This window comes from Rhabdochromatium marinum, from assembly GCF_016583795.1.
In the GTDB taxonomy this organism is placed as follows: domain Bacteria; phylum Pseudomonadota; class Gammaproteobacteria; order Chromatiales; family Chromatiaceae; genus Rhabdochromatium; species Rhabdochromatium marinum.
The window spans coordinates 1-49,404 of record NZ_NRRS01000026.1; the positions used below are offsets into that span (position 1 = coordinate 1).

At 60.2% G+C, this 49,404-nt stretch carries 42 protein-coding genes and 2 pseudogenes; 29 read left to right on the forward strand and 15 right to left on the reverse strand.

Annotated features, from left to right (window positions below):
• Positions 1 to 717, forward strand: a 717-nt coding sequence (locus CKO36_RS09445) for an HNH endonuclease (protein ID WP_200283808.1), incomplete at its 5' end; no start/stop codon positions are given.
• Positions 718 to 781: 64 nt separating this feature from the next.
• Complete coding sequence (locus CKO36_RS09450) at positions 782 to 1,360, forward strand: isochorismatase family protein (protein WP_200283809.1); 579 nt, start codon at positions 782 to 784, stop codon at positions 1,358 to 1,360.
• A 59-nt stretch (positions 1,361 to 1,419) separates the two neighbouring features.
• On the opposite strand, the gene waaA is transcribed toward CKO36_RS09450, so the two are convergent.
• From waaA to CKO36_RS09480, 6 genes are read right to left on the reverse strand one after another with little or no spacing between them, the layout of a single operon-like run.
• Positions 1,420 to 2,694, reverse strand: a complete 1,275-nt coding sequence (gene waaA, locus CKO36_RS09455) for a lipid IV(A) 3-deoxy-D-manno-octulosonic acid transferase (protein WP_200283810.1) — start codon at positions 2,692 to 2,694, stop codon at positions 1,420 to 1,422.
• Complete coding sequence (locus CKO36_RS09460; RefSeq protein WP_200283811.1) at positions 2,691 to 3,524, reverse strand: polysaccharide deacetylase family protein; 834 nt, start codon at positions 3,522 to 3,524, stop codon at positions 2,691 to 2,693. The genes waaA and CKO36_RS09460 overlap by 4 nt, the downstream gene beginning before the upstream one ends.
• A 29-nt stretch (positions 3,525 to 3,553) precedes the next feature.
• Complete coding sequence (locus CKO36_RS09465) at positions 3,554 to 4,678, reverse strand: glycosyltransferase (RefSeq protein WP_338053447.1); 1,125 nt, start codon at positions 4,676 to 4,678, stop codon at positions 3,554 to 3,556.
• A complete protein-coding gene (locus tag CKO36_RS09470; RefSeq protein WP_200283812.1) occupies positions 4,671 to 5,801 on the reverse strand; it encodes a glycosyltransferase in 1,131 nt (376 codons plus the stop codon). Before CKO36_RS09470 ends, CKO36_RS09465 begins: the two co-directional genes overlap by 8 nt.
• The gene (locus CKO36_RS09475) at positions 5,798 to 6,889 is read right to left on the reverse strand and encodes a glycosyltransferase family 9 protein (protein ID WP_200283813.1); all 1,092 of its coding nucleotides are present in this window, start codon (positions 6,887 to 6,889) and stop codon (positions 5,798 to 5,800) included. The genes CKO36_RS09470 and CKO36_RS09475 overlap by 4 nt, the downstream gene beginning before the upstream one ends.
• Positions 6,879 to 8,234, reverse strand: a complete 1,356-nt coding sequence (locus tag CKO36_RS09480; RefSeq protein WP_200283814.1) for an O-antigen ligase family protein — start codon at positions 8,232 to 8,234, stop codon at positions 6,879 to 6,881. The genes CKO36_RS09475 and CKO36_RS09480 overlap by 11 nt, the downstream gene beginning before the upstream one ends.
• Positions 8,235 to 8,308: 74 nt before the next feature.
• Here CKO36_RS09480 and CKO36_RS09485 point away from each other — a divergent pair, with 74 nt between their 5' ends.
• From CKO36_RS09485 to CKO36_RS09570, 18 genes are all read left to right on the forward strand, one after another.
• Positions 8,309 to 8,605 (forward strand): hypothetical protein, encoded by a 297-nt coding sequence (locus tag CKO36_RS09485; protein WP_200283815.1) that lies wholly within the window; start codon positions 8,309 to 8,311, stop codon positions 8,603 to 8,605.
• Positions 8,606 to 8,664: 59 nt separating this feature from the next.
• A complete protein-coding gene (locus CKO36_RS09490) occupies positions 8,665 to 10,614 on the forward strand; it encodes a methyl-accepting chemotaxis protein (protein WP_200283816.1) in 1,950 nt (649 codons plus the stop codon).
• The gene (gene cheB, locus CKO36_RS09495) at positions 10,614 to 11,738 is read left to right on the forward strand and encodes a chemotaxis-specific protein-glutamate methyltransferase CheB (RefSeq protein ID WP_200283817.1); all 1,125 of its coding nucleotides are present in this window, start codon (positions 10,614 to 10,616) and stop codon (positions 11,736 to 11,738) included. Before CKO36_RS09490 ends, cheB begins: the two co-directional genes overlap by 1 nt.
• An 8-nt stretch (positions 11,739 to 11,746) precedes the next feature.
• Positions 11,747 to 13,243, forward strand: a complete 1,497-nt coding sequence (locus CKO36_RS09500; RefSeq protein WP_200283818.1) for a CheR family methyltransferase — start codon at positions 11,747 to 11,749, stop codon at positions 13,241 to 13,243.
• Positions 13,244 to 13,252: 9 nt separating this feature from the next.
• A complete protein-coding gene (locus CKO36_RS09505) occupies positions 13,253 to 15,565 on the forward strand; it encodes a hybrid sensor histidine kinase/response regulator (RefSeq protein ID WP_200283819.1) in 2,313 nt (770 codons plus the stop codon).
• Positions 15,566 to 15,628: 63 nt separating this feature from the next.
• Complete coding sequence (locus tag CKO36_RS09510) at positions 15,629 to 15,976, forward strand: response regulator (RefSeq protein WP_200283820.1); 348 nt, start codon at positions 15,629 to 15,631, stop codon at positions 15,974 to 15,976.
• A gap of 48 nt (positions 15,977 to 16,024) precedes the next feature.
• Entirely contained in the window at positions 16,025 to 17,731 is a 1,707-nt protein-coding gene (locus CKO36_RS09515) for a GGDEF domain-containing response regulator (protein ID WP_200283821.1), read from the forward strand.
• Entirely contained in the window at positions 17,731 to 18,270 is a 540-nt protein-coding gene (locus CKO36_RS09520; protein WP_200283822.1) for a chemotaxis protein CheW, read from the forward strand. Before CKO36_RS09515 ends, CKO36_RS09520 begins: the two co-directional genes overlap by 1 nt.
• 40 nt (positions 18,271 to 18,310) lie before the next feature.
• Positions 18,311 to 18,718 carry a hypothetical protein gene (locus CKO36_RS09525; RefSeq protein WP_200283823.1) on the forward strand — a complete coding sequence of 136 codons (408 nt, stop codon included), beginning with the start codon at positions 18,311 to 18,313 and terminating at the stop codon, positions 18,716 to 18,718.
• A 35-nt stretch (positions 18,719 to 18,753) separates the two neighbouring features.
• Positions 18,754 to 19,920: a glycosyltransferase gene (locus CKO36_RS09530; RefSeq protein ID WP_200283824.1), complete on the forward strand. Its 1,167-nt coding sequence runs from the start codon at positions 18,754 to 18,756 to the stop codon at positions 19,918 to 19,920.
• 26 nt (positions 19,921 to 19,946) lie between these two features.
• The gene (locus CKO36_RS09535) at positions 19,947 to 21,125 is read left to right on the forward strand and encodes a glycosyltransferase (RefSeq protein WP_200283825.1); all 1,179 of its coding nucleotides are present in this window, start codon (positions 19,947 to 19,949) and stop codon (positions 21,123 to 21,125) included.
• Positions 21,122 to 21,793 carry a phosphatase PAP2 family protein gene (locus CKO36_RS09540; protein WP_207161434.1) on the forward strand — a complete coding sequence of 224 codons (672 nt, stop codon included), beginning with the start codon at positions 21,122 to 21,124 and terminating at the stop codon, positions 21,791 to 21,793. The genes CKO36_RS09535 and CKO36_RS09540 overlap by 4 nt, the downstream gene beginning before the upstream one ends.
• A 19-nt stretch (positions 21,794 to 21,812) precedes the next feature.
• The gene (locus CKO36_RS09545; RefSeq protein ID WP_200283826.1) at positions 21,813 to 22,688 is read left to right on the forward strand and encodes a glycosyltransferase family 2 protein; all 876 of its coding nucleotides are present in this window, start codon (positions 21,813 to 21,815) and stop codon (positions 22,686 to 22,688) included.
• A complete protein-coding gene (locus CKO36_RS09550) occupies positions 22,664 to 24,022 on the forward strand; it encodes a flippase (protein ID WP_200283827.1) in 1,359 nt (452 codons plus the stop codon). The genes CKO36_RS09545 and CKO36_RS09550 overlap by 25 nt, the downstream gene beginning before the upstream one ends.
• Positions 24,006 to 24,761, forward strand: coding sequence for an FkbM family methyltransferase (locus CKO36_RS09555; RefSeq protein WP_200283828.1), 756 nt, complete (start codon positions 24,006 to 24,008; stop codon positions 24,759 to 24,761). The genes CKO36_RS09550 and CKO36_RS09555 overlap by 17 nt, the downstream gene beginning before the upstream one ends.
• 16 nt (positions 24,762 to 24,777) lie before the next feature.
• Positions 24,778 to 25,743, forward strand: a complete 966-nt coding sequence (locus CKO36_RS09560) for a UDP-glucuronic acid decarboxylase family protein (RefSeq protein ID WP_200283829.1) — start codon at positions 24,778 to 24,780, stop codon at positions 25,741 to 25,743.
• Between the two features lie 77 nt (positions 25,744 to 25,820).
• Entirely contained in the window at positions 25,821 to 26,783 is a 963-nt protein-coding gene (locus CKO36_RS09565) for a glycosyltransferase family 2 protein (protein ID WP_200283830.1), read from the forward strand.
• A complete protein-coding gene (locus tag CKO36_RS09570) occupies positions 26,780 to 27,508 on the forward strand; it encodes an FkbM family methyltransferase (RefSeq protein ID WP_200283831.1) in 729 nt (242 codons plus the stop codon). The genes CKO36_RS09565 and CKO36_RS09570 overlap by 4 nt, the downstream gene beginning before the upstream one ends.
• A gap of 99 nt (positions 27,509 to 27,607) precedes the next feature.
• Here CKO36_RS09570 and CKO36_RS09575 read toward each other — a convergent pair whose 3' ends face one another.
• Genes CKO36_RS09575 through CKO36_RS09590 form a run of 4 tightly spaced genes read right to left on the reverse strand, consistent with a single transcriptional unit; the run spans position 27,608 to position 30,726 of the window.
• Positions 27,608 to 28,093: a cyclic nucleotide-binding domain-containing protein gene (locus CKO36_RS09575; protein WP_200283832.1), complete on the reverse strand. Its 486-nt coding sequence runs from the start codon at positions 28,091 to 28,093 to the stop codon at positions 27,608 to 27,610.
• Positions 28,094 to 28,127: 34 nt separating this feature from the next.
• Complete coding sequence (gene hisB / locus CKO36_RS09580) at positions 28,128 to 28,754, reverse strand: imidazoleglycerol-phosphate dehydratase HisB (RefSeq protein WP_200283833.1); 627 nt, start codon at positions 28,752 to 28,754, stop codon at positions 28,128 to 28,130.
• A 38-nt stretch (positions 28,755 to 28,792) separates the two neighbouring features.
• A complete protein-coding gene (locus CKO36_RS09585) occupies positions 28,793 to 29,998 on the reverse strand; it encodes an exo-beta-N-acetylmuramidase NamZ family protein (protein ID WP_200283834.1) in 1,206 nt (401 codons plus the stop codon).
• Complete coding sequence (locus CKO36_RS09590) at positions 29,989 to 30,726, reverse strand: arylesterase (RefSeq protein WP_242469499.1); 738 nt, start codon at positions 30,724 to 30,726, stop codon at positions 29,989 to 29,991. Before CKO36_RS09590 ends, CKO36_RS09585 begins: the two co-directional genes overlap by 10 nt.
• Before the next feature lie 74 nt (positions 30,727 to 30,800).
• On the opposite strand from CKO36_RS09590, the gene CKO36_RS09595 reads away from it, so the two are divergent.
• From CKO36_RS09595 to CKO36_RS09630, 9 genes and pseudogenes are all read left to right on the forward strand, one after another.
• Positions 30,801 to 31,499, forward strand: coding sequence for an ABC transporter ATP-binding protein (locus CKO36_RS09595; protein ID WP_200283835.1), 699 nt, complete (start codon positions 30,801 to 30,803; stop codon positions 31,497 to 31,499).
• A 9-nt stretch (positions 31,500 to 31,508) separates the two neighbouring features.
• Positions 31,509 to 34,031 (forward strand): ABC transporter permease, encoded by a 2,523-nt coding sequence (locus tag CKO36_RS09600; protein WP_200283836.1) that lies wholly within the window; start codon positions 31,509 to 31,511, stop codon positions 34,029 to 34,031.
• Between the two features lie 72 nt (positions 34,032 to 34,103).
• Complete coding sequence (locus CKO36_RS09605) at positions 34,104 to 35,366, forward strand: DUF1015 domain-containing protein (protein ID WP_200283837.1); 1,263 nt, start codon at positions 34,104 to 34,106, stop codon at positions 35,364 to 35,366.
• A gap of 25 nt (positions 35,367 to 35,391) precedes the next feature.
• Positions 35,392 to 37,221, forward strand: coding sequence for a chorismate-binding protein (locus CKO36_RS09610; protein ID WP_200283838.1), 1,830 nt, complete (start codon positions 35,392 to 35,394; stop codon positions 37,219 to 37,221).
• A gap of 72 nt (positions 37,222 to 37,293) precedes the next feature.
• Entirely contained in the window at positions 37,294 to 38,466 is a 1,173-nt protein-coding gene (locus CKO36_RS09615; RefSeq protein ID WP_338053448.1) for a Bcr/CflA family multidrug efflux MFS transporter, read from the forward strand.
• A gap of 73 nt (positions 38,467 to 38,539) precedes the next feature.
• Positions 38,540 to 39,067, forward strand: coding sequence for a PAS domain-containing protein (locus CKO36_RS09620; RefSeq protein WP_200283839.1), 528 nt, complete (start codon positions 38,540 to 38,542; stop codon positions 39,065 to 39,067).
• 622 nt (positions 39,068 to 39,689) lie between these two features.
• Positions 39,690 to 39,929: pseudogene (locus CKO36_RS20425) on the forward strand (methyl-accepting chemotaxis protein); the annotation flags it as partial.
• A gap of 18 nt (positions 39,930 to 39,947) precedes the next feature.
• Positions 39,948 to 40,490 (forward strand): CZB domain-containing protein, encoded by a 543-nt coding sequence (locus CKO36_RS20430; protein ID WP_420826322.1) that lies wholly within the window; start codon positions 39,948 to 39,950, stop codon positions 40,488 to 40,490.
• Between the two features lie 178 nt (positions 40,491 to 40,668).
• Complete coding sequence (locus CKO36_RS09630) at positions 40,669 to 41,283, forward strand: hypothetical protein (RefSeq protein ID WP_200283841.1); 615 nt, start codon at positions 40,669 to 40,671, stop codon at positions 41,281 to 41,283.
• Between the two features lie 133 nt (positions 41,284 to 41,416).
• Here the strand turns inward: CKO36_RS09630 and CKO36_RS09635 are convergent, their stop codons facing one another.
• The 5 genes and pseudogenes from CKO36_RS09635 to CKO36_RS09655 all read right to left on the reverse strand — a co-directional run.
• Positions 41,417 to 42,577 (reverse strand): response regulator, encoded by a 1,161-nt coding sequence (locus tag CKO36_RS09635; protein WP_200283842.1) that lies wholly within the window; start codon positions 42,575 to 42,577, stop codon positions 41,417 to 41,419.
• 33 nt (positions 42,578 to 42,610) lie between these two features.
• Positions 42,611 to 44,599, reverse strand: coding sequence for a PAS domain S-box protein (locus tag CKO36_RS09640; protein WP_200283843.1), 1,989 nt, complete (start codon positions 44,597 to 44,599; stop codon positions 42,611 to 42,613).
• On the reverse strand, positions 44,596 to 48,597 hold the full coding sequence (locus CKO36_RS09645) for a response regulator (protein ID WP_200283844.1): 4,002 nt from the start codon (positions 48,595 to 48,597) through the stop codon (positions 44,596 to 44,598). Before CKO36_RS09645 ends, CKO36_RS09640 begins: the two co-directional genes overlap by 4 nt.
• Positions 48,598 to 48,690: 93 nt before the next feature.
• The gene (locus tag CKO36_RS09650) at positions 48,691 to 48,876 is read right to left on the reverse strand and encodes a hypothetical protein (RefSeq protein ID WP_200283845.1); all 186 of its coding nucleotides are present in this window, start codon (positions 48,874 to 48,876) and stop codon (positions 48,691 to 48,693) included.
• A 90-nt stretch (positions 48,877 to 48,966) separates the two neighbouring features.
• A pseudogene (locus tag CKO36_RS09655) lies at positions 48,967 to 49,404 on the reverse strand (ISKra4 family transposase); the annotation flags it as partial.

Here is a 49,404-nt window from a genome sequence, read left to right on the forward strand (position 1 = left end):
GGCGCAACGCAAGTACCGCTAGAGATCGAGCACATCCACCCCAGGAGCCGGGGCGGATCGGATCGGATCTCGAACCTGACGCTTGCCTGCCGACCCTGCAATCAGCGCAAGGGCCGTCAGCCCATCGAAACCTTTCTGGCCCGCGCTCCTGAGCGGCTCGCGCGGATCAAGGCGCAAGCCAAAGCGCCGCTCAAGGACGCCGCTGCTGTTAATACCACGCGCTGGGCGCTGTTCCAGGCGCTGACGGCCACGGGGCTTCCTGTTGAGACCGTCTCGGGCGGGCGCACGAAATACAACCGAACGCGCCTAGATATCCCCAAGACCCATGCCCTTGATGCCGTCTGCGTCGGCACCGTCGATCAGGTGCAGGACTGGAATCGCCCGGTGCTGGCGATCAAGGCCACCGGACGCGGCACCTACAGCCGCACGCGCACCTTCAACAACGGTTTTCCGCGCGGCTATCTCGTCCGCCATAAGCGCCTCTACGGTTTCCAGACTGGCGATTGGGTGCGCGCCGAGGTGCCCAAGGGCAAACAGGCAGGCGTGCATGTCGGGCGTGTGGCGATGCGCCGAACCGGATCCTTTAACATCCAAACCCCCGGTGGAACCGTTCAGGGGATTTCACACCGCTATTGCCAGGTGCTGCAACGCGCCGATGGCTATGGCTACGCTTTTCAACCGAAACCGACAATGGAGGAAGCGAGACGGGCCGCCTGACCGCGCTGCGCGCGGTGCGCTATCCCTCCCCGCCCTGAAGGACGGGGTTTCTCGCGCAAGACTGATGAGTATTCACCAAGCACCCATGCCTCTGTGCCAGAGCCAGTTCTCGCAATTACTAATCATCGACGCCCAGGAACGCCTGGCCGCTGCCATGGATCAGCACCTGCGGGCAGAAGCGGAAGGCAATATCAACCGACTGATTCAGGCGGCGAAAATTCTCGACATCCCGGTGATCGCCACCGAGCACAACCCTGCCGGCCTAGGCAAAACCATTGAGGGGATCCGCGAGCATCTGCCCACCGAAGTGGTCGCGACCGAAAAAACCTGTTTCTCCTGTTGCACTGCCAGCGGTTTTGAGCGCAATCTGACCAGCGAGCCACAGCGCAAACAAGTGGTTCTGGTCGGGATGGAAGCCCATATTTGCATCGTGCAGACCGCCTCCGGCTTGCAGCGCTGGGGCTATCAGGTGTTCGTCGCTGCCGATGCCATCTGTTCGCGCCACACCCATCATCGCGACAATGCGCTTGAGCGCATGCGCCACTGCGGCATCCATGTCACCAATGCAGAATCCGTCGCCTTCGAGTGGCTGGGCGACTCCAACCACGAACGCTTCCGCCCGGTGTGGCAGTTGTTCAAATAGGTCGGACCAACTCAGGAAATCCCAGCACTCACACGCCCAGTTGTGATCAATAGCAGTACTCAGTACAGCTGATCCAAATAGCGGTCAATCAGCGCCAGTAGGCGCTCCAGCGCACCGCGATTGGCTGCAACCGTTTGGCGTCCGTTCTCGCCGATACGCGCCCGCTCGGCGGCATCCGTCAGCCAGCGATACAGGCTGTCGGTCAGTTCATCGACCGACTGAATTTGCACCGCCGCCTGCTGCTCAATCAGCAGGCGGGTGACTTCCTGAAAATTAAACACATGCGGTCCGACAATGACCGGCACCCCAACGGCGGCGGCCTCAAGCAGGTTGTGCCCGCCAGTCGGGACCAAGCTACCGCCGACAAAGGCCGCATCGGCAGCAGCGATAAAACTCACTAGCTCGCCCATGGTGTCACCAAGATAAACGTTCGTTTGAGCCTTGCACGGCTGGCCATCGCTGCGGCGCGCGAGGCAAAAGCCGCGCCGGCGCACCTGTGCGGCCACCCGATCAAAGCGGTCCGGATGCCGCGGTACCAGCACCAGGAGAACCGAGGGCAGACGTTCCAGCAGTCGTGCGTGGGCTTGCAGCAGGGGGTCTTCCTCGCCCTCATGGGTACTGGCTGCCACCCATACCGGACGATTGCAGCCCCAGATGCGACGCATCACCTCAGCCTGGTCCATCAGGCTGGCGGGTAGCTGGAGATCAAATTTCATGCTGCCAATTACCGTCACTCGCTCAGCAGCAACGCCCAAGTCAATAAAGCGCTGCGCATCAGCCTGGGTTTGCGCGGCGATCAACGTCAGGCGCCCCATGCTTTGGCGCGTCAACGGCTGCGCCCGCCGATAGCCACGCGCGGAACGCTGCGACAGCCGGGCATTGACCAGCAGCACCGGTCGCTGGCGCCGCTCACACTCAGCCAGCATGTTGGGCCAGATTTCCGTCTCCATCACAATGACAAGCTGTGGCGCGAGCCGGTCGAGAAACCGCCGCACCACGGGGGTGAGATCAAAGGGGCTGTAAAGATGCATGACCCGCTCACCGAAGAGTTCGCTGAGGCGGCGTGCACCGGTGGGCGTGGTGGTGGTAACCAGGATGCGCTCATCCGGGTTGCGCAGCAGCAGATGGCGAATCATCGGCTGCGCGGCCTGCACCTCGCCAACCGAGACGGCATGCACCCAGATGGTGACTGGCTGCAGCGACGTGGCATAGAAACCAAAGCGCTCCCGCCAGCGTTCGCGATAGGCGGGCGCATAGCGACTGCGCCACAGCAGGCGCAGCAACACCCCCGGCAGCAACAGATACAGCAGTAGCGAATAGAGTCCCCGTCTCATGCTGCGCTGTTCTCCACAACGCTGGGAAGTTCATTCCGGCGCGCGCGCCAGGCCTGCAAGGCGGGCTTGGGCGCATGCTTGACCAGCAACTTCCAGCTATAGCCAAGCAGATTATCGCCATAGGATATGGCTTTGCGCGGCAGCAGCAGCGGATGATCAGCCGCTGTGGCGGCCCCGCGCAGACAGGTGGTTGCGCTGCGATAACCCGCGTGTGCCGCCAGCCTGAGCGTAGCGGTGTTAAAGCTGCCAAAGGGATAACACAAGTCAAGCACGGGCTCGCCGAGAATATCCTGCAAGCGCGCGCGACTGTCCGTCAGTTCAGCGCGCTGCGCCTCGGGCGACAGCTCAGCAAGGCGTGCATGGGTACAGCTGTGCGACCCCAGGCTGATACCGGCCTGGTGCAGCGAGCGCAGTTCGGCACCACTCATTAAACGCGGGGTCGCGCGATCAGGCTGAGGATCGCGCCAGCGCATGGGTTGTCCGAGCCAGTCGCTGATGGCATAAACCGTTGCCGGGTAGCCATAATCAGCGAGCACGGGCGCGGCATAGTCGAGAAAGTTCGCATAGGCATCATCAAAGGTGAGCACCAGGGCGCGCACCGGTATCGGGCTGACACCCGCCAGGCACCGCAGGGCCTGCTCCAGACTCAACACCTGAAAAGCCCCGGCGCGCAGCAGCGCCATCTGACGGGCAAAGCGGCGATGATCGCAATAATTGGCCCGATGCGCACGCATGGGGGCAAAGCGTCCGACCTGATGATACATCAGGATGGACAGCTGCCCGGCTGACTGACGCCGGCCTTTCTCGATCGTCCGCTCTGTTGTTGTCATGAGATTGTCGCTATGAGTAGGCTGCGGGATCACGTCGGTGAGTGATCAATGAGCATGCGGTACAGCTCGCGATACTGGCGCATAATCACCGTACGACTGAACTCGGCGGCCACCCGCTGCGCGCCTGCTCGCACCAGATGCTCACGCAGCCGGGCATCGCTGAGCAGGTGCTGAATGCCTGCCGCGAGCGCCGGTGCATCGGCACAGGGCACGGTCAGCGCGTCCTCGCCAGGACGCAGTAGCTCGCGCGCACCGCGAAACTGCGCACTCAGCAAGGGACGTTGCCAGGACCAGGCTTCTAGAATGACATTGCCCAGGGTTTCCTGTTCGAGGGATGGAAACACCACCAGATCCGCCAGTTGCAGATAGAGCCCCGGATCTGACTGCCAACCACACCAGCGCAGACGCTCCATCAGGCCGGTCTCCAGTGCCTGTTGCTGCAACTTCGCACGCAGCGGACCATCTCCCAGCAGCAACAGCACCCAAGGTCGTTGTTCGATCTGCGCCGGCAGGCGGCTCAGCGCCTGCAGCAGATAGTGATGCCCCTTGACCGGCACCAAACGGCCCAAAGCCACCAGCACCCAGGCCTCACCCAGTTCCAGCTGCTGACGCAGCGCAGTGATGGCCGTGGGCGGATGCGGCTGCGCCGGTGCGGCGAAATTATAGATGTGATGCACCCGAGCGGCGGGCAGCCCCTGGGCGATCATCCAGTCACACAGCCCCCGGGTGTTGCCAATCCAGGCCTGCGCATGGCGATAGGGTGCCAGCTTGTAGTAACCGCCGAGCCGGGCAATCTGCACCGGGCCGGCGTTCCCTACCGGGCTGAGTCGGGTCAGGCGCGTCGCCCGCCCCATATAGGTTTGCACAATCTCAGGGCAGTGTTGACGCACCTGGCGGCGAATAGCCGCGCGCGACAGCGGATCCCAGACGCTCAAAAACGGCAACCGCTCGACCGGCAAGCCGCCATAGTCCAGGGTTTCCAGCGCACTGCCACGTCGCACGCCCAGCACCGCCGGCGCTGACTCAACCGCCAGCGCGCGGGCAAAGCGCTGAAACCAGTGCTCGGCACCGCCCAGCGCCTGGCTGCCAATCAGTTGCAGACTGCTCGGCCAGTCCATCGCCCCATCCACTGGCTGCTCCTCTGGCTCACCCATACCTGCCTCCATTCGTCGCTCTGCAAGCATCCCTGAGCACTTCGCGATAGACTGCCAGATTGCCCTCCACCATGGCATCCAGGGAAAACTCGGCGCGCATCCGCGCCTGTCCGGCTGCGCCAAGACGCCGCCGCCGTTCGACATCCTCCAGCAAGCCCGCGATGGCGGCACTCAGCGCCGGTGCATCCCCCGGCGGCACCAGCACGCCGGTTTCAGCCTCCAACACCGCTTCAGGAATCCCGCCGACGCGACTTGCCACCACCGGCACACCGGCGGCGGCCGCCTGCAACAGTGACACCCCCAGCCCCTCCATGGTCGCCGGATGCACCAGCAGATCCAGGCAGGGCAGCAGCCGGTCGAGATCCTCACGAAAGCCAGCCAACCAAACCTGCTGCGTCAGCCCCAGCTCGGCAATCCGCGAGCGCAGGGCGGCTTCCTCGCGTCCCTGACCGAACAATAGCACCCGCAATTCGGGCCAGCGCGCAACCAGTGCCGGCAGCGCTTCCAACAGCACACGATGGCCTTTGCGCGCAATCAGTTGCGCCACCACCCCAATCAAGGGTGCGCCCGGGGTCAGCCCCAATGGCGACGCACCCAGAACAGCATCGCGATAGGCCGGATCACAGGGACGCGCATAGGCGCTGGTGTCCACCGCACTGCGCACCAGCCGCAGCTTGGACTCCGGCACTCCTTCGGTGCGCAGCACCTCAGCAATACCGGCCGAGATCGCAATCACCCGATCATGCAGGCGATATTTCGTCGCCACCAGCCAGCGTGGCTCAGGATTATCGACACGCCGCGTATGCACCACCGGCACTCCGGCCCATCGCCCGGCCAGTCCGCCCATCACATCCGCACCGATTCGGCTGTGCAGATGCACAATATCCGGCTGAGTCCGGACCATCAGCCGACGCAAGCGAGGAATCAGTAGCAGATCCATATCGCCGTGCATGGGCATCGTGGTGACCTGAGCGACAGACGCCGCCCGAGTCGCCAGAGCGCAGCCGTGCCGACAGGCCAGCTGATTGTCGATGCCGCACGCCGCCAACCCTTGCAGCAGATAGAGCGCTTGTAGGGCACCGCCATAGAGACGTGCCCCGCCTTCGACATGCAGCACTCTCATGCCGGCCTGCTCACAGCGGCTGACGACTTAACCAGATCACCGGCTGCCGTCAGCACCTGATCGATGTCAATGTCACGCATACAATCGAAGCGTCCCGCACAGCTGGGGTGGCGTCGGCAGGGCGAGCAGTCGCGTGCATGGTAGAGCACCCGTGCATTGGCATGCCCAGTCTCCAGATAGGGCCGGGTGGATCCAAACAGCAGCAGAGTCGGGATGCGCGCCGCAATGCCCATGTGGCTCAGCCCAGTATCCACGCCGATCAGCAGGGAGGCGCGCTCGATCAGAGCCGCAGCCAACAACAGACTGGTCTCCCCCACCCAGGCATCCAGTGGCGCCTCGGCCAGCTGCGCGATGCGGGCCGCCGCTGCGCGATCACCCGGCGCCCCGAGCAGCCGCACCGGCAAGCCCACACCGCCCTGCCCCACCGGCCGACGCAAACGCTGCGCCAGCTCGGCCCAGCGCTCCTCGAACCAATGTTTCTGAGGGCGCGTGGTAAAGGGACAACAGAGCACAAATCCCTGGGTGAAACCCGCTTGCTGCAGCAGCGGCTCAACATGCCCCCGGGCCTCGGACCCGGGATGCACCCGCATGACGAACTTGTCCAGCGGCAGACCCAGTGCTTCGGCCAGTGCGCGATATTCGGAACCAATGCGCCGATCATCGCGCCGCGACTGTAGCACCTGCGTCATCAGCAGACGGCTGCCTTCGCGCGAATCCAGTCCAATGCGTCGCGCCGCTCCGGTGAGTCGCGCCGGAACCGCGCTTTTCAGCAACCCCTGTAAATCCACCACCAGATCAAAGCGCTCACCCCGCAGTTGCTTGGTCAGTCTGACCAGCTCGCGCCCCAAGGCCACAAAACGCCGCGCTGCGGCCAGTTCGCGCACATGCGCATGTGGCCACTCGATCACTGCATCCAGCCCCGGATGATGCGCCAGCAAGGGCGCACAGCCCGGCTGCACCAACCAAGCCAAATACGCCTGTGGATAGGCCGCACGCAGGGCGTCAATGAGCGCCGAAGCAAACACAATATCGCCAATGGCACTGAGGCGTACCAGCAGGATGCGCTGCGCCGCGCGATCAGCCCGCATTGCCTGCATCTCCCGCATGTGCATGGCCCGCACTGTCCGCGCTGCCCACATGTTTCGCCCCGGCCACTGGCCCCAAGCGCTGATGCGCCCCCAGCGTGAAACTCAGCGCCGCACCGGCCAGCAGCGTCCAGAACCCGCGCCAGTCCTGATGCAACAGGCGAAAACTGAACAGACTCCACACCAGCGTCAGCAGAAACAAACAGATCAGCAAGACAGCCAAGTCATCGCGCAATAAGTGCTGACGCCAGGCCGCCCGCACCCCATGCAACAAAACCGCCACCAGCGCCAGAAAGAGTCCCAGCCCCACCACACCCAACTGGACGAGTAGTTCGAGATAGGTATTATGCAAATGCACCAGCACCTGTCCCTGATCAATCAGATCATAGTCTTGCGCATGCGCGGCAATTAAAGGTTCGGCTGCCCCTGTTCCCCAACCAAACCAGGGTCGTTGCAACCACAGATCCAGCCCCAGCTGTCCCACCCGCCAACGTAACCCAATGGAGGAAACATCCGTCGGAGCAGCCTGCTGCTGCAAGAGCGCCGCCGCGCTGTCGGCTTCCATGGCCAGGCGATTCACCACCAGTGCGCCATTCAGCCCCACAAACACCAGCAACAGCAGCCCGGCAACAGCGGCTTGCCGCGTGAAACGTCGTGCGGACCACTTGCACCAGTACGCATACAGTGCCTGACGGCGCAACCAGCCCCCCACCCCCAGCGCGATCAAAAACGCCAACCAGGCTGAGCGCGACTGGGTAAGCAATAATCCCTGCGCCAGCAGCAGCGCCGCCAGCCCGCGCGCCACCGACCAGAAGCGTCCCGCCGGCCAGCGCAACAGGAGCACCCCCAGCAGCGCCGCTGCGCTATAGAGTCCAAAGGCAATGGCGGTGAACCCAAAACCCTCCCGCCATGCCAACCAGGCGCCGGGATTCTCCAGCAGCAACGGCCAGTTCAGCCGCAAGGGCATTCCGATTAGCAACCCCAACAACGCCAGCCCCAATAGCCAGCGCAGCCGCCGCTCATCAGCACCCAGCGCCAGTGCAAAGGGCAGCACCACCGCCAGTTGCATCCAGTCCCCCACGGCCTCCCAGTCCGTCTGGGCCGTTGCATCATCCAACCATTGCCCCAGCAGCATCCGGGCGGGACAATAGAGTGCCAGCGCCAGTACCAGTTGCGCAGCCGGATCCCGCCACCAGGTCCAGGATCGGCTGGTCGGCAGCAACAACAGGAACCCCAGCCACAGCAGCACCAGTGCTGCCGCCAGGGCCGCTGGCACCAGAAACAACGCCAGCGCCAACAAAAACAGGGTTGCCGCTTGCAGACGCTCGGTCACAGACGCAAAATTCATGAAACAAAGGCCAGAATCGGCGGATAATCACCAGAATGAAGCCCGCATTATCCGCACGACAGACCGGGGACTCAATGAGTATTCCGCTGTCTGAGCCTCCGGCCCCGCTCACACTGCTTGGTTTTCGCCCCGGAGCCGGCAGTATCCCGCAGGTGATGCTCGATCTCATTAGATGGCCTGCACCAACAAATCGCTCATGGCCGCCATCGCCCACGGGGGATTACGCCGCTGCCATCAAACAGGTCTTTCTGCACTATCTCGACAGCTACTTCAGCCGTCGGGATCTCGCCTCTACAGTGGCATTGTTTGATACTGAGATGTCGGGCTTCGGCACCGACCGGGATGAGACCACCGTCGATGCGTGCAGCTGATCAATACCCTGAGTGGGAGCCGTCCGACGCAAGCCTCCATTACTACCGAGAATTTCGTAATGTTCACCAATCTCCGTCTTTGGGCCAACAACCTCATCGGTGTCGGGGCCGCGATCCTCATCGCCGTCTCGGCGCTGACCTTTTTCAATCTGCGCGGCCTGGATCAGGTAATCCTGGATGCGGAGCGCATCGAGCTGCAACAATACGCCGAAGCTATTCGGGTCAATGTCGCTGCCGAGACGCGTTTAGCTGAGGCAATGAGCACGCTGGTGGCCAATATCCCGGAGGTACAGCAACATTTCGCTGAGGGCGACCGCGCCTGGCTACAAGAACAATTGCTGCCCCCCTTCAAGGTGCTGGAGGCTGACTATGGCGCGGTTCAATTCCAGTTCCACACACCACCGGCCACCTCCTTTTTACGGCTGCATAAGGTCGAGAAGTATGGCGATGATCTCTCCAGTTTCCGCCATTCAGTCGTGGATACCAATACCGAGTTAATGCCACAACGCGGCCTGGAGTCCGGGGTCGCCGGACTGGGCGCGCGTGGCGTGGTACCGGTGTTCGACCAAGGGCAGCACCTTGGCTCGGTTGAATTCGGCATGTCCTTCGGCCCGGCCTTTTTCGCCGCCTTTAAGCAGGGACATGGAGTGGAGGCCGGGCTGCATGTGTATCACGACGGTGCCTTCGAGACCTTCGCCATGACCCAAGGCGACCAGCCGCTCTTGGATGCCGCCAGCCTTCAAGCCGCCTTCAACGATACCCCGCAGTACCAGCAGGTCGAAGTCGATGGCATCCCCATGGCGGTCTATGCCGTGCGGGTCGATGACTATGCCGGTGCTCCGTTCGGTGTTCTGGAGGTGGCCAAAGATCGCCTGCATTACCTGGAGGTCAAGGCCCGAGCGACCCGCCGGGCCTGGCTGATCGGTGGTCTGGTGTTGCTGTTCAGTCTGACGCTCGCGCTCCTGACTGCGCGCGTGCTGGCGCAACGCATCCTCCGGGTCGCCAAGGGCTTGAACCGCGTGGCTGCGGGCGACCTGACTGGCGAGATCCTGCTACAAGGGCGCGACGAGCTGGCGGAACTGGCACAGACCACCAACCGCATGCGTCAGCAACTGCATGGGCTGGTATCCCAGGTCGAGGCCGATGCCACATCGGTGTTAACCGCCGCGCGCGAGATCGCCCAAGCGGTCGAGGGTCAGGCGGCAACCTCCAGTGAAATGTCGACCTCGGTGGCCGAGATCACCTCAACCATGGAGGAACTCTCGGCATCCTCCAGTCAGATCGCCGAATACTCTGGGTCCGTGGTCGAGGTGGCCCGCCGTACTTACGATGGCAGTCTCCATGGCTCGGAGGCCATGCAGCAACTGGTCAATAAGATGGAGGATATCCGACGCGACAATCAGCACTCGCTCACAGAGATCGTCGAACTCGGCGGTAAGTCCAAGGAGATCTCCCGGATTATGGAGATCATCGACACGGTCGCGGATCAGACCAAGCTGATCGCCTTCAACGCCGCGCTGGAGGCCTCCTCAGCGGGCGAGGCCGGCAAGCGCTTCGGCGTGGTGGCGGCGGAAATCCGCCGACTGGCCGATTCGGTAACCGAGTCCACCGGTGAGATCGCGCGCAAGGTCGGTGAGATCCAGGAATCCATCAGCCGTCTGGTCATCACCTCAGAAAAGGGGAGTGTCGGGATCGAGCAGGGCATGGAGGCTTCCTCCCGCACGGCGGCCTTTCTCCAGGACCTGGTCCAGGCGGCCAGTGAGGCCACCAGTTCGGCCCAACAGATTAGCCTTTCGACCCAGCAACAGCGCACCGCCAGCGATCAAGTCGTGGTGGCGCTCCGAGAGATCGTGACCGCCAGTTCCGACACCGCCGAGTCGGTCCGCCGGATCTCTGAGGTCGCCCAGGAGATGACCCAGCTCTCCACCAATCTCAAAGTCCAGATGGACCGGTTCACCTTAAACGAGACAAAGACAGCAGCGGAAGACACCGCTGCGCGGAACGACTGATGGAACCAGACAGCAAGCAGCCGATCAGCGTACTGGTGGTCGATGACAGCGGTTCGGCGCGCGCACTGATTCGCGCCCTGCTGGAAAACGAGCCAGGACTGCGGATCTGCGGCGAGGCTGAAAACGGGCGCGAGGCGGTCGCGAAGGTGCTGACGCTCAAGCCCAACATTGTCACCATGGACTTGCAGATGCCCGAGATGGACGGCATGGCCGCCATTGAGGAGATCATGGCAGTGCGCGCAACGCCCATCCTGGTGCTGTCGGATCTGGCCGACGCGCGCAACGCCATGTCGGCAGTCGAGCGCGGCGCTCTAGAGGCAACCCCCAAGCCCACCATTGATGACGGTCACGCACTGGCGGCGCGACTCAAAGTGCTCGCCGGCGTTCCCGTGATCCGCCATATCCGCCGCAGACAGGCGCCCGTGCCACCGAGCATCCTCTCAGCCCCGATCACGCCGAGCGCTACAGGCGGTGCCACACGCACGCCCCATGCGCTCCAGGCTCCTGGCCGCGAGGAGGCTGGCCCCGCTCAGCGGCGTGTCGTCGCCATCGCGTCATCGACGGGCGGCCCCCAGGCACTAGCCAGTCTCCTGCCTGCGCTGCCCGCCGATTTTCCGGCCCCCGTCCTGATCGCACAGCACATCTCCGAGGGTTTCGCCGAGGCCATGGCCAGTTGGCTGAATGATCTCTGCCCGCTGACGGTCCGGGTGGCGCAGGCGGGCGAGTCGCTGCAACCGGGGCGGATCTATCTGGCCGACCCCTCCACCCACATGACCATGACCCGCGACGAACGCATCCAACTGACGCCCCGCGCCGAAGCGGATATCTATCACCCCAGTTGCGACCGCCTGCTCACCTCGGTGGCCGAGGTTTACCACCACCGCGCGGTCGGAGTGATCCTCACCGGCATGGGGCGCGACGGGGCGCGCGGCCTGCTCGATCTGCGTCGCACGGGCGGCATCACCATCGCTCAGGACGAGGCCAGCTCAGTGATCTTTGGCATGAATCGCGAGGCCATCCTGGCCGGAGCCGCGCAGTCGGTGCTGCCGCTCAACGCCATCGCCACCGAACTCGGCTGGCTCGCACGCACCTCACCTGTGGCACGGCAGACCGCGACGCCATGACTCAGCCCATGAATCTCCAATCGATTCAGGCCTTCATCAAGGAACAGCTCGGGCTGCATTGCGGCGAACAACCCAATGCTCAATGGCGTGTATTGCTGACCAACCGGATCGCCAGCGTGGGCGCAGCCTCTGCCGAGGCCTACCTGGCGCATCTGCGCACTGACGAGCATGAGATCCATACGCTCGCCAGCCTGCTCACCATCAACGAAACCTATTTCTACCGCGAGGCGCAACATCTCAAGCTGCTCACCGAGCGTCTTTGCCCCGAGTTGCTCACCCGCAAGCCGCCGGCCCAACCGATCCGCATCCTGTCGGTTGGTTGCTCCACGGGCGAGGAGCCGTATTCGATTCTGATGGCGCTGCGCGAACGCTATGGCGAGTTGACCGACACGCTTTTCGATCTCCATGCCGGCGATGTTGACCAAGCCGTCCTGGAACGCGCCCGCGCTGGCATCTACAGTCCCTTTTCCTTTCGCGCCCTGTCTCCAGCCTTGATTGAGCGTTACTTCGACACGGTCGAAGGCGGCAGCCTGCGGCGTATTGATGACGTGATCCGTCAGCGCGCGAATTTTCTGCCGCTCAACCTGCTGGCGCCCGAGTATCCGGCGGTCTTGCAGGGGCAGGACGTGGTGTTTTTTCGCAACGTTTCCATCTATTTCGACGCACCGACCCGGGCGCTGGTGCTGACTCGGCTCAAAACGCTGCTCAATCCTGGGGGTTTTCTTATCGTCGGGACGGCGGAGACCCTGGCCAACGATATCGGGGTGCTGACGCTGCGCGAACTGGATGGTGTGTTTTTTTTCGCGGACGCTCCCCGCGAGCAAGCCGCGCCACCGCCGTTGATCCGGTCGAGTGTTGGTGCGCCGGCGCGTTGCAACCCAGACCGACCAGCGACCGGCATCAAACCGAGTCAACCGCTTGCCAGGCCGGCCAAGGCTCCAGTCACCGAATCCCCCGACACCCTCTACCAAGAAGCCTTGGCCTTGACCCGAGCCGAGCGCTTCGACGACGCCCTGGAGCAACTGGCCCCGCTGTGCGCCAACTCGACCCCGCGCATTCAAGACCTGACACTCCAGGCGCATCTTCTCCTGGAACGAGGCGACACGCCCGGCGCCAGCGCGGCGGCGAAACGGGCGCTCGCAATTGATCCTTGGTACCTGGACGCCCTCTTGCTCTTGGGCCGCCTGGCCCAGGGACAGGGTGACGGAGCGGGCGCGATTGGGCACCTGCGCCGGGCCATCTACCATCGCCCGCAGGCTTGGCAGGCGCATTTTCAGCTCGCCGAATGCTACCGTGAGGGCGGACAATCGGAGCTAGCGCGGCGTGAGTATCGGGTTGTTCTGCACCAGCTTGAACAGCAGCATACGACCGAGTCCGGCCGAGCCGTCGGACCAAACGCGCACAGCGCCGAGCATTCCAGTTCACTGCCCTTACCCTACTCGCTGCGGGATCTGCGTCTGCTCTGCGAGACCCGCTTGTCCCGACTCGACGCAACGGCGGGCTGAGGCGCGATCATGGCTCTTGATATCAAGAAATTCCTCGGTCGCTTCACCGGTGAGGCGCGCGATCATCTGGCGCGACTCGAAACCGGGCTGGCGGCGCTGTCCGCTGGTGACAGCCTGGATGCCGAAACCATCAACGGACTTTTTCGCGCCGCGCATACCATCAAGGGTTCCTCGCGGATGCTCAAGCTGAACAGCATCGCGGAAATTGCCCACCAGTTAGAGGAAGTCCTGGGGGCATTGCGCGACGGCAAGCTCCCGCTGCCTCAGCCGCCCGAGTTTAGCAGCCTGTTGCTGCGAGGCGTGGATGCCATCAGCGCGCTCGTCGAGCAGGTGGAACCGAGCGGCGGACAGCTCCCGCCGCCGGATCCGGCACTCTTGGCCGCACTCGCCCAAGCCGCCACTGGCGCCGAGCCATCAGAGTCAGCCGAGTCAGCTGATCCAGCCGGCGATGCGGGGAGGAATCCGGACGCGGCCAAGCCACCAGAGCCAGCGACCGACACGCCACCGCCCTCGCCCGCCTCCACACCTGCCGCAGCGCCCGCCGCAACAGAAGCACCCACCAGCGTTCGCGCCCCAGAAACTGTGCGGGTGCGCATGGAGAAGCTCGACGAACTCATCAAACTGATGGGCGAGGTCGTCTCCAGCCAGACCCGGTTCCACCAGCAGCTCCTAGAGACGCGCGCCTTGGATGCTGCTTTTCAAGCCCTGCTGAAGAATGACGCGAATGACACCAATGACAGGCCTGGCGTCGATATGGAGCGACTGGCCGAGCACACCGCAGCCCTGCACCGTGCCACCCTAAATCTGCGTGATCTGGTTATGGAACAGGAACTGCTCACTGACGACCTCAACGACCGCGCCTTGATCATGCGCATGCTGCCGCTGGCCATTGTCTTTGACCCCATCGCCCGGGTGGCGCGCGAACTGGGCCGCGAACTGGGCCGTGAGGTGCATTGCGAGATCAGCGGTGGCGAGATTGAGCTGGATCGCCATCTCATCGACCGCCTGAACGATGTCCTGGTACATCTGCTGCGCAACGCCATCGATCACGGCCTCGAACCGCCGCAAGAACGCCAGGCCGCTGGCAAGCCATCGCTCGGGCGCATCCGCCTGTCGGCGCGTCAGGAGGGGGTGGGGGTTCTGATCGAGATCAGCGATGACGGGCGCGGGCTGGACCGCGACAAAATCCTCGCCAAGGCGGTGCAAAAGGGGCTGATCGAGCCCACGCGCACGACCGCCATCAACGACGATCAGGTCGCGGATCTGATCTTCCAACCCGGTTTCAGCACCAGCGCCATTATCACCGAGGTCTCCGGTCGCGGCGTCGGAATGGACGTGGTCAAGCGCACCATTGTCGATGATCTTCAGGGTGCCGTATCGGTCTCCAGTCGCCCCGGCGAAGGAACCCACATGCGTATCCAACTGCCGCTGTCGCTCGCCGTGATGCGGATTCTGCTGTTCGAGGCCGCCGGCAAGGCGTTTGGACTCACCGCCCAGCATGTCGCGGAGCTGATCCGGGTGCCCAAGGGTGACACCATCCAGGTCGCTGATCGTCCAGCCATTGTCCTGCGCAACGAATTTCTGCCCTTAATCCCACTCGCGGAGCTGCTGCGGTTACAGGCTCCCTCGGGGGATGTCGGCGCGGTTGAGCCTTCGCTGCGGCCTGCGGGCGGCGAGGCTTATTTGGTGGTGGTGATCAACGTGCATCAGTCTAAATTGGGGCTGGTCGTTGATCGGCTCATCGACGAGCATGACATGGTCATCAAGCCTCTGCCTGAGCACATGCGCGGCCTGGGCATGGTGGCCGGCATGGTGATTACCGGAACCAATGCGCTGGTCAGCGTGCTCCAGGCTCCGGCGCTGCTAGCCGCCGCACGCCGCATTCGGGGTGAAGCGCTGATCACTTCGGACAAGACCGGCGCGGCTGGCAAGGACGCGGGTAGCCAGGACGCCGACGGGCATGACATCCTGGTGGTCGACGACTCGCTCAATACCCGCGAGATCGAGAAAGAAATCCTGGAGGCTCACGGCTATCGCGTCACCCTGGCCGAGGATGGGCTGGATGGCTGGCAGAAGGCGCTGGGCGGCCACTTCGACGCCGTGCTGACCGATGTCGACATGCCCGGCATGGACGGCTTTTCGCTGACCGCCCGGCTGCGTGAGAATGACCGCTATCGCACCACCCCGATCGCCATCATCACCTCGCGCCAGAAGGAAGAAGACAAGCAACGCGGGATACAGGTGGGGGCCGACGCCTATATCGTGAAAGGCGATTTCAACCAGTCCAGTCTGGTGGAAACCCTGAAAAATCTGCTAGGGTGAGGCCCAACGTAACCCGTTCATCCGTCAATAAACACCGTGACAACGGTAGAGGTCTGAACACCGATGCATATTCTTGTCGTTGACGATGATCCCCTGGCCGGGGAAATGACGGTCGCCGTCCTGGAAGAGGCCGGACATACGTGTCAATTCGCCGAACATGGCATGCAAGCGCTGGAGGCACTGGTCGATCCAGCGGCTTTCGAGCTTGTGGTCTCGGATATGAACATGCCCTTGCTGAGCGGGCTGGAACTCTTTCAGGAGATGCGCAGCCAGGGTCTTGAGACACCCTTCGTTCTGCTCACGGGCGATGACCCGGAGCCACTGCGCGCGCGCGCGCCGGGGATTCTCGCCTGCCTCTTGAAGGATGCCTCAATGGAAGACAGTCTTCCCCGCTTGGTTGAGCAACTGTAATCGGGTTGACGAACGTCAACCCAAGCTCTCCACCCTCAAGTCATCGACATGGCGACCGGCAAGACTGAATCCTTCAAGGCGCGCAAGCAAAAACTGCGTCAATCCTTTATCACGCAGTTTCCCCAACGACTTGGCCAGGCGCGCGAACTCCTGATTCACCTGACCCCGGGGAGCGATCAGCGCGAGCGACTTGACAAACTCCATCTGATCTTTCACACCCTCAAGGGGTCTGGCGCCTCACTTGGCTTCGACTCCATCGACGCATCAGCCAAGGCCGCAGAGCACGCCTTGCGCGAGGTGCTGGATCAGGATGGCCAGGTGACGGTGACAGATGGTTTGGTCGCAGAACTGGAGCAGCAACTGCACAGCCTGGAAGCACTCGAACTCGCGCTTGAGCCACCCCATAGCCATGATACCGGCCCCAGCTTCGAGCTCTCCACCCGTCAAGCGACCGAGGGTCATGTCAGCAAACATCGTCAACGGTTAGTTTATTTGTGCGACGACGATCCGCAGCTGGCTCAGGAGCTGTCCGGCCAACTGAGCTGTTTCGGCTATCAGGTCATCCCCTTCATGACCCTGGACGCCGTGCGCCAGGCCTTTCTGGCCAAGCCGCCGGGCGCTATCATCATGGATGTGATCTTTCCGGAAGGCCGCGATGCCGGCCCCGCGCTCATTGCGGAAATGAACGCCTGCCTGGATCGCCCTGTCCCCAGCGTTTTCATGTCGAGCCGCAACGACTTCGCGGCTCGGTTGCGCTCGGTTCAGGCCGGCGGCAACGCCTACTGCCCCAAGCCGGTCAAGGCCGTCGAGATGGCCGAGATTCTCGACCAGTTGACCAACCGGATCCCGTCTGAACCCTTTAACATTCTGGTCGTGGACGACGATCCAGACGTGGCGCACTTCTTCGCCATGGTGTTGGAAGAGGCCGGGATGGTAACGCGGGTGGCGAACGAACCCGAGCACGTGCCCGGCATTCTTGAGTGCTTCGACGCTGATCTGGTATTGATGGATCTCTATATGCCGCACTGCTCCGGCCCCGATTTGGCCCGGTTGTTGCGCCAGATCCCCGGTTATCTCAGCCTGCCAATCATCTACGTTTCCTCGGAGACCGATGTCGATCGCCAGTTCAAGGCGCTTGAGGTCGGCGCCGATGGCTTCCTCACCAAGCCCCTTGAACCCGACCGACTGGTGTCCGAGGTGCGTCTGCGCGCCGAGCGCATGCGCACTCTGCGCTCGCTGATGATCCGCGACAGCCTGACCGGGCTTTTCAACCACAACACCATCCTGCAACTACTGGAGGTCGCGCTCGCTTCCTGCCAACGGGCTCGTAATACCCTGTGCATAGCCATGATCGACGTGGATCATTTCAAGCTGGTCAACGACACCCACGGCCATCCGGCAGGCGATCAGGTGCTGATGGCCCTAGGGCGTACTCTGCGCCTGCGCCTGCGCGAGGTCGATCTGGTCGGGCGCTATGGCGGCGAGGAATTCGCAGCCATCCTGGTCGGACTCGATCTCGACCAAGCAAAAACCATCATCGACGGCTTGCGCGAAAATTTCGCCGCCGTGACCTTTTTCGCCGATGGGGTCGAGTTCCACTGTTCCTTCAGCAGCGGGATCGCCGCCTTCCCGGAATTCAGCAAGGCATCAACCTTGGTCGAAGCCGCAGATCGGGCGCTCTACCGCGCCAAGCACGCCGGGCGCAATCGGGTCGAGGTCGCCCATGACAAGACTGCGGCGCCAGAGGACACCTAATGAACACTGAAAACGACCAGTTGGCTGAAATCTTGCAGCATCGCCGCACGGCCGAGGCGGGCATCGTTGAAGTCGACGCCCCGACCGTCAAGCTCGTCATCTTTGCCATCGGTGACGCGCTCTTCGCCTTTCCTGGCCAGAATATCGCCGAGATCCTGCCACTGACGACCATTCACTTCGTACCCGGCTGCCCTCCTTCGTTGGAAGGCGTCATCAACGTGCGCGGCGACATCACCTCAGTGATCCGCCTCGGCGATCTGCTTGATCGTTCGCACGAACCCAGCAGCCGTCGCGCGGCAATCCTCTTAGGGCAGGCACGCGCGCAAGACAATGCCATGCGCAGCGGACTCCGGGTTGATCGAGTCGAGGATGTCCTCGACATCGTTGAGGAATCCATGCGACCGCCCACCGACACCCTGCCGGAACGGCTGCGGGCTGTGGCGACCGGCATCTTTCAGCACCGCGACGAAACCGTCATCGCCCTGGACCTGGAGCGGCTGTTTCAGGACTACGCCAGCACGCTGCACGAGCACCCATGAGGGTCGCAACACAGTCGACAACGCAAGGAATCGCAAGAAGATGACGGCGGCAGCCACGGCTGGGATTGATCTGGTCCGCTTTTGCGCAGGCGGTCTGACGTTCGCGGTGGAAGCGAACAAGGTCAGCGCCATGCGCGCGCCCCAGGAGCCGCTTCCTCCCAGGCTGTCGGCCCTGCTTCAGCTTCCGAGGTCAGCCGCAGAAGAAGCCGCCCCTCGGGAGCGCCTGTTGGATTTTACCCACCCCGAGGGAACACGCGGCCTGCTGGTGGATGAACCGGTCATCCAGTGCCACCTTCCCGCCAGCACCCTACACCCCTTGCCGCCCCTGATGGCGGCTCGGCTAAACCTAAGATGTGTTCGCGCCCTGGCCTGTTTTGATAGCCCACCCAATGACACACTGGCTATTGTCATCGATGCCTGGCATTTACCCCGGCCTGAATTGAGATGAAGCCCGCATTATTCGCACGACAGACCGGGGGCTCAATGAGTATTCCGCTGTCTGAGCCTCCGGCCCCGCTCGCACTGCTTGGTTTTCGCCCCGGAGCCGGTGGCATCCCGCGAGTCATGCTCGATCTCATTGATGGCTTGCATCAGCAACAGGTGCCGGTTGATCTGCTGCTCCCAGCCGGTGACTATCCTGACCTGGCTCGCCTGGCCACGCCCATACCGGCCTGCTTTCCACTGAGCAGCGGAGATCGCCAGCGCGCGCGACAGGAACTCACCCACTATCTGGCCGAGCGCCAACCCGCCGCGCTGCTGAGCAACAAAGACCGCAGCAGCGCCCTGCTGGCTGATCTGCGCGCCCAGGATCAGTGCCTGCCGCCGGTCTGGTTGCGCATCGGCAGCGATGTGCGTGAGAAGATTCGCAGCAAGCGGATTTGGCGCCGTTCGGCGTATCGCGCTGAGCTGCTGCGCAGTTATCGCGCCGCCGATGGTCTGATTGCCAACTCCAGCGGTGTGGCTGAGAGTCTGGCCGCCCTGTTGCACCAGAAGCGCACGCCAGAGCAGGCGCCACCCATTCGCACCATTGCTAATCCTCTGAATCTGAACCGCATTGCCGAACTAAGCACTGCACCGGCGCCACACCCCTGGCTGGCGGATCACAGCACGCCGGTGATTCTGGGCATGGGCCGCCTGGTGGCGGTCAAGGACTTTCCACTGTTGATACGCGCCTTTGCCCGCCTGCGCCACCACCGGCAGGCGCGCCTGATCATTGTTGGCGAGGGCCGGCAACGTGCTGCGCTGGAGCGACTGATCCGCCGGCTGGGCTTAACTGATGCCGTCGCCCTCCCCGGCTATCTCGACAATCCCTTTGCTGCCCTGGCGCGAGCCGCACTCTTTGTCCTGTCTTCGCGTTACGAAGGCTCACCCAATGTATTGATCGAAGCCCTTGCCTGCGCAACTTCCTGTGTTGCAACCGACTGTCGCAGCGGTCCGCGCGATATCCTCGCTCAAGGCCAGCTCGGTCCCCTGACTCCAGTCGGCGATGTTGCCGCGCTGGCCGATGCCATGCGCCAAACACTGGAGGCACCACCAGCGGCTGACACCCTGCTGGCAGCCGCACAGCGCTTTGATCTCAGCCGCAGTGTCGCCTCCTATCTGCAAGCACTGGGCATCGCATCAGCCGCTCAGCTCCAGCCGGTGCCCTGATGCCCTTCATTGCAACCAAACCTGCTATGGCAACCAAGCCTACACGCCTAGCCATTTTCGCCGCCACCTCCGGGCATAGCGGTGTCGATCGCATCGTGCAGAATCTGACCCGGCAATTCGATGTCTGGGGCCTGGGCGTCGACCTGCTGCATGTGCGCAAGCATGGGCCGACAGTTGACGGTGTGGGTCTATCCCAGGCGCGCGTGATTGATCTCGGGACCGCGCATGTCGCAACTGCCCTGCCGGCCTTGGTGAAGTATCTGCGCCGTGAGCGCCCGGTTGCGCTACTGTGCGATAAAGACCGCGTCAACCGCACCGCGATTGTGGCGCGGCATATCGCCCGAGTGCCAACGCAACTGGGTGTGCGCCTCGGCACAGCGGTTTCGGTGAATCTGGCGGAACGCGGTTCCTTCGAACGCTTCGTGCAACGGCTATCGATGCGCCATCTGTATCCGCTGGCAGATCGGATCATCGTGCCAGCCACAGCGGTCAAGCAGGATTTGCAAGAGTTTTCCGGACTCCCCGCCGCACAGATTGAGGTTATTCGTAGCCCGATTTTGACCCCAACCCTGCACACCCTGGCCACGCAGCCGGTGCCACATCCCTGGCTGGCTGCCGGTGAACCGCCGGTCATTATGGGCTTGGGTGAACTGAGCTATCGCAAGCAGTTTGAAACCCTGCTCCAGGCCTTTGCCCTGGTGCGGCGCCAGCGTCCGTGCCGCCTGATGATTCTCGGTCGCGGCCGCCGCCGCGATACGCTGCTTAAGCTGGCCCATACGCTCAATATTGAGCAAGACATGCAGTTGCCGGGTTTCCAGACCAACCCCTATGCTTATCTGAGCCGTGCGCGCATCTTCGTGCTCAGCTCCCTGTGGGAAGGTCTGCCGGTGGCACTGATTGAAGCCCTCGGCCTCCAGGTGCCGGTCGTAGCCACCGACTGTCCGGGCGGCTCTGCCGAGGTGCTCACCGATACCCGCTGTGGCACCCTGGTGCCCCGCCAGGATCACCAGGCCATGGCCAGCGCCATTCACCACTGGCTCGATGCCCGGCCCAACCCGCAGGCACTCGCCGCAACGCTCGCGCCCTATCAGGTCGAACAGAGCGCGGCGGCCTATCTGCGCGCGCTCGGCATACAAATCAGCGAACAGATCAGCGGACAGCGGGCGCCGCTGACGGATGCGCTGCACCGGAATCCCCTTGCATGATAGCCAAAGACCAACTGCTCGGCGTCCCGTATTGGCTGTGGATCGCCTTTTTTGCCTGTGCTGATCTCATGCTCGCCTTTCCTGAGCTTGATCTGGCTATCTCGCGAATGTTTTTCGACCCACAAGCCGGCTTTGTGATCAATGGACTCTGGTGGGAGCGACTCCTGTATCACTCACTTGATGTTGTCTTGATTACGGTACTGGTCGTGTTACTGATTGCCTGGTGGAGAGGACGCCAGCCACCGCGCTGTCCGGACCGCCGTGCTGATCACTGTGGGCCGCCAACCGGGCGTCAGCTGTTGCTGCTGCTGGCGCTGTTGGCGCTGGTGCCCGGTCTGCTGGTAAACCAGGGCTTGAAAGAACACCTGGGTCGCGCCCGGCCGGTCGATCTAAGTATCTTCGGAGGCACCAAAAGTTTCACTCCAGCCTTTGTGCCCTCGACTCAAGATGGTGGTTCTTTCAGCTCCGGCCATGCTGCGGCAGCCTTTTTTCTGGTCGTAGTCGCCGCAGAATTGCGCTCGGTACGCAGTATTTGGTTTGTGCTCGCCCTCAGCTACGCTCTGAGCATCGGTCTGATCCGCATTGCCAGCGGCGGGCATTTTCTCAGTGATGTGTTGGCCTCAGCGCTGTTGGTGTGGATAGGCTATCGAGTACTCCTGCGTCATTGAAACAAGCTGGTTTTTTGCTATGTTACGTCCGGTAGGCTTTCGGAAACTCATACAGCGTCAAGACACACAACGACAGAGTGACGATCCAAATCCGGCGTGGCTGTTAAATCCTGAAAGGCCAATCAATCAGCAAGGCGGTATGCCTTCTTTAACGATTATAACGGCCACGCACAATGCCAGCGCAACTGTAGAAGCGTCCATTGCCAGTGTCACTGCTCAAACTTACCCGAACATTGAATACATCATTCTTGATAATGCATCGACTGACGGTACGGTTGAAATTATACAACAGCACAGTGAACAGATTGCACTATGGATAAGTGAACCGGATAACGGTATCTATGATGCAATGAACAAAGCTCTGGACAAGGCCACAGGCGATTGGATTTATTTTCTCGGCGCTGATGATAGACTCTTCTCTCCCGAAACAATTTCCAAGGTATTCACCGAAATTATTGGAGCAGACACCACAGCTCCCGTTATATCTGGGCGGGTTATTCTGACCGATGGCCGCTGCATTGATTCAAGCCTTGGCCTGCGCACTTTATTGCATAACACCCTTCATCATCAAGGCACCTTTTATCATCACTCCTTGTTTACAACATGGCGTTACAACAAGTCATTAAAAATTCTTTCTGATTATGAACTAACCTTGAAAATTTACTTTTCCAGGATCCCATTTGAATGTATTGATCAAACGATTGCAGTATGCGGAGTTGAAGGTGCCAGCTCGCGCAAACTCTGGACTGCATTCAAAGAAATGAACTACATAAGAAGCCACTTCCTGAAGCCTTTACCAGAGTCTATCGCCCGGGTATTATTTGGACTCAAATTCACAGCCTTTCTTCTACGCAAGACTTTGCGCTTATTTTGCTCTACCTCATCCCCGGCTTAATCCGCCACCGCATCACGCATCGGCCGAATCTTCTCAAGATCGTCAAGAACATCGGCTGGTTATTCTTTGACAAAATTCTACGCATGGGGGTCGGACTCTTGGTGGGCGTGTGGATCGCGCGTTACCTCGGACCGCAACAATTCGGCCTGCTGAGCTTTGCTACTGCCTTCGTTAGTCTCTTCGCTGCTATCGCCGGTCTTGGATTGCAGGGCATTGTGGTGCGAGACATTGTGCGCAAGCCAGATAGCAAAATGGCTACCTTGGGCACAGCAGCGGGTCTGCAATTTGGAGGTGGACTGATCGCCTATGGCCTGATCCTGGGAACCATCTTCTGGCTGCGTCCCGAAGACAGTCTGGTCCGATTGCTGGTTGCCATCCTTGGTTCTGTGATGCTGTTCAAAGCCAGTGATGTGGCGTTGTACTGGTTTGAATCCCAGGTGCTGTCCAAATATACGGTCTGGGTGCAGAATGGCAGCTTTCTTGTCTTCGCTGCGATCAAGGTGGCGCTAATGCTGCTAAACGCCCCCCTGATTGCCTTCGCTTGGGCAATGATGGCTGAAGCCCTCCTGGTGGCCATCTTGATGGTCGCCATGCTGAATTGGCGCGGCCCGGGATTGCGACGCCTGCAAGTCAATTTAACGCGTGCCAGACAATTATTGACTGATAGTTGGCCACTGCTGCTATCCGGCATTGCGATTGTCATCTACATGAAAATCGACCAAATCATGCTTGGGCTGATGATAGGCGATGAAGCAGCTGGAATTTACAGCGCAGCCGTGCGTATCAGCGAACTCTGGTATTTCATCCCGATGATGATCGTAGCGTCAGTTTTTCCTTCAATACTGGAAACCAGGAAGCACAGTAACGCCCTGTACTATCAACGATTGCAACAGCTTTATGACCTCATGGTCTGGCTGTCAGTTGGTGTGGCATTTCCAACGCTGTTTTTTTCAACGCCAGTGATCAAACAACTGTTTGGCGAAGCATTTTCCGCGTCCGGGCCGATACTGGCCATTCACATCTGGGCCGCAGTATTTGTGTTTCTCGGTGTCGCCGGAAGTCAATGGTTTCTTGCCGAGAATCGACAGATTTTGCATTTCCAGCGCACCTTGTTAGGAGCCTTGGTGAATATCGCCCTCAATGGAGTGCTAATTCCACGATTCGGGCCAGTAGGTGCAGCAATTGCAACTGTCATCTCTTATGCCACGGCTGCATTCCTGGCGGATGCCTTTCAAAAAGAAACCAAACAAATGTTTTTGATGAAAGCTCAGGCGCTCAATATTTTTTCATCAATCAGAAGAGCAGTCATAAATACACATGCACATGATTCATGAATTGCAGCACCGTTATTCAAACCTAATCAAAAAACACCTTCCAGAATCTGCAAAAAATTTAATTAAAAGAGCAATTTCCTGCATGACCTGGGATCCATGGGCTGGTCGTTCTTGGTCACAGGAAGGTGAGGATCAAATATTGTTGCGGATTTTTGCGCAACAGTCGTCTGGATTTTATGTCGATGTGGGTGCTCACCACCCGAAGCGCTTCTCCAATACCTATCTTTTCTACCGGCGGGGATGGTCAGGAATCAACATTGATGCCATGCCGGGGTCAATGCGCTTGTTTCACCGATGGCGTCCAAATGACATTAATCTTGAGTTTGGCATCGGCAACGAGAAAAAACAGCTTGATTACTATGTTTTTAATGAGCCGGCATTAAACAGCTTTTCACCAGAACTCTCATTGCACAGACATGACACCCAATCAGCAGATCAAATTGAAAAAATTATTAAAGTAACAGTACTTCCGCTGTCATCTGTTTTCGATCATTATTTACCACATGGACAAGAAATTGATTTCATGTCAATTGATGTCGAAGGGTTGGACTGGGAAGTATTGCAGTCAAACGATTGGTCGAAATATCGCCCTAAATTTGTTCTTGTGGAAATGCTGGACAGCAGCTTGCATGACATTGAAAACAGCGCAATAGCAAGGCTGATGCTCGATGCTGGCTATGCCCTGTATGCGAAATGCGTGAACACCGTTTTTTTCAAGAACACGAATAACAAACTTTAATCATGGCAAAGACGACATGAAACAATACAATGCTCGTTCCCGTATCCTCATCACTGGTGGTGCAGGTTTTCTCGGCTCGCATCTCTGTGAGCGCCTGCTCGCTGACAGCCAGGACATTATCTGCCTCGATAACTTCTTTACTGGCACCAAGGACAACATCGTCCATCTGCGAGATCACCCGCACTTCGAGCTAATGCACCACGATGTCACCTTTCCGCTCTATGTTGAGGTGGACGAGATCTACAATCTGGCCTGTCCCGCTTCCCCGATCCACTACCAGCACGACCCGGTACAGACGACCAAAACCAGTGTTCATGGCGCAATCAATATGCTGGGGTTAGCCAAGCGTACCGGTGCGCGTATATTCCAGGCATCCACCAGCGAAGTCTACGGTGATCCCGAAGTGCATCCACAGCTGGAAAGTTACTGGGGGAAAGTCAATCCCATCGGCCCACGCTCCTGCTATGACGAAGGCAAGCGCTGCGCCGAGACCCTCTTTTTTGATTACCGCCGCCAGCATGGTCTATGCATAAAAATTGCGCGCATCTTCAATACCTACGGCCCACGCATGCACGCCAAGGACGGCCGTGTGGTATCCAATTTCATTGTTCAGGCATTGAAGAACGAACCCATCACTATCTACGGCGACGGTAACCAGACGCGCTCCTTTTGCTATGTTGACGACCTGATTGAGGGCATTCTGCGCCTGATGCACATGCCCGAAGAGTTCAGCGGACCGGTCAATCTCGGTAACCCAGACGAATTCACCATGATTGAGTTGGCGGAGAAGATTCGCGAGCTGACGGGATCACGTTCGCAACTCATCTACAAACCGCTGCCGACAGACGACCCCAAACAGCGTCAGCCGGACATCACGCTAGCACACAATTCGTTAGAATGGAAACCAACCGTCTCACTGGAAGAAGGGCTGAAACGAACGATTGCCTATTTCAACGAACGGCTGAAGAAGGGGCCGTGCTGAGCATAGTGAACCCCCTGGTACTCAGGGCACCCATGACGCCAAATAACCATCCAAAATCCCATCATTTCGAGCCACCCATGCCGCTCCAAACCGCAGTGCTCTTTTTGGTCTTCAACCGCCCCGACGCCACGGCGCAAGTCTTCGCAGCCATCCGCAAGGCCAAGGTACCGCGTCTCTATGTGGCAGCCGATGGTCCGCGCTCAAATCGGCCTGACGATGCTGAGAAGGTTGCCAAGGTGCGAAAGATCGTTACAGCAGTGGACTGGTCATGCGAAGTCAAAACGCTGTTTAGGGCAGAAAATTTGGGATGCAAATATGCTGTCAGTCGTGGGATTACTTGGTTTTTTGAGCAAGAGGAGCAGGGAATTATTCTTGAAGATGATTGCTTGCCGAGCCAGAGTTTTTTCTGGTTTTGCGACCAAATTTTGGAGCGATATAAAAATGAAGAACGTATTATGTCAATTGCAGGAACAAATATATTTGAAAGTACGCTTATCAACAAAAAAACAAATGAGAGCTATTTATTTTCAAATTATGCTTTAATGTGGGGCTGGGCCACGTGGCGGCGCGCATGGAATAAGTATGACTTAGAATTATCCAGCTGGCCTTCCTATAAAAAAAACAACCTGCCGACCAAAAAACCTCGGTTGACATTTATTGAGAGATTAACCTGGAAAAGAATTCTTGATAAAACTTATGATGGCATTATTGACACTTGGGATTATCAATGGATTTACTCTTGCTGGACTGGCGGAGGATTAACAATTTTGCCTGGCGTTAATCTAGTTAGAAACATTGGGTTCTCTGATGACGCAACTCACACAAAAAAATCGTACCCCATCCTAAGCAATTTAGTCGAACAGGAGATGTCGCTTTCTTTAAGGCACCCAAATCAATACAGGGCAAACCAACTAGCAGATCAATTTATTTCTCGTTACTGGTTTGGAGCGAGCTGGTATAACTATTTTAAGTCTCTATTTTTATTGACCCCAGGATTGCGTCAATTGAATTCGCTGATAAAAAAATTAAAAGCAAAATGAAAAAACTCATTAAACGAGTAATCAATTTACTAGGCTGGGATATTCATGTATTAACCCCCGCGAGCAACCCAAGCGTTCAGTTGCTCGCTGCCCTAAGTCAGGTCCAATCAAATCTTGTATTCGACATCGGCGCGAATATCGGTCAATTTGCCCAAGAACTACGCTCGGCCGGCTTTCGTGGAAAAATCATTAGTTTCGAACCGCTATCCATCGAACATGAGAAATTATGTAAGGCGGCTCGTAAGGATGCGGCTTGGTGGGTTCATCCGCGTGCTGCGGTAGGGGACCATGATGGCAAAATCGAAATTAACATTGCGGCTAATTCAGTGTCATCATCTGTGCTGCCGATGCTGGATTCGCACTTGTCTGCTGCGCTTGATTCGTCCTATGTAGCCGTCGAAAGCACACCACTGATTCAGCTCGATTCTGTCGCTGCACAGTATCTCGACAATACTTCTCAGCCATTCATAAAAATCGATACACAAGGCTTTGAATGGCAGGTGCTTGATGGCGCGGCTGATACACTCAAGCGCGCCCAAGGTGTCTTGCTGGAGTTGTCATTAGTCCCGCTTTATGACGGCCAGCGACTGTGGCGTGAAATGATCGACCGCATGGAAGCTGAAGGATTCACACTTTGGTCAATTCATCAAAGCTTTATAGACCTCCATACTGGGCAATCACTGCAAGTGGATGCGATTTTTCTGCGGCAGTACGCCCTGAAATAGAGTCCTCGCGCATGGCCTGGGGTACCAGGCTGTTCACAACAAAAGTACTTTATTCGTTGCAAAAAGCCCTGCCCCCCAGTGTTACACAAGCTCACATTTTCAATAGAGCGCATGCGAGCGATTGATGTACTTGGTCAGCTCGACATACTGTGAGTTCATGCGTCGCAAAATGTCCTGTCCCACTTGGACAATGTTCTGCATTACTCGATACACCATCCAGGGGTAATCAAGCAGCAGGGACTCGAAGGCGTCGCGCTCGATACTGCATACCTGCGTGTTGCCCAGGGAACGCAGGGAGGCGGTATGCGGGCGTCCGCTGATAAAGCCCATTTCCCCGGCCATATCGCCTGAGCGCAGGACGTGAATAGTGGTGAACTCACCCTTACCCAGATCACGGGTGACGGCCAGCGCGCCTTCGGTAATGATATGCAGGCTGTTGTCAACGCGCCCTTCTTCAATGAGCAATTCCTGATCATTCAAACGCCGACAGCAGGCAATACCGGCCAGCGCCCGAACCTGATCATCGTCGAGATTCGCAGTCAGTGGCGAGTGACGCAAACAGGCAAAATCGTCTATTTCAGACATCTTGTATTCCTCAAATTAACATAACATCAATTGGTTACAGCTGACCCTTGGTCGATGGCATCCGCCCGGCCATGCGCGGATCCGGTTCCACAGCCATCCGCAGAGCACGCCCGAAGGCCTTAAACAGGGTTTCCGCCTGATGATGCGCATTGGTGCCGCGCAGATTATCCAGATGCAGGGTGAGTGCGGCATGATTGACCAGTCCCTGGAAGAATTCCTGGAACAGATCAACATCGAACTCCCCAACACGCGCGCGGGTGAAGGTCACCTGAAAGATCAGACCGGGCCGCCCAGAGAGGTCAATCACAACACGCGACAGCGCCTCGTCCAGCGGCACATAGGCGTGCCCGTAACGCACAATGCCGGATTTGTCGCCCAGCGCCTTGCGCAGCGCCTGCCCGAGCGTAATGCCGACATCTTCCACGGTGTGGTGGGCGTCAATGGCCAAATCCCCGCGTGCGGCAATACTGAGATCGATCAGCCCATGGCGGGCCACCTGATCCAGCATGTGATCGAGAAAAGGCACGCCGGTGGCAATCGCCGCCTGGCCGTCGCCATCGAGGTTCAGCGCCACCCGCACTTCAGTCTCCAGCGTCTGGCGCAGTACCTCAGCGGTGCGCGGAGCGGTAATCAGGGCTTTGGAGGAATCATGCTCAGTCATGCTTGGCAGTTCCGGTCAGTGGTATTAAAAACAGCGTCTCAAGGGTAGAGCAAAAATGGTTGGCGTATTTCGCACCAGCGCGTCTCATCTGCGCACAGACGCGCATCCAGATCGCCCGGCTCGGCCTGAGGATCATCCACCCAGGCGCGCAATCCCTGACCACCGTCGATCAGATCAATCGCCAAGCGCTCGCTTTCGTATTCATAGGGAAAATCGCGCCACAGCGGCGCGTCCGGGTACTCCAGGCGCACCGCCTTGAGCAACAACGCCACCAGCCGGTAGGGACGAAACCGCTCGTGGGCATAATGGGCGCTATCGGTGTGGATTTGAATCCCCTGACAGAGTTCACCCGCATGCTTTTGAAACATGGGCGCGAAGGTGCAGCCGCGCACCAGACAGCCGTCCATCCAGTCGGCGGCCAGGCTCTCCATGCGGCGCAGCAAGCGACCAACATCCAGCTCCGGTGCACCCACCACCTCCAGCGGCATGGTGGTGCCGCGCCCTTCTGAGAGCAGGGTGCCCTCAATCAGCACGGTGCCCGGAAAGCAGCGCACCATGTTCAGCGAAGAGGCGTTGGGACTGGGATTCACCCAGGGAATCTCATCGCGCGGCCAGCCAAAGCCGGGCGCAGCCTGTGGATCATAACCTTGCATCGGGATGACGCGCAGCTCCAGATCCAGCTGCCGCTCAGCCACGAACCAGCGTGCCAGCTCGCCAAAGGTGAGGCCATGGCGCATCGGCAGGCGCCCGGCGCCAACAAAGCTCTCCCAGCCTGGCTCCAGCAGACGGCCTTCCACCGGACGACCGGCTGGATTGGGACGATCCAGCACCCATACCTGTTTGCCATGCTCCGCACAGGCGCTCAGCATGTTCGCTAGCGTGGTGACATAGGTATAGATGCGGGTACCGATGTCCTGCAAATCGATCAGCAGAATATCAAAGGTGGCCAGCATCTCGTCGGTCGGGTAGCGCACCTGACCATAAAGACTGAACACCGGAATCCGATACACCGGGTCGATGTAATCATCGGACTCGATCATGTTGTCCTGCTTGTCGCCGCGCATGCCGTGCTGGGGCCCAAAGGCGGCCACCAGTTCCACGGCACCAACGGTAATCAGCGCATCCAGGGTGTGGCGCCCGACATGGTTCACCGAGGCCGAGTGTCCCAGCAAAGCCACTCGCGGTCCGCGCAGCTCAGCGCGCAGCGCTGGCTGGCTCAGCAGTTCGTCGATTCCTAATCGCATCGTAGCAAGTGCTCCTGCATAGCGGGCCAAAGGGTATCAAGAATCATCGGTTGTGCTGCGGCAGTGGGATGCAACCCGTCTTCCTGCATCAGGTCCCAGCGCTCGGCAACGGCTTCCAGCATGCGCGGCACCAGCGCAACCCCGGTCTGTTCGGCCACCTCGGCATACATACGTTGAAAGCCCTCACTGTAGACCGCACCATAGTTGGGCGGTAGACGCACACCCAGCAGCAGCACCGAAGCTCCGGCCTTGCGGGCCATGAGTACCAGCTGTACCAGTCGCTCCCGGATGTCTGCCATCGGAAAGCCGCGCAGACCATCGTTGGCGCCCAAGGCAATGATCACCGCCTGCGGGTGATCATCAGCCAGCAGCGCCGGCAGGCGCTCCAATCCACCGGCAGTGGTTTCACCGGAAATACTAGCATTGATGACCTCAATCCCAGGGCCACCGGCTGAACCATTCGCTGAACTAACCCCTGACTCGGGATCGTCTGTGCGACAACCGCCCTCTTGACTCAGGCGCTGTTCCAGTTGGGCCACCCAGCCATCGCGGATATTCAGCCCATAGGCCGCGCTTAGGCTGTCGCCCAGCACCAACCAGCGCACCGCCGCTGGCTCCGCCGCCGCCAGGCCAGCTAATGCGGTCAGCCCGATGATCACCAAGCCCGTCAGGAGCACCCGCGTCAGCATCATCCGCCCATCAGCCCCCTGGTTGATTCGCCTCATCATCGCCATATTGCCAAGACCCATCCGCTATCATCTCACCCCAACCACGGCCAACCGCTCAATTTACCAGGAAAAGCATGAAGGAATCCGATCAGCTCACGCAAGCCTCGCCCCTATGCCGCGCCCAGGGGGTGGAAAAAAACCTCCACGGCCCCGGCGGCAACCTGTCCATTTTGCGCGCTTTGGACCTCGATGTCGCCCCGGGTGAAGCAGTAGCCATTCTCGGCGCCTCCGGCTCTGGCAAATCCACCCTGCTTGGGTTGCTGGCCGGACTAGATCGACCCAGTGGTGGCGAAGTCTGGCTCTGCGGTCAGCCGCTGAGTGAACTTGACGAGGATGGTCGCGCCGCCCTGCGCGAAGGCCAAGTGGGCTTTGTTTTTCAGAACTTTCAGCTCCTGCCAACCCTGACCGCGCGCGAAAATGTGCTGTTGCCACTGGAACTGGCCACCGGGCGCTATCCCGATGCCGACGCACGCGCGGCCGATGCGCTCGCCGCCGTAGGCTTGCAGGAACGGGCCGGCCATTATCCGCGCCAACTCTCTGGTGGGGAACAGCAGCGCATTGCCTTGGCCCGGGCCTTTGCGCCGGCCCCGCGCATTCTGTTCGCCGATGAGCCCACCGGCAACCTGGATGCCGACACCGGCGCGCGCATTATCGAACTCTTGCTGCGGCTGCGCGCCGACGCCGGCGCCGCCCTGGTGCTGGTAACCCATGACCCCGCCCTGGCCGAGCGCTGTGATCGGCGCCTGCACATGCGCGATGGGCGCTTGCAGTAAACAATGCGTATGAACAATTCCATAACAGCCAAGCCCACCTCCGGTCATCCCTGGCGACTGGCTCTGCGTATGCTCGGACGCGACTGGCGCGGCGGGTCGCTGGGTTTGTTGCTCAGTGCGCTGGTGCTGACCGTCGCCGCTGTGACCGCCGTCGGCTTCTTCACCGATCGCATCGCCGGAGCCATCGACCGCCAGGGCAGCGAATTGCTGGCCGCCGATCTGGTCATCGCCTCCAGTCAGCCGGCGCCCACGTCCTGGCACGATCAGGCCGCACAGTTCGGCCTGACCAGCGCCACCACCCTGAGCTTCCGCTCGGTGGTACTGTCCGGAGAGCAAACCCAACTGGTTCGCGCCAAGGCGGTCAGTCCAGGCTACCCGCTGCACGGCGCCCTGCGCGTGCAACAGCGCCCGGATGGTCCCGATACGGTGATGCATCACGGCCCGCCACCCGGCAGCGCCTGGGTCGAAGCCCGGCTGCTCTATACACTGGACCTGCAACTGGGCGACATGCTGCGTCTGGGCACCGGGGACTTTCGCATCACCGGCATCCTCAGCTACGAGCCGGATCGCGGCGGCGGGCTGGCGCAGTTTGCCCCCCGAGTGATGATTGCCGGCGCCGATCTGGACGCCACCGGGCTGATCACCCCGGCCAGTCGGGTCGATTATCGTCTGCTGTTGGCTGGCGAACCAGCCGCCGTGCGCGACTTCAGCACCTGGATCACACCGCGCCTGCCCCCCGATGCTGAACTCCAGACGGCTCAGGATGCGCGCCCCGAGCTGGCCTCTGCCATTGACCGCGCCGCACGCTTTCTGCATCTGGCCGCCTTGGCCACCGTGCTGGTGGCCGGGGCGGCCGTGGCCATGGCCAGCCGGCGCTTTGTCGATCAACAGACCGACGCCGTTGCGGTGATGCGCTGTCTGGGCGCACCGCGCGGCCTGCTGACCCGGCTGTTCGCCTGGCGCTTGCTGGGGTTGGGCCTGCTGGCCAGTACCCTGGGCAGCCTGCTGGGCTATCTGGCCCAGCATGGGCTGTTGTGGATTCTGGGCGACTGGTTCAGTGAGCGCCTGCCGCCGTCCTCCCTGCGCCCAGTCCTGATCGGCTATGGCACCGGACTGATCGCGCTGGCCGGCTTTGCGCTGCCACCACTGGCGCAGCTGGCACAGGTATCACCACTGCGCGTGCTGCGCCGCGATCTGGGCACTCCACCGGCGTCCCTGGCATTGGCAGGGGCAGCGGCTGCCGGGGCGCTGGCGTTGCTGCTGTTCTGGCAGGCGGACGATGTCCAGCTGGCGCTGCGTGTGCTGGGCGGTGTCGCTGCCGCTCTAGCGGCACTGCTGGGGTTGGGCGCCCTGCTGGTGTGGGGCGCACGCCGCGCCAGTCAGCACACACGCGGCATCTGGCGTCTGGGTCTGGCCGGCATCGGCCGGCGCCCGGCGCAGTCGGTCTTGCAGCTCAGTGGCTTTGGCATCGGACTACTGGCCCTGCTGTTGCTGGCGGTGGTGCGAGTGGATCTGCTGCGCGACTGGCAGGCCAGTTTGCCCGAGGGGGTGCCCAATCGCTTCCTGATCAACATCCAACCGCCGGAAGTTGAACCCCTGCGCCAGCAGTTTGCTGCCGCCGACCTGGACACCTCCGGCTTCTATCCGATGGTGCGCGGGCGGCTGCGCGCCATCGGCACGCGCAACATCGACACCGAAACCTTCGACAATCCGCGTGCCGAGCGCCTGGCGCGGCGCGAGTTCAACCTGAGCTTCGCCCAAGCACCGCAGGCAGACAATCGCATCATCGCCGGTACCTGGTGGCCGGATGCGCAGGCCGCACCACAATTTTCCGTCGAAGAAGGCATTGCCGAGACCCTCAATATCGCCCTCGGCGACACTCTGGAGTTCTGGGTCGCTGGACAGCGCATCAGCGGCCCGGTGACCAGTCTGCGCGAAGTGCAATGGGACAGCTTTAATGTCAACTTTTTCGTCATTGCCCCGCCGGGAGCGCTGGCCGGACAGCCGGCCACCTATGTGACCAGCTTTTACCTGCCACCGGGACGCGAGGCCTGGATTCCCGAGCTGCTGCGGCAGTTTCCCAGCCTGACGCTGATTGATATTGATGCTGTCTTGGGCGAAGTGCGCCGGGTAATTGGCCAGGGCGTACAAGCGGTGGAGTATGTGTTCGGTTTCACCCTGATCGCCGGGCTGCTGGTGATGGTGGCCGGCATTCAGACCAGCCTGAGCGCTCGCCGCGCCGAGCACGGTGTGCTGCGCACGCTAGGCTCCAGTCGTACCCGACTGCTGGGGGCCCTGGCGGTTGAATTCACCACCCTGGGGCTGCTGGCCGGACTGCTGGCCAGCGCCTTCGCCGCCCTGATTGGCTGGCTACTGGCCACTCAGGTGTTCGATCTACCCTACAGCCTAGATCCTTGGCTGTGGCTGATCGGCGTGCCCGGCAGTGCCCTGCTCATCGGCCTGGCCGGCACCCTGGCGAGCTGGCGGCCCCTGCTGCGCCCACCGCTCGCCGCCCTGCGCGCCGGTGGCTGAAGCCATGCCCTGAACCCTGCTATGCTGTTGCCACCATGCAATTACCATGCAGCCACCTAATGTGACCTGATTATGCCACTTATCACCCCCTTCTGCGGCTTGCGCCCGGCGCCCGGGCGCGCCGGCGACATTATTGCCCCACCCTACGACGTGGTCAGCACCGACGAAGCGCGTGCCCTAACTCAGGGCAAGCCGCACAGTTTTCTGCATGTGTCGCGACCGGAAATCGATCTGCCGGAAGGCAGCGACCCCAGCGCAGACGCCGCCTATGCCAAGGCGCAGGACAACTTTGCCGCCCTGCAGCAACAGGGGTTGTTACAGCGCGACCCAAGCCCGAGTTTTTATCTCTACCGCCTCACGCAGGGAACCCACAGCCAGACGGGCCTGGCCGCCGCCGCCTCGGTCACTGCCTATCGCGACGGGCGCATCAAAAAGCATGAGCTGACCCGCCCGGCTAAGGAAGACGACCGCGTACGCCATATCGAGGCACTGTCCGCCCAGACCGGCCCGGTGTTTCTAATCCATCGCCGCAATGACCGCATCAGCCAATTACTGCAAGAACACAGCAATACCGCGCCACTGATCGATCTGATCGCTGATGATGGCGTGCGCCACCAGCTCTGGAGCATCACCGACCCGGGCGCCATCACTCAGCTCAGCGCGGCTTACGAGGCACTCGGAGCGCTATACATCGCCGACGGCCACCATCGCTGCGCCGCCGCCGCACGAGTCGCAACCAAGCATGCCAACGCATCGTCTGATGCCGCAGCTGACGCTGTATCTGATGCCGCCAACGGCTTTCTCGCTGTCATCTTCCCCGAGGAGCAGACGCAAATCCTCGCCTACAACCGCCTGATTCGTGATCTCAACGGCCTAACCCGCACCGAGTTTCTGCGCCGCCTGGAGCAGAACTTTGAACTCGCCCCCCAGACTGAGCCCGTCACTCCCGACAGCGCTGGCGTTTTCGGACTCTATCTCGAACAGCAGTGGTACCGCCTGACTCTGAAACCCACCGTGCGCGCACAACAAACCGCAGCCAGTGACCCGGCACAACAGCTCGATGCCAGCCTGCTGCAGGCGTTTCTGATTCAGCCCATCCTCGGCATTGACAACCCCAGAACTGATGCCCGCATCGACTTTGTTGGCGGCAGTCGCGGCCACACCGGCCTGACCGAGCCGGTCGATCAAGGCCAGATGCGCTTGGCCCTGGCCCTGCATCCCACCAGCGCTGCAGAACTCATGGCCGTCGCCGATGCCAACGCCCTGATGCCACCCAAATCCACCTGGTTCGAACCCAAGCTCGCCGACGGACTGCTGTGCCATTTGCTCAGCTAAGTTACTAACACGCCGTGAGGAATAAGTGGCTCATTTCCTGGGGGAAACCACCCCATCAGCTTACGCGCTACTTCATGACCGCGAGACCGGCGGCTGGTTGCAATTGCAGGATCCGGCTTGGGTGGTATGCACAGATGAGCTGAGCAAGGTCAGCGCACTGCTGGCCGCCAGGCTCGCATACCGCGATGTTCCGGCGAGCCTTTACTGTCTGGCTTACGAGGCCGCTGCGGCGTTCGATCCCTGCCTGCGACTTCATCCCGGTCAACGCAAACAGCCGTTGTTGTGGATGGCGGGCTTTGCAACGCTGAAACCCGTGGACGCTCATGCACTCTTGGCGGACTGTGAGGCGGATGCTACCCCTGAGATGCGCGAGCCCTTATTCGGCCCCTGGAACCCCGAGATGAGTCCGGCCGCTTATGCCCGTGCCTTCGCGACCATCAAAGCGCATCTGGCCGCCGGGAATGCCTACCAGATCAATCTCACTCAGCGCTATCGCGCTCCACTGCTGCAGTCGCCAACCCGCGCCGGCCTGCAACGGCTTTTTCTCCGTCTTGCCACGCGCCACCGCTGTCCTCACGCGGCGTTCATCGACACAGATGAATTCACGGTGCTGTCCCTCAGCCCGGAAACCTTTTTCGAGCGCGATCACCACCAGGTGCGCTGCCGGCCAATGAAAGGCACCGCCGCTCGGGGGGAAACAGCCGAAGCCGACGCACTGGCCGCGCACCGCTTGCTGACCTCCGCCAAAGAACGCGCGGAAAACAGCATGATCGTCGACATGGTGCGCAACGATCTCGGACGCGTTGCCCACAGCGGCCGTGTGCGCGTGCCAAAGCTGTTCGCGCTTGAGCACTACCCAAGGGTGCATCAGATGATCAGCGAGGTCACGGCCGAAACCGAGGCCACGGATCATGAGCTCCTGCACGCGCTCTTTCCGCCCGCGTCCATCACCGGTGCGCCCAAGGTGGCGGCCATGGAGATCATCGCCGCACTGGAATCCTCTCCACGCGGGCTCTATACCGGCACCATTGGCGCCCGGCTTGGTGCGGAACGCACCTATTGGAATGTCGCCATCCGCACCCTGGTGGCCTATCGCCGCTTGGGCCTGGCCGAATATGGCAGCGGTGGCGGCATTGTTTGGGACAGCCAGCTTGATCGGGAATGGGCCGAACTGCGGCTCAAGGCCAGCCTGCTTGCCGACACGGCGCCGAGTTTTGCTCTGATCGAGACCATGTTGTTGCAAACCGATGGCCAGGTGTTCCTGAAACAACGCCATCTGCAGCGACTGCGTAAGAGCGCACGACTGTTTGGATTCCCTTTTGACGAGGCCACGCTCCAGCGGCATCTGGCAGCGGCGATCGACGCCACCCGCAACCAGCCATCCGCGCCGCGCATGCTCAGGTTGGTCTTGACGGCCACGGGCACGGTGACTATCTCCAGCGCTGCGCTCAGTGAGCGCCCGCTGTCCGCGCCGCTGCGGCTGCGCCTGGCTGAACGGCCGATCGATTCCCGCGACATCCGGCTGCGTCACAAAACCACTGACCGCCAGATTTATCAAGCGGCTGCCGGGCGACACAGCGTGCCTGGAGATGAAGTGCTGCTGTTTAACGAACGCGACGAGCTGACCGAGGGCACCTTCACCAACATCGTCCTCGAACTTGATGGCGGCCGCTACACCCCGCCCGTTACCGCCGGCCTACTGCCTGGCTGCTATCGCGAAGAACTGCTGGCGGCGGGACGCATCATCGAGCGTCCACTGAAGCTGGCTGATCTGGAGCGCGCCACTGCGGTGTGGGCCATCAACTCAGTGCGCGGTATGATGCGCTGCCAGCTACTGGAGCCTGTTCTGGGCTGACGGCTCGGCACCAAGACCTCATTCAGGGAGCACACTCACATCATCCGCGCGCACTTTCCTCCGATCCTGCTTATCACCCTTGGGGCACTCGCTGCCCTGACGCCCTTTGCCATTGATCTCTACATCCCCAGTCTGCCGTCACTGGCCGATGATCTGGGCAGCGATATCCGGCTCGCGCAGCTCAGCGTCACCCTCTATCTGGGCTTTTTCGCCGGTGCCCAACTGCTGCTCGGGCCACTGTCTGATGTGTATGGACGCCGACCGCTGATTGGCGGCGGGCTGCTGCTGTTCGCCCTCGGTGGCCTGGGCTGCGCCCTGGCCCCATCGATGCTGCTGTTGTTGATTGGCCGTTGTCTGCAAGCCATCGGCGGAGCGGCAATTGCCGTGACCATTCCAGCCCTGGTGCGTGATCGCTTTGCGCGTGACGAGTATGCACGCGTCATGACCATGGTGATGCTGGTGATGGGATTGGCGCCCATGATCGCACCGAGCCTGGGCGCTCTGGTGTTGCTGCTTGGGTCCTGGCGCTGGGTGTTTGCGACCTTGCTTGGCATCACCCTGATCATCGCCCTGCTGTTTCGGCAGGTGGTGCCGGAAACCTTGCCACCCGCACGCCGCCAAGCACACATGAAAGCCTCCCTGCTACAGTACGGACGCGTCCTGCGACATGGCCGTGCGCTGGCCTATCTCGGCACCGCCTCGGCGAGCTTTGCCGGATTGATGGGCTTTGTCATCGGCTCGCCCTTTGTCTACATCAGCCTGCACGCAATCTCACCGCAACTGTTCGGCCTGCTGTTCGGAGCCAATGTCGCCGGTGCGCTGCTGGTGTCCCTGCTCAACGCGCGGCTGATCCCACGCCTGGGGGCTGAGCGGCTGCTGCAAATCGGCCTGAGCGTGCAAGCACTGGCCGCACTGCTGCTGTTGGCGCTGACCCAGTTGCCGCACCCCAGTCTATGGCTGATCGCGCTCCTGACCGGTGCCTATCTCAGCACGACCGCCTTGGTCATGGGCAATGCCATGGCCGGCTTCATGGCCGATTTCCCCGATCTAGCCGGCACCGCCTCAGCCTTCGGCGGCGCAGTGCGCTTTGGCACTGGCGCGCTGAGTGGTTCAATGATTAGTCTGCTACACGATGGCCGCGCTACACCCTTGTTGCTGGTCATGGGCTTGAGCGGCCTGTTGAGCAGCGGCTGCTATCTTTTGGGTGTGCGTGGGCGGTCATTGGCCAAGGTATCCATCAACTGATGACGGAATTAAAAAATCCTGACCAGTACAAGACTGGCCGATTCCTTAACCTAGCCCCAAATAGCATCGAATCATGAACAATAAAACGATCCCCAATACCATTGAGCGCACTCTCAATGACGATGACTACATTGTCTCAAAAACAGACACAAAAGGTCGTATCACTTATGCCAATCGAATCTTCATGACCCTGTCTTCCTATACCGAACAAGAGCTACTTGGCGCGCCGCACAATATCGTCCGTCATCCCGATATGCCTGGTTTGATGTTTAAGCGCCTATGGGACACTCTTCGAGGCGGGCGTGAGTTTCATTTTTATACCAAGAATCTAGCCAAGGATGGGAGTTATTATTGGGTGTTCGCCAATGTGACACCGTCGTTCGATCAACGGGGGCAGCCTATCGGTTACTTTTCGGTGCGACGCAAACCAAAGGCTGCAGGTGTCAAGACCTTTCAAGAACTGTATCGTTCCATGCGCCAAGCCGAGCGGCGCACCGCAGGCAAACAAGCTGCGCTTGCTGCTTCCGCACGTATTTACGACGATTTTCTCGCTGCCCAGGGGGCGAATCATGAAGCCTTCATCCTTGCACTCCAAGCTTGATCGCATTGTTTATGCTATGGTCGCGCTCGTCCTCGCGAACGCAGTGCTTTCCTGGTTCTGGCATGGCTTCGATTGGATCGCGCTGACGACGCTACTCCTTGGTCTGGCGTTGAGTGTTTGGCTTAGATTCTTGGCGCGCGAGTCGCTCGGCACTATGAGCCAAATCGACACCGTAGCGCACGAAATGAGCGAAGGCTTATTTGAGAAGCGTGTTCTTGGGGCTGCCAATCACCAAGGAATGGGAAAACTTGCCTGGCACATCAACGATATGCTGGATCAGCTGGAGACCTATTTCCGCGAAGTTTCCACGGCGCTCGAAGAACACGGTCGCGGCCATTATCAACGCAAACCCCATACGGCGGGAATGCATGGAATGTTTCGTTCCAGTCTCGAACGCATCACCGATGGGCTAGAAAAATTGGAGCAATTTGGCAACATGCAACAACGTAATCAGTTGCTTGCCAGTGTACAAAATCTTAACACGCGTAATTTGCTTGAAAACCTCGCGCACATGCAACGTGACATGCACCTCATTACCGAAAGACTGCAAGTCGTGCTCGAGGAGGCACGGCGAACCGACCATGACGCCGAGGCCAGTCGAACCACGGTCGATGATGTCGTCATGCGGCTAAACGGGATTGTCGAACGAATCGATCACGAAAGCCAGGCAATTTTGCAACTCTCCGAGCAAGGCGCGAAAGTTCAGCAAGCAGTGAGCCTCATTAATGGCATTGCCGATCAAACCAATCTTCTGGCCCTCAATGCTGCTATCGAGGCGGCGCGCGCTGGCGAAAGCGGACGCGGTTTCGCGGTGGTGGCCGATGAAGTACGCAAACTTGCCGAAAGGACCAAAACAACATCCGTCTCCATCGGTGCCACCATGGAACAACTCGCACGCGAATCGGCCACACTTCAGGAAGGTTCGGTCGTGACGCGCGAACTGGCGCATTCCTCTCGCGCCACCATCGGGGAATTGGCCGGGCGGTTCGCACAATTCTCGGCCTCGGCCAAGGACACGCTTGCGCGTACCGATTATGCCCTCGACAAGAGTTTTGCGACCCTCGTTAAGGTCGATCATGTCATCTATAAACAGCGCGCTTATATGGCCCTCGACACCAATGGCGAAAAGCAATACGTCGACTCAGTGAGCGTTGATGACCACCATTGCCGCCTTGGTCAATGGTACGAACAGGGCGACGGCAAACGACTGTTCAGCGCTGTACCCTCCTTCAACGCCATGGCGGAGCCACATCGAAACGTCCATGGTAGCGCGCATCACTTGCTGGACTTGATCGCCGACGGCGCTTGGCAAAGCGATAGCGAGCGGCATGAACGTATTCATGCCGCCCTTGAGAGCATGGAACATAGCAGTATCGAGGTTATGGATATCATCGACCGCATGGTTGACGAAAAGCATGTTTGATCGTGAATCGCGCGCCGACTAAGCCCGAAAGCATTCGCACGCCATGCCGCATCTGTTGCATCTCATTGTGCGCCTGCTGTGCTTGCGCTGACAGGTGATGATCTTCCAAAATCGCCGTCTTTTCTTGAATGCCAGCTGGCCCTTCTCGCCCTTGAGCACTCGACCAGCGGCGTGCGTTTTGAGCACAAAATTTGGAGCAACAGGGAAATTTGTTTTAGTATTTTCCTCCCAATCCTTGTTAAAGAAGAAACATCTCATGAATCTAATGAAAATGATTAATCGGAAAGCCATCGCTCTTGAAGCAATGCTAGGCATCGGAATAGTCGCAACGTCAGCAATACCTGCACAGGCTGAAGTGCAGGGGCCTAACAACCTATACACGGTTACTCCGTGTCGGATATTGGACACACGAGAAGCTGAATGGTACTCTCGTTTGGATCCAGAATCCTCGGTAAGCATCGATATCTACGGCGATGCTATCCCCTTGCAAGGGGGGAATCCCTGGGGCTGCCCTGAGATCCCGTCCGATGCCAACGGTGTTTTTATGAATATCATTGCAGTAAACCCACAGGGTAATGCTAATAATGATCTTGGCGTCAAGCCCTACGGCGCATCATTGAGTGGCACTGCTATGAACTATCAGCCGGGTATTTTTGCGCTGAGTAACAGCGTCTTCTCGGCTGTCTGTCCGGGCGATAAATCAGGCTGTTGGTTCAGCCTGACGTTACAGAATGGCGCTGGCGCCTCAACCGATATTGTTATCGACGTGACTGGTTTCACATTACCCCGATAGTGGTTGTTTCACACCTAAATCCAGGGGGCGCGCGCGAGCGCCCCAGCCCGCAAATAGTTGTGTAATTAAAGCCACTATTGAGCACTTTGCTCATGGCTCTCCCGCTGGTTCGGTTGGATTGGCAATCAACGGCCTATGCGTCAGTTCCTGACAAACGATCCAACTGAGCTTGTTTGCGCTCCATGTCTTGATCGGAGTCCGCATAGCGGGCTGCGATCGCGCGAAAGTCTTCCTGGAGTTCAAGAAAGGCGTCTGTGATGTCGGGATCGAAATGAGACCCGCGCCCTTCCTGCATGATAGAGACGGCTTGCTCGTGCGACATGCTTTCCTTATAGACGCGTCGGCTGATGAGCGCGTCATAGACATCGGCGACCGCCATCAGCCGCGCCGATAACGGGATGGCGTCACCTGCCAAGCCCTCGGGATAGCCAGATCCGTCCCATTTCTCCTGATGGCCATAGGCGATCTCCTTGGCAGTGGTCAGGAATGCGACTGTCATGCCCAACTGGTCCTCGGCGGCTTGGATGGCATCCCGGCCGAGGGTCGTATGGGTTTTCATGATCTCGAACTCGTGCGGCTCGAAGCGGCCCGGCTTGAGCAGGATGCGGTCTGGAATCCCGACCTTGCCGATATCGTGCAAGGGCGCCGATTTAAACAGCATCGCAATCGTCTCTTCGTCGAGTTGGGCAGCGAAGCGCGGATGGGTCCGCAACTTTTCCGCGAGAATCTTCACGTAATGCTGGGTACGGCGAATGTGATTTCCGGTTTCAGTGTCGCGTGTTTCAGCCAGGGAGGCCATGGCCATAATGGTCACATCCTGAATCGCGGCAATCTCGCATGTCCGGCGTGCCACCTCGTGCTCAAGGTAGTCAGCCTTGTCGCGCAGGAAATCGGCGCTCGCCTTCAGCATCAGATGGTTTTTCACCCGCGCCAGCACAATCGGGGGGCTGATCGGCTTGGTGATGTAGTCCACCGCGCCCATTGCCAAGCCGCGCATTTCGTCCTCAACCTCAGCCTTCCCGGTGAGAAAGATAACCGGCACGTCGCGCGTGGCCGGGTCGGCCTTTAATTGGCGGCAGATCTCGTAGCCGTCCATTCCCGGCATCATGATGTCAAGCAGCACGAGATCGGGGGGCGTGTCCGAGCGCAGGATTTTCAACGCGCGCTCGCCGTTGTTGGTTACTTTTACCCGGTAGTGGTCCTTGAGCAACCCGCTTATCAGGGACAGATTGTCGGGCGTGTCATCGACAACCAGGATGGTTGGCTTTGCGAGTGTCGCGGTTTCGGCATCCATCGGTTGCGTCTCCTGGCAAGGATTCCGGGTTTTTCAGGGATTCTTCAAAGGGCGGATGAGGGCACAGATCGACTTGAGGTCGTTGGCATCCGGGGGCATGACACCCAATGAAATCGCGGCGTCAAAAATTGTACCCTCGGCTCGTCGACCTTGCACACTCCCACGGTCGGCTGACATCCGTCGGCTCTGCTCGCCCCTGGCAATGAACTGTGCCCGCTGCTGTGCGTGGCCTTCCCGCAAGGATTCCGGTAGCAACTGCTCGACACTCATGCCTTGCAACGGCGCGTCATCATAGCCGAACAAACGTTCCGCCGCAGCGTTGGCGCGCAGAATCTCCCCGTCTTCGGCGACAATCAACAAGGCGTCCGGCAGCTCCTGTAACACCGTGTCCAGCCAGGCTTCGGCCCGGCGGCTGCGTTGCTGTTGTCGCAGCAGTTCCTCGGCCTGAAGGCGGGTTTTTTGGAGCATTGCGTCGTTGCTGCGCGCAGCGAGCAGAATCTCGAGATCCATCGACAGCACCGGCAGCAGGCCGGTCAGCGTCTTTTTGAAGGTATCGGCATCCCGCTCCATGGAGGCCAGTTCCAGCACGCCGATCAGCAGATCGCTGTGCCTGATTGGCGCCAGCACCAGCAACCGTGGCGCAGCCTCGCCCAAGCCGGTGCGCACGCGCCAGAACCCCGGCGGCGGATCAGTAAACTGCTTGTACTGCCCATCCAGGGCACACTGACCGACCAGTCCTTCACCGACCGGAATCTTGTCGGGAGCGCCTTCGGTGGCATAGGCACCGGCCAGCGCCAGATCCCCCGCCAGATCCCCCGCCAACCCCCCCGATTGTTGCATGTCGCGGTCGAGGTAGTACAGGGTTCCCTGATGCAAGGGAGTAAAGTCGGTCAGCTGGCGGAAGAAAGCCTTGGCAAGTGAAGGAATGTCGCGGGCCTGTTGCATCTGCACGCTGAACTCGGAGTACAACTCCTTGAGTCGTGCCGCCTCGGCCAGCTCACGTACGGCCGCCTCCTGCTCCGCAAACGCTTCTGCCCGTGCTCGCGTTTCGTGCATAGCGCGCAAGGCTAGCAACAACAGCACGAACAGGCCCAGCGCGATACCACCTTGAAACACGCGCATATGGGTCACTGGCACCGCACTCGCCAAGTCCCGAAAGAGCACCAATGTCCAGCTGCCCTCTGGATCATTCCAACGGATCGGCTTCTGGACGGCCGCGTAGCGGGCGCCGCGTATGCGCACCACATCGGCCTTGGGGTCGAAGTCAAGCGGTAAGACACCGTGCCCGGTCTGGTACATCCTGCCAAACTGTTTCAGGCTGGCAAGCGTTCCGAGGCGCTCCGCGTCGAGCAGCCCGGCAAGACGCATGAGCCAGGCAAGCTCGCTGGTCGCGAACACGACCCCCTGCGGAGATAGCAGCAGCGCCTTCGCCTTCCAGGTCGACAGCCGCTCATCGAGATCCGCCGCCAGTCGCTTGGCGACCAGGGTTCCGATCACGTCCGAGTCCGTCGAGGCGCTGGCATAGAGCGGAACCGCCGTGTAGATGCCGCGCTCGAAGCTGCGCGAACCCACGGCGGCATAGACACTTGGGCTTCCCGTGATCGCCTGCTGCCAGTAAGGTCGAAAGGAGACATCCTTGCCGGTTGATTTCTTGTGGGTTGTCTCATGAGCGACGATCACACCCTGGTCGTTCATGACGTAAATGCCATCGGCGCCCAGCTGCTCCCGCGCTGTGCGCAGTCGCAGCAAAGCCTGCGGACTGTCCTCGGGCAGCGTCCCGAGCGCGACATCGCGCAAGGCCTCCTCGCTGCGTCCCAGCAGCGAGAGCACGCCCATGGTCTCGCCATGCATGGTTTCCATCTCAAGGTGGCTGGCCGCCGACTCAGCGGCGTTGTCGAGATTCCTGCGAAAATCCTGCTCCAGATCGGCGCGCTGCCACTCGCCGGCGAGAAACCCGCCCAGCAGCGCCAGACAGAACGCGAGCACGCGCGCGATCCTGGGATGGTCGAGCAGCCAATTCACCCGGCTTCACCACCCGTGGCATCCTGCCGGGCCTCCTGCAAGGCGGCGAGTGCCGCCTCGAAATCAAACGCCTCGATCAAGCGCCCAATGGTCTGCCCATGCGCCGGCAAACCAGTGCGCAGGCGTTGGGACTGCTCGATCCATAGGTCAACGGCGGCGGGATCATCATCGGCCAGCAGCCTTGCCAGCCGCTCCAGCCATGGCTGCAAGCGCTGCTGATCAACCTCGGACTCGGTGGCATCCTGCTCCTGCGGCGGGAGCGCGGCCGCGATGGCGTCGATCATTGGCGTCAGAGCCGACTCCAGCGTCCGCAGTGCGGTGGCTAGCTGATCCGAATCGGCTTCGTTCCGGATTAGGGTTTCCACGGTGGCAGCCTGCGCTTGCAGGGCCGTTGCTCCGATATTGCCTGCGGTTCCTTTCAAGGTATGGGCCAAACGTTCCGCAGATGCACGGTCGTCGGCACTGAGCGCAGTCTGGATCTGAGTCGGAGTATCATGCTGTGCCGCGACGAATTTTTCCAAAATCGACACATACAATGCCCGCTTACCGGCCACGCGTCGCAGTCCAAGCTCAACATCAAGGCCGGCAATGTGGCGCGGCAGGCCGTTGGTGGATCCAGGCAGTGCAGCGCCCTTCCCGGCTGACTTGTCTGCCAGGTTCAGCGCCTGCGCGTCGTTCGGCGGGATCCATCGCAACAGCGCGTTCCAGAGCTGCTCGGGCTCAATTGGCTTGGTCAGGTGATCGACCATGCCAGCCGCGCGGCAGCGTTCGCGATCTTGCGCCATCGCATTTGCGGTCATGGCGAGAATCGGCAGCTGTGCATGCTCCGGCTGCTGCAAAATCTCGCGCGTTGCCGTCACTCCGTCCATCACTGGCATCTGCATATCCATCAGCACGACGGCGTAATAGCCAGCTGGATGGGCTCGCACGCGCTCCAGGGCGATCTGACCGTTCTCGGCCAGATCAACCCGCAGTCCGGCGTCGCGCAGCAATTCACCCGCCACTTCCTGATTGAGCGCGTTGTCCTCAACCAGCAATACGCGCGCCCCTCGAATCGCCGCCAGGTCGTCGGTAGCCGCGCTGTGCGCTTGCGCTGTCGTGGTTTTGCTGGAGACCTCGCCACCGAGCACCTGGATCGTGGTGTCGAACATCATTGAGATATTCACCGGCTTGATCAGAATGTCGTCAAAGAGAGCTTTCTCCGCAGCCCGAATCACCTCCTCGCGACCGTATGCGGTCACCATCACCAACTTGGGCTCATGAATCAGGCCCAGCTCGCGGATGCCATGCGCGGTTTCGATGCCATCCATGCCCGGCATCTGCCAATCGAGATAGACGATGGCGTAAGGATGGCCGGCGGTCTCGGCCTCGCGCACCGCTTTGATCGCGGCCTGGCCGTCACCGACGCCCGACACCGCGAAGGTCATGCTCTGTAACATGTCCGTCAGGACATCACGGGCATACTCGCTGTCATCGACCACCAGAACGCGCAGCCCGCGCAAGTCTGGATCCGGCAGACGCTGCTGCGCCATCTGCTCACTCTTGCCAAGCCGCGCCGTAAACCAGAAGGTCGAACCCTGGCCTGGCTTGGACTCGACCCCCACCTCGCCGCCCATGAGTTCGGCGAGGTGCTTCGAAATCGCCAGCCCCAAGCCGGTGCCACCGTACTTGCGGGAGGTTGAGGTGTCGGCCTGGCTGAAGCTCTGGAACAGACGCGAGATCTGCTCTTCAGTCAGACCAATGCCGGTATCGCGCACCCCGAAGCGGATCAGGACATCGCGCTCACGCTCCTCAAGTTTACGCACTACGACACTGATTTCGCCTGCGTGAGTGAACTTGACCGCATTGTTGCCGTAGTTGATCAACACCTGCCCAAGACGCAGCGGATCGCCGACCATTATGTCCGGGACATCTACGGCGACATCGAAGAGCATCTCCAGCCCTTTGGCCGTGGCTTTTTCGTTGATCAGATTGGCGACATTGTCAAGCACGCGATTCAAATCGAAGTCGGTCTGCTCGATCGTGAGCTTGCCGGCTTCGATTTTCGAAAAATCGAGGATGTCGTTAATAATGCCGAGCAGATGCTGGCCGGACAGCTGGATTTTGTGCAGATAGTCCCGCTGACGTGGATTCAGATCGGTCTTGAGTGCCAGATGCGACATGCCGATGATCGCGTTCATCGGCGTGCGAATCTCGTGACTCATGTTGGCCAGGAAGTCACTCTTGATCTTGGCCGCATCCTCGGCCAGTAGTTTGGCTTGCCTGAGCACCCGTTCGGCTTGTTTCTGTTCAGCAATATCGACAAAGGTTCCAACCAGCCCGCCCGGACTCCCGTCCGCCTTGCGGAAGCCGGACACGAAATAGATGGTTTCGTGCTCAATGCCGTCTACAAAGGGCATCTTGGCCTCGCGTTGGATGTTGCCGGCGGTGCGGATCACCTCTGCGTCTTCTTCCTGATAGGCCATGCGATCCTGTTGCGGGAGATACTCAAGATCGAGCACCCGCTTGCCAATCAGGGCCTCGCGACGAACGCCAAAGGTCTTTTCGTAGGCCGTGTTGACCCCAATGAAACAGGTATCGGCGCCCTTGTAGAAAATCGGATAGGGAATGGTCTCCAGCAGCGCCTGTTGAAACACCGATTGATCCTGCAGGGTGCACTGCTGTGCCTCCAGCGTCTTGGTCTGCTCGGCCAGTTGCTCGGCTTGGATCTGAGTCGACTCTAACAGCCGCTTGACCTTGGTTGTGCGCTCAAGGACATCCATCGCCAGAGCCAGTGTTGACAACAGAGCGTCCAGCAACGACTGCTCCCGCGACTCCAGCGGCCGCAGGCTCGCGATTTCGACCACTCCCAGCACGCCGTCTGCGCCCAGCACGGGTAGCACCATGATGCTGGTCGGCGCGCTGTCGCCCAGGCTGCTGCCCACCCGGATGTAGTCAGGCGGTGGCTGCGTCAGAACAATGGGCGATCGTTCAAAGGCACACTGACCGACCAGCCCCTCGCCCAAAGCAAAGGACTGCGACAGCGACTTGCGCTCGCGATAGGCGTACTGCGCCAGCAGGCGCAAGCGGCGCCCGTCTTCCTCCATGATGTAAAACACACCATGCGCGACCTCAATCAGCGGCGCCACCTGATCCAGGAACAATTGTCCCAAGGTGCGGAACGAATCAACCCCCTGGAACTCAGCGGCGATGCGAGCCTCATGCATCTTGACCCATTGTTCATCGGCAACCTGTGCTCCGATCTCGCGGTATTTGTCAAACGACGCCGCCAGCTGGCCGATCTCTGAGGATTCACCGGCAAAGGGCAATCGGCTTGCGGCCTGACCGGCGATCAGATGCTGCATCTGCGCATTCATCTGCAACAGCGGTCCGATCACCCGACGGTGGTAGAACAGCAACAGCAAGATGACCATGATGACTGCAAACAATGTCAATACGATATTGAAGTTGTAAACCCATTGCACCCGGTGCGCCGCATGGGCAACGTCCGCGTCGATGCGCTCGGTCAATAGCTTTCGGAAGCGCTCGGCCGGCTCGTAGATCCTGGCCAGCGCGCCCTCATAGTCCTCACCAAAGACGAGTTCAGAGGCCTCGGCCAGCTTGCCCTGCGAACGCGCGCGCATGGCACGAGTTTCGAGTGCCACCAACGCATCCGAGTGTTTCCTGGAGCGCTCAATCAGCGCCATTTCCTGCGGTGTCAACCCGAGAACACGCAGCGCCGTCTCGGCATGACCGACCGAGTCTGTCACCCTGACCTCATGCCAATAGTCCTGTTGGTAGCGCACATCCCCAGTGGCCACATAGGCGCGCACCTTGCTGGTCAGATATTCGGATCCGTGGATCAGACGCGTCACTTCCGCCTCGGCAAGCTGCCGGCGCTGGAGCGCCTGGGTTTGCACAGCGCTGAAATGCTGATAGACGAGATGCGCACTGATCGTGACAACCGTCAGCAGGAGATAGACTGCAACGATAATCGGGGTCGCTTGTCTTAAGCGCATGAAACACTCAGGCTGGAGTCTGAGTCTGTTTCGCGACAAACCAGCACAATTCCGTCGATTTTGCCGCGACACCGAATCGGCGTGACAAACATGTCAGCCGTCCCCAACCGAACTGAGAATCTGCAGGCTTTGTTGCTCTGCACTGACGGTCTCGGCAAGGAGCTCGATTGCTTCCTGGGCGTGCAGCAGGATGTCAAGGTTCAACGCGATGGTCGGCTCGATCCCTCTGAGCAGATCTTGCTGTGCGTCAGTCACAGGCTCCATCACGGCCAGCTCCATGACCGCAAACAACCGGCCGCCATGCTGAATGGGAAGTACCAGCAGAGTGACAGGGGCGGCATCACCGGGTGCTACCTTTCAATAATGTCCTTAGCAAGGCTGAGCACCGAACTGATCGATCTTGTCCCAGAATTGCGCCCAGCGTCCGGTCGACTGAACCAACGCACGTAAGCTCAAAACAATCTTGGCGCCCTGATGTTTCCAGCGCATGCCCGCTCCGCACAGGCGCTGCTTGACCAGGGTTTTACAGGCCGCTTCGATGACCCCGGAGCCAATCGGTAAGTTCTCGGCTAGGTGCGCGGGGTAGTTCATGCGTGCGCGTTGATTGGTGAAGTAGGTCAGGGCCGCTTGAAGATTGGCTTTGACGGTTTTGCCCAAGGAGCGCTTATCCATCAGGCGTGTGCCTTCTTCGATGAGGGCGTCAACGGCGCCGGGTTCGTGCTTGAGTCGGTGGCGCTGCTCTTGGAGCCATTGGTCGCGTTTGGCCTGGCTGGCTTTGCCAGGATAAGCGCCCGTGGCGAGGTGGGG

What these genes read in the sequence shown, in the direction of transcription:
- CKO36_RS09450 (WP_200283809.1), top strand. Translation starts at nt 782, where the DNA reads ATGAGTATTCACCAAGCACCCATGCCTCTGTGCCAGAGCCAGTTCTCG.
- waaA (WP_200283810.1), bottom strand. Translation starts at nt 2,694, where the DNA reads ATGAGACGGGGACTCTATTCGCTACTGCTGTATCTGTTGCTGCCGGGG.
- CKO36_RS09460 (WP_200283811.1), bottom strand. Translation starts at nt 3,524, where the DNA reads ATGACAACAACAGAGCGGACGATCGAGAAAGGCCGGCGTCAGTCAGCC.
- CKO36_RS09465 (WP_338053447.1), bottom strand. Translation starts at nt 4,678, where the DNA reads ATGGGTGAGCCAGAGGAGCAGCCAGTGGATGGGGCGATGGACTGGCCG.
- CKO36_RS09470 (WP_200283812.1), bottom strand. Translation starts at nt 5,801, where the DNA reads ATGAGAGTGCTGCATGTCGAAGGCGGGGCACGTCTCTATGGCGGTGCC.
- CKO36_RS09475 (WP_200283813.1), bottom strand. Translation starts at nt 6,889, where the DNA reads ATGCGGGCTGATCGCGCGGCGCAGCGCATCCTGCTGGTACGCCTCAGT.
- CKO36_RS09480 (WP_200283814.1), bottom strand. Translation starts at nt 8,234, where the DNA reads ATGAATTTTGCGTCTGTGACCGAGCGTCTGCAAGCGGCAACCCTGTTT.
- CKO36_RS09485 (WP_200283815.1), top strand. Translation starts at nt 8,309, where the DNA reads ATGAGTATTCCGCTGTCTGAGCCTCCGGCCCCGCTCACACTGCTTGGT.
- CKO36_RS09490 (WP_200283816.1), top strand. Translation starts at nt 8,665, where the DNA reads ATGTTCACCAATCTCCGTCTTTGGGCCAACAACCTCATCGGTGTCGGG.
- cheB (WP_200283817.1), top strand. Translation starts at nt 10,614, where the DNA reads ATGGAACCAGACAGCAAGCAGCCGATCAGCGTACTGGTGGTCGATGAC.
- CKO36_RS09500 (WP_200283818.1), top strand. Translation starts at nt 11,747, where the DNA reads ATGAATCTCCAATCGATTCAGGCCTTCATCAAGGAACAGCTCGGGCTG.
- CKO36_RS09505 (WP_200283819.1), top strand. Translation starts at nt 13,253, where the DNA reads ATGGCTCTTGATATCAAGAAATTCCTCGGTCGCTTCACCGGTGAGGCG.
- CKO36_RS09510 (WP_200283820.1), top strand. Translation starts at nt 15,629, where the DNA reads ATGCATATTCTTGTCGTTGACGATGATCCCCTGGCCGGGGAAATGACG.
- CKO36_RS09515 (WP_200283821.1), top strand. Translation starts at nt 16,025, where the DNA reads ATGGCGACCGGCAAGACTGAATCCTTCAAGGCGCGCAAGCAAAAACTG.
- CKO36_RS09520 (WP_200283822.1), top strand. Translation starts at nt 17,731, where the DNA reads ATGAACACTGAAAACGACCAGTTGGCTGAAATCTTGCAGCATCGCCGC.
- CKO36_RS09525 (WP_200283823.1), top strand. Translation starts at nt 18,311, where the DNA reads ATGACGGCGGCAGCCACGGCTGGGATTGATCTGGTCCGCTTTTGCGCA.
- CKO36_RS09530 (WP_200283824.1), top strand. Translation starts at nt 18,754, where the DNA reads ATGAGTATTCCGCTGTCTGAGCCTCCGGCCCCGCTCGCACTGCTTGGT.
- CKO36_RS09535 (WP_200283825.1), top strand. Translation starts at nt 19,947, where the DNA reads ATGGCAACCAAGCCTACACGCCTAGCCATTTTCGCCGCCACCTCCGGG.
- CKO36_RS09540 (WP_207161434.1), top strand. Translation starts at nt 21,122, where the DNA reads ATGATAGCCAAAGACCAACTGCTCGGCGTCCCGTATTGGCTGTGGATC.
- CKO36_RS09545 (WP_200283826.1), top strand. Translation starts at nt 21,813, where the DNA reads ATGTTACGTCCGGTAGGCTTTCGGAAACTCATACAGCGTCAAGACACA.
- CKO36_RS09555 (WP_200283828.1), top strand. Translation starts at nt 24,006, where the DNA reads ATGCACATGATTCATGAATTGCAGCACCGTTATTCAAACCTAATCAAA.
- CKO36_RS09560 (WP_200283829.1), top strand. Translation starts at nt 24,778, where the DNA reads ATGAAACAATACAATGCTCGTTCCCGTATCCTCATCACTGGTGGTGCA.
- CKO36_RS09565 (WP_200283830.1), top strand. Translation starts at nt 25,821, where the DNA reads ATGCCGCTCCAAACCGCAGTGCTCTTTTTGGTCTTCAACCGCCCCGAC.
- CKO36_RS09570 (WP_200283831.1), top strand. Translation starts at nt 26,780, where the DNA reads ATGAAAAAACTCATTAAACGAGTAATCAATTTACTAGGCTGGGATATT.
- CKO36_RS09575 (WP_200283832.1), bottom strand. Translation starts at nt 28,093, where the DNA reads ATGTCTGAAATAGACGATTTTGCCTGTTTGCGTCACTCGCCACTGACT.
- hisB (WP_200283833.1), bottom strand. Translation starts at nt 28,754, where the DNA reads ATGACTGAGCATGATTCCTCCAAAGCCCTGATTACCGCTCCGCGCACC.
- CKO36_RS09585 (WP_200283834.1), bottom strand. Translation starts at nt 29,998, where the DNA reads ATGCGATTAGGAATCGACGAACTGCTGAGCCAGCCAGCGCTGCGCGCT.
- CKO36_RS09590 (WP_242469499.1), bottom strand. Translation starts at nt 30,726, where the DNA reads ATGATGAGGCGAATCAACCAGGGGGCTGATGGGCGGATGATGCTGACG.
- CKO36_RS09595 (WP_200283835.1), top strand. Translation starts at nt 30,801, where the DNA reads ATGAAGGAATCCGATCAGCTCACGCAAGCCTCGCCCCTATGCCGCGCC.
- CKO36_RS09600 (WP_200283836.1), top strand. Translation starts at nt 31,509, where the DNA reads ATGAACAATTCCATAACAGCCAAGCCCACCTCCGGTCATCCCTGGCGA.
- CKO36_RS09605 (WP_200283837.1), top strand. Translation starts at nt 34,104, where the DNA reads ATGCCACTTATCACCCCCTTCTGCGGCTTGCGCCCGGCGCCCGGGCGC.
- CKO36_RS09620 (WP_200283839.1), top strand. Translation starts at nt 38,540, where the DNA reads ATGAACAATAAAACGATCCCCAATACCATTGAGCGCACTCTCAATGAC.
- CKO36_RS20430 (WP_420826322.1), top strand. Translation starts at nt 39,948, where the DNA reads ATGGAACAACTCGCACGCGAATCGGCCACACTTCAGGAAGGTTCGGTC.
- CKO36_RS09635 (WP_200283842.1), bottom strand. Translation starts at nt 42,577, where the DNA reads ATGGATGCCGAAACCGCGACACTCGCAAAGCCAACCATCCTGGTTGTC.
- CKO36_RS09645 (WP_200283844.1), bottom strand. Translation starts at nt 48,597, where the DNA reads ATGCGCTTAAGACAAGCGACCCCGATTATCGTTGCAGTCTATCTCCTG.
- CKO36_RS09650 (WP_200283845.1), bottom strand. Translation starts at nt 48,876, where the DNA reads ATGGAGCTGGCCGTGATGGAGCCTGTGACTGACGCACAGCAAGATCTG.